Annotated in this window: 42 protein-coding genes and 2 tRNA genes (1 of these 44 running past the window's edge); 35 read left to right on the plus strand and 9 right to left on the minus strand. The window is 71.9% G+C overall.

Annotated elements, in window-relative coordinates:
- Window positions 1–419 precede the first annotated feature (419 nt).
- The 6 genes from AC3ET3_RS21270 (at window position 420) to obgE (ending at window position 9,558) form a co-directional block, all read left to right on the plus strand.
- The gene (locus AC3ET3_RS21270; protein WP_435612657.1) at window positions 420–1,592 is read left to right on the plus strand and encodes a hypothetical protein; all 1,173 of its coding nucleotides are present in this window, start codon (window positions 420–422) and stop codon (window positions 1,590–1,592) included.
- Window positions 1,593–1,638: 46 nt separating this feature from the next.
- Window positions 1,639–2,421 carry a TIGR03936 family radical SAM-associated protein gene (locus AC3ET3_RS21275; protein WP_432157149.1) on the plus strand — a complete coding sequence of 261 codons (783 nt, stop codon included), beginning with the start codon at window positions 1,639–1,641 and terminating at the stop codon, window positions 2,419–2,421.
- 276 nt (window positions 2,422–2,697) lie between these two features.
- Window positions 2,698–7,104: an Rne/Rng family ribonuclease gene (locus tag AC3ET3_RS21280; protein ID WP_435612658.1), complete on the plus strand. Its 4,407-nt coding sequence runs from the start codon at window positions 2,698–2,700 to the stop codon at window positions 7,102–7,104.
- 273 nt (window positions 7,105–7,377) lie between these two features.
- Complete coding sequence (gene rplU, locus AC3ET3_RS21285) at window positions 7,378–7,698, plus strand: 50S ribosomal protein L21 (protein ID WP_412793873.1); 321 nt, start codon at window positions 7,378–7,380, stop codon at window positions 7,696–7,698.
- A gap of 13 nt (window positions 7,699–7,711) precedes the next feature.
- Entirely contained in the window at window positions 7,712–7,966 is a 255-nt protein-coding gene (rpmA, locus tag AC3ET3_RS21290) for a 50S ribosomal protein L27 (protein WP_010041940.1), read from the plus strand.
- A gap of 155 nt (window positions 7,967–8,121) precedes the next feature.
- Entirely contained in the window at window positions 8,122–9,558 is a 1,437-nt protein-coding gene (gene obgE / locus AC3ET3_RS21295) for a GTPase ObgE (protein WP_432137426.1), read from the plus strand.
- Window positions 9,559–9,687: 129 nt separating this feature from the next.
- Here the strand turns inward: obgE and AC3ET3_RS21300 are convergent, their stop codons facing one another.
- The 3 genes from AC3ET3_RS21300 to AC3ET3_RS21310 are packed head-to-tail and all read right to left on the minus strand — an operon-like array spanning window position 9,688 to window position 15,979.
- Window positions 9,688–10,833: a glycosyltransferase family 4 protein gene (locus AC3ET3_RS21300; protein WP_432137427.1), complete on the minus strand. Its 1,146-nt coding sequence runs from the start codon at window positions 10,831–10,833 to the stop codon at window positions 9,688–9,690.
- Window positions 10,830–13,706 (minus strand): bifunctional glycosyltransferase/CDP-glycerol:glycerophosphate glycerophosphotransferase, encoded by a 2,877-nt coding sequence (locus tag AC3ET3_RS21305; protein ID WP_432137428.1) that lies wholly within the window; start codon window positions 13,704–13,706, stop codon window positions 10,830–10,832. The genes AC3ET3_RS21300 and AC3ET3_RS21305 overlap by 4 nt, the downstream gene beginning before the upstream one ends.
- Before the next feature lie 8 nt (window positions 13,707–13,714).
- Window positions 13,715–15,979: a bifunctional glycosyltransferase/CDP-glycerol:glycerophosphate glycerophosphotransferase gene (locus AC3ET3_RS21310; protein WP_432137429.1), complete on the minus strand. Its 2,265-nt coding sequence runs from the start codon at window positions 15,977–15,979 to the stop codon at window positions 13,715–13,717.
- 277 nt (window positions 15,980–16,256) lie between these two features.
- Here AC3ET3_RS21310 and galE point away from each other — a divergent pair, with 277 nt between their 5' ends.
- Window positions 16,257–17,228: a UDP-glucose 4-epimerase GalE gene (gene galE, locus AC3ET3_RS21315; protein WP_432157147.1), complete on the plus strand. Its 972-nt coding sequence runs from the start codon at window positions 16,257–16,259 to the stop codon at window positions 17,226–17,228.
- A gap of 52 nt (window positions 17,229–17,280) precedes the next feature.
- On the opposite strand, the gene AC3ET3_RS21320 is transcribed toward galE, so the two are convergent.
- Window positions 17,281–18,240, minus strand: coding sequence for a phage baseplate protein (locus AC3ET3_RS21320; RefSeq protein ID WP_432137431.1), 960 nt, complete (start codon window positions 18,238–18,240; stop codon window positions 17,281–17,283).
- 458 nt (window positions 18,241–18,698) lie between these two features.
- On the opposite strand from AC3ET3_RS21320, the gene AC3ET3_RS21325 reads away from it, so the two are divergent.
- The 6 genes from AC3ET3_RS21325 to AC3ET3_RS21350 all read left to right on the plus strand — a co-directional run bounded on the left by AC3ET3_RS21325 (window position 18,699) and on the right by AC3ET3_RS21350 (window position 30,387).
- On the plus strand, window positions 18,699–25,088 hold the full coding sequence (locus tag AC3ET3_RS21325; protein ID WP_435612659.1) for an RHS repeat-associated core domain-containing protein: 6,390 nt from the start codon (window positions 18,699–18,701) through the stop codon (window positions 25,086–25,088).
- 176 nt (window positions 25,089–25,264) lie between these two features.
- The gene (gene proB / locus AC3ET3_RS21330) at window positions 25,265–26,392 is read left to right on the plus strand and encodes a glutamate 5-kinase (protein ID WP_432137433.1); all 1,128 of its coding nucleotides are present in this window, start codon (window positions 25,265–25,267) and stop codon (window positions 26,390–26,392) included.
- Between the two features lie 283 nt (window positions 26,393–26,675).
- The gene (locus AC3ET3_RS21335) at window positions 26,676–27,152 is read left to right on the plus strand and encodes a hypothetical protein (protein ID WP_432137526.1); all 477 of its coding nucleotides are present in this window, start codon (window positions 26,676–26,678) and stop codon (window positions 27,150–27,152) included.
- Window positions 27,153–27,266: 114 nt separating this feature from the next.
- Entirely contained in the window at window positions 27,267–28,553 is a 1,287-nt protein-coding gene (locus tag AC3ET3_RS21340; protein WP_432137434.1) for a glutamate-5-semialdehyde dehydrogenase, read from the plus strand.
- A gap of 96 nt (window positions 28,554–28,649) precedes the next feature.
- Window positions 28,650–29,225 (plus strand): SCO2584 family spore wall biosynthesis protein, encoded by a 576-nt coding sequence (locus AC3ET3_RS21345; RefSeq protein WP_432137435.1) that lies wholly within the window; start codon window positions 28,650–28,652, stop codon window positions 29,223–29,225.
- 88 nt (window positions 29,226–29,313) lie between these two features.
- A complete protein-coding gene (locus AC3ET3_RS21350; protein WP_435612660.1) occupies window positions 29,314–30,387 on the plus strand; it encodes an SCO2583 family membrane protein in 1,074 nt (357 codons plus the stop codon).
- Window positions 30,388–30,474: 87 nt separating this feature from the next.
- Here AC3ET3_RS21350 and AC3ET3_RS21355 read toward each other — a convergent pair whose 3' ends face one another.
- Window positions 30,475–31,596 (minus strand): M48 family metallopeptidase, encoded by a 1,122-nt coding sequence (locus AC3ET3_RS21355; protein ID WP_432137437.1) that lies wholly within the window; start codon window positions 31,594–31,596, stop codon window positions 30,475–30,477.
- Window positions 31,597–31,710: 114 nt separating this feature from the next.
- Between AC3ET3_RS21355 and AC3ET3_RS21360 the strand changes: the two genes are divergently transcribed.
- From AC3ET3_RS21360 to AC3ET3_RS21390, 7 genes are all read left to right on the plus strand, one after another.
- Complete coding sequence (locus AC3ET3_RS21360; protein WP_432137438.1) at window positions 31,711–31,872, plus strand: hypothetical protein; 162 nt, start codon at window positions 31,711–31,713, stop codon at window positions 31,870–31,872.
- Between the two features lie 121 nt (window positions 31,873–31,993).
- Entirely contained in the window at window positions 31,994–32,158 is a 165-nt protein-coding gene (locus tag AC3ET3_RS21365) for a hypothetical protein (RefSeq protein ID WP_432137439.1), read from the plus strand.
- 82 nt (window positions 32,159–32,240) lie between these two features.
- Window positions 32,241–32,867, plus strand: coding sequence for a nicotinate-nucleotide adenylyltransferase (gene nadD / locus AC3ET3_RS21370; RefSeq protein WP_432137440.1), 627 nt, complete (start codon window positions 32,241–32,243; stop codon window positions 32,865–32,867).
- Window positions 32,868–32,892: 25 nt separating this feature from the next.
- A complete protein-coding gene (locus AC3ET3_RS21375; protein WP_435612661.1) occupies window positions 32,893–34,740 on the plus strand; it encodes an LCP family protein in 1,848 nt (615 codons plus the stop codon).
- A 119-nt stretch (window positions 34,741–34,859) separates the two neighbouring features.
- Complete coding sequence (gene rsfS / locus AC3ET3_RS21380; protein WP_432137442.1) at window positions 34,860–35,306, plus strand: ribosome silencing factor; 447 nt, start codon at window positions 34,860–34,862, stop codon at window positions 35,304–35,306.
- On the plus strand, window positions 35,303–35,974 hold the full coding sequence (locus tag AC3ET3_RS21385; RefSeq protein WP_432137443.1) for a histidine phosphatase family protein: 672 nt from the start codon (window positions 35,303–35,305) through the stop codon (window positions 35,972–35,974). The genes rsfS and AC3ET3_RS21385 overlap by 4 nt, the downstream gene beginning before the upstream one ends.
- A gap of 96 nt (window positions 35,975–36,070) precedes the next feature.
- Window positions 36,071–36,143, plus strand: a tRNA-Ala gene (locus tag AC3ET3_RS21390).
- A 71-nt stretch (window positions 36,144–36,214) separates the two neighbouring features.
- Here AC3ET3_RS21390 and AC3ET3_RS21395 read toward each other — a convergent pair.
- Window positions 36,215–37,078, minus strand: a complete 864-nt coding sequence (locus AC3ET3_RS21395; RefSeq protein ID WP_432137444.1) for a helix-turn-helix transcriptional regulator — start codon at window positions 37,076–37,078, stop codon at window positions 36,215–36,217.
- Between the two features lie 103 nt (window positions 37,079–37,181).
- On the opposite strand from AC3ET3_RS21395, the gene AC3ET3_RS21400 reads away from it, so the two are divergent.
- The 4 genes from AC3ET3_RS21400 (at window position 37,182) to AC3ET3_RS21415 (ending at window position 39,336) form a co-directional block, all read left to right on the plus strand.
- Window positions 37,182–38,645, plus strand: a complete 1,464-nt coding sequence (locus tag AC3ET3_RS21400; protein WP_432137445.1) for an MFS transporter — start codon at window positions 37,182–37,184, stop codon at window positions 38,643–38,645.
- A 69-nt stretch (window positions 38,646–38,714) separates the two neighbouring features.
- Window positions 38,715–38,888, plus strand: a complete 174-nt coding sequence (locus tag AC3ET3_RS21405; RefSeq protein WP_432137446.1) for a hypothetical protein — start codon at window positions 38,715–38,717, stop codon at window positions 38,886–38,888.
- Window positions 38,889–38,891: 3 nt separating this feature from the next.
- Entirely contained in the window at window positions 38,892–39,125 is a 234-nt protein-coding gene (locus AC3ET3_RS21410) for a hypothetical protein (protein ID WP_432137447.1), read from the plus strand.
- A gap of 138 nt (window positions 39,126–39,263) precedes the next feature.
- Window positions 39,264–39,336, plus strand: a tRNA-Ala gene (locus AC3ET3_RS21415).
- A gap of 143 nt (window positions 39,337–39,479) precedes the next feature.
- On the opposite strand, the gene AC3ET3_RS21420 is transcribed toward AC3ET3_RS21415, so the two are convergent.
- On the minus strand, window positions 39,480–41,087 hold the full coding sequence (locus AC3ET3_RS21420) for an NADH-ubiquinone oxidoreductase-F iron-sulfur binding region domain-containing protein (RefSeq protein ID WP_435612662.1): 1,608 nt from the start codon (window positions 41,085–41,087) through the stop codon (window positions 39,480–39,482).
- Entirely contained in the window at window positions 41,084–42,493 is a 1,410-nt protein-coding gene (locus AC3ET3_RS21425; protein WP_435612663.1) for a ferric reductase-like transmembrane domain-containing protein, read from the minus strand. The genes AC3ET3_RS21420 and AC3ET3_RS21425 overlap by 4 nt, the downstream gene beginning before the upstream one ends.
- A gap of 432 nt (window positions 42,494–42,925) precedes the next feature.
- On the opposite strand from AC3ET3_RS21425, the gene leuS reads away from it, so the two are divergent.
- From leuS to AC3ET3_RS21475, 10 genes are all read left to right on the plus strand, one after another.
- On the plus strand, window positions 42,926–45,793 hold the full coding sequence (leuS, locus tag AC3ET3_RS21430) for a leucine--tRNA ligase (RefSeq protein WP_435612664.1): 2,868 nt from the start codon (window positions 42,926–42,928) through the stop codon (window positions 45,791–45,793).
- A 153-nt stretch (window positions 45,794–45,946) separates the two neighbouring features.
- Window positions 45,947–46,675: a magnesium transporter CorA family protein gene (locus AC3ET3_RS21435; protein WP_435612665.1), complete on the plus strand. Its 729-nt coding sequence runs from the start codon at window positions 45,947–45,949 to the stop codon at window positions 46,673–46,675.
- A 190-nt stretch (window positions 46,676–46,865) separates the two neighbouring features.
- The gene (locus tag AC3ET3_RS21440; protein ID WP_432137452.1) at window positions 46,866–47,711 is read left to right on the plus strand and encodes a DegV family protein; all 846 of its coding nucleotides are present in this window, start codon (window positions 46,866–46,868) and stop codon (window positions 47,709–47,711) included.
- Between the two features lie 483 nt (window positions 47,712–48,194).
- Window positions 48,195–49,223, plus strand: coding sequence for a ComEA family DNA-binding protein (locus tag AC3ET3_RS21445; RefSeq protein WP_435612666.1), 1,029 nt, complete (start codon window positions 48,195–48,197; stop codon window positions 49,221–49,223).
- A complete protein-coding gene (locus AC3ET3_RS21450) occupies window positions 49,220–51,892 on the plus strand; it encodes a ComEC/Rec2 family competence protein (RefSeq protein WP_435612667.1) in 2,673 nt (890 codons plus the stop codon). The genes AC3ET3_RS21445 and AC3ET3_RS21450 overlap by 4 nt, the downstream gene beginning before the upstream one ends.
- Before the next feature lie 278 nt (window positions 51,893–52,170).
- Window positions 52,171–52,971, plus strand: coding sequence for an arylamine N-acetyltransferase family protein (locus tag AC3ET3_RS21455; RefSeq protein ID WP_435612668.1), 801 nt, complete (start codon window positions 52,171–52,173; stop codon window positions 52,969–52,971).
- Between the two features lie 93 nt (window positions 52,972–53,064).
- Window positions 53,065–53,709: a dihydrofolate reductase family protein gene (locus tag AC3ET3_RS21460; RefSeq protein WP_432137456.1), complete on the plus strand. Its 645-nt coding sequence runs from the start codon at window positions 53,065–53,067 to the stop codon at window positions 53,707–53,709.
- Window positions 53,710–53,811: 102 nt separating this feature from the next.
- Window positions 53,812–54,057: a hypothetical protein gene (locus tag AC3ET3_RS21465; protein ID WP_432157138.1), complete on the plus strand. Its 246-nt coding sequence runs from the start codon at window positions 53,812–53,814 to the stop codon at window positions 54,055–54,057.
- 100 nt (window positions 54,058–54,157) lie between these two features.
- The gene (holA, locus tag AC3ET3_RS21470) at window positions 54,158–55,144 is read left to right on the plus strand and encodes a DNA polymerase III subunit delta (RefSeq protein ID WP_432137458.1); all 987 of its coding nucleotides are present in this window, start codon (window positions 54,158–54,160) and stop codon (window positions 55,142–55,144) included.
- Window positions 55,145–55,392: 248 nt separating this feature from the next.
- The gene (locus AC3ET3_RS21475; RefSeq protein WP_432137459.1) at window positions 55,393–55,788 is read left to right on the plus strand and encodes a nuclear transport factor 2 family protein; all 396 of its coding nucleotides are present in this window, start codon (window positions 55,393–55,395) and stop codon (window positions 55,786–55,788) included.
- A gap of 241 nt (window positions 55,789–56,029) precedes the next feature.
- Here AC3ET3_RS21475 and rpsT read toward each other — a convergent pair whose 3' ends face one another.
- Window positions 56,030–56,296: a 30S ribosomal protein S20 gene (gene rpsT / locus AC3ET3_RS21480; protein WP_432137460.1), complete on the minus strand. Its 267-nt coding sequence runs from the start codon at window positions 56,294–56,296 to the stop codon at window positions 56,030–56,032.
- A gap of 248 nt (window positions 56,297–56,544) precedes the next feature.
- Between rpsT and lepA the strand changes: the two genes are divergently transcribed.
- A protein-coding gene (gene lepA, locus AC3ET3_RS21485; protein WP_432137461.1) for a translation elongation factor 4 crosses the window boundary here: on the plus strand, window positions 56,545–57,671 show its 5' portion. It continues 742 nt past the right edge of the window; 1,127 of the gene's 1,869 nt are visible here — the first part of the coding sequence; its start codon is at window positions 56,545–56,547; its stop codon lies off the right edge, out of view.

Consider the following 57,671-nt stretch of genomic DNA (forward strand, 5'->3'; position numbering starts at 1 on the left):
CCTTGACGGCCCCGTCCGCGGTGGCCTGCCCGGTGGAGCCGCCGGCGGTGGTCCCGAACCAGACCAGGGTGCCCGCGGCAGCCGCGGCCACGGCGGTACCCACCAGTCTCTTCAGCTGCATGGTGTTCCTCACTCCTCGACATTTCCGAGTTGACGGCGAACGTGGAGGAGCACCGTTCGGTGTTCACGCAAGCCCCCCCACTTGCGCCTGAAAACTTACTCGAAGGCGTTCGTGGAACGGGGAGTTGAATGACCGAGATCTTCACTTCCTGCGCGGAAACCGATCAGAATCAGCCAAGTCGAGACTGGAAGGTGCCGTCGTCGGCTACGTCAACCGCCCACGTCAACCGCCCGCGTTCTGCACGCGCGTTCGTGGGAGACCGCGCATCCACGCGGGCCGTGGACGCGTCTACGTCGTCATGGACCCTGTTGACCTGCGCAAGCCACCCGCGCGTCAGGAACCGCCCGAGGGGTGTCTGGTCGTCGCGATCCGTATGCCGGTCCGCGTCGCCGTGCTGGTGCTGGTGCTGCCGGTGCGGATGGCGTGGGACGCGCTCGCCGCCGCCGGGCGGTTCGTCACGCGCACGGTGCTCCGGCCGGCGGGGCGGGCCCTCGTGTGGCTGGCCGGGGTACTGCTCGTCCGGCCGGCCGTCGTCCTCTGGCGGTACGGCGTACTGCCCCTGTGCCGGGCCCTCGCATGGCTGGGACGGGTGCTGCTGGTGGTGCCGGTCGTCCTCCTGTACCGCTCCGTCCTCGCCCCGGTCGGCCACGCCCTCGCCCTGCTCGCGAGCCGAGCGGCCGCGGCACTCGCCTGGCTGTACGCGCGCGTGCTCACCCCGTTCGGGCACGCCGCGCTGCGGCTGCTGCGGGGCACCGCGTCCGCCCTCAGGACCGTCGCACTCGGGGCCTGCACCGCCGTGGCCTGGCTGGTGCGGTATGCGGTTGTCGTGCCGGTGGCCTGGCTGGTGCGGTACGTGGTCGTCGTGCCCGTGGTCTGGCTCGTGCGGCATCTCGTCGTCGCCCCCGCGCGGTGGCTGTACGCCAGGATCCTCACCCCCGTCGGACGCGCCGCCGGCCGGCTCGCGGGGCTGTTGCTCGCCGGCGTGGGCCTGGGGCTGTACTGGTCCGGCCGGGTACTGCTCGTGCTGCCCGCGTCGGCGCTGTGGCGATGGGTCCTCGTGCCCCTCGGGCGGCTTCTCGCCCTCCTCGCGAGGGAGGTCGCGGAGGCCCTCGGGCACGCCTGGCGGATGGCGGGACGGATCTCGGTCGCCGTCGGACGGTTCCTCGGGACGCTCTTCCGGTTGGTCTTCGTCGAGCCGGTGCGCTGGGTCCACCGCACGGTCCTCACGCCCGTGGGACACCTGCTGCGCGACGCCGTCCTGCGGCCTGCGGCCGAGGCCGCCCGCGCCGCCGGCAGGGCCGGCCGCCAGGCCGTCGCCGCCGCCCGCGAGACCGTACGGCAGGTGCGCGCCGACGTACGCCGGGCCCTGTTCGGGAGGCCCCCGGAGAGGGAAGCGGTGGGCGGGCGGGAACCTCAGCCCTCCGGGGCACGTACTCTTGGTAGAAGTACCACCGCTCTCACGAAGGACTAGGACACTGGGCAAGCGACAGCCCGAAGGCCCGCCGCCCGCACCCGCGGTGCAGCGCATCCGACTGCGCTACACCAAGCGCGGCCGCCTCCGGTTCACCAGCCACCGTGACTTCCAGCGCGCCTTCGAGCGTGCGCTGCGCCGCGCCGAGGTGCCGATGGCGTACTCGGCGGGGTTCACGCCGCACCCCAAGGTGTCGTACGCCAATGCCGCACCCACCGGCACGGGCAGTGAGGCGGAGTATCTGGAGATCGCGCTCACCGAGGCCCGGGACCCGGAAGGTCTGCGGGTCCTTCTCGACGAGTCGCTGCCCGCCGGGCTCGACGTCGTCGAGGCGGTGGAGGCGCGGACCTCCGGACTCGCCGACCGGCTGGCGGCCTCGGTGTGGGAGCTGCGACTGGCCGGGGTCGACCCCCTCGACGCCGAGCGCGCGGTGACCGCCTTCAACACGGCCGACACCGTCGAGGTGCAGCGCCGCACCAAGAACGGCGTGCGCACCTTCGACGCACGCGCCGCCGTCGTCACGCTGGAAACACGAGAAACAACGGAAACGCACAGTTCGCCGGCTGATAGGCCCAGCGACCAGCCCTGTGCGATACTGCGGCTGGTTGTTCGGCACGTGACGCCTGCCGTACGACCCGACGACGTCCTGTCCGGTCTCCGCGCCGTGGCCGACCTGGCGCCGCCGGTCCCCGCAGCGGTGACCAGGCTGGCGCAGGGGCTGCTCGATGAAGAGACCGGCACGGTGACCGACCCGCTCGCGCCCGACCGCGAGGCTGCGACGGCCCTACCCACGGCCGCTTCCGCCGCCGCCGCGACGGCGCCGGCGTAAGGAAGGTCCCGCGAAGGGACGGACGTCGTAGCGCCGCCCTCGTACTCGGGAGCCACCTGGGTCGGGCAGCGCACCGACCAGAAGACTTTCGCCAGGCCGTGCGCATTCGGCGTACGGAACCGGCGAGACAGGACACAGAGAGCTCCCGTGCGGCGCCCGCGCCCCGGACGGCGGCACCGCGCATCGCGCGAGCCGCGGACGTCAACGGCGGACGATCCTCATGATCGACGCCGGACCAGGCGCGGCGCCCGGGAGCCTGACGGGAGAAACGCCCGCATGCTCGAACCGATCGAACCCACTCAGGGTTCCGAAACCACCACCCCCAGCGACACCCTGCCGCCGCGTCGTCGGCGCCGGGCCGCTTCCCGCCCCGCCGGTCCGCCGGTCGCCGCCTCCGAGATGACCGAGGACGTCACCGCTTCGGCCATACCGGCCGAGGAGGACACCGCCGAGGAGCAGACCGGGGTGCAGACGCCCGAGGCCGAGGACACCGAGGCGCAGGACACCGAGGCGCAGGACACCGAGGCGCAGGACACCGAGGCGCAGGACACCGAGGCGCAGGACACCGAGGCGCAGGACGCCGAGGATGCCGCGCCGCGTCGTACGCGTCGTCGGGCCACGCGCCGTGCCTCCGCGCCCGCCGGCACCCCGGCGTCCGCTGGTAGCGCCGAGACCGCGGAGACCGTCGTACCGGCCGCCGCCGAACCCGCCGCCGAGATGCCGGAGCCCCAGGAGACCGCGCAGCCCGTGGCCGAGGAGGCCGGAGGGGCCGAGGAGGCCGCGCCGCGTCGTACGCGTCGTCGGGCCACGCGCCGCGCCTCCGCGCCCGCCGGCACCCCGGCGTCCGCCGAGGCCGCCGAGAGCGTTCTGCCCGCGGCCTCCGCGCCCAGCCAGGCCGAGGAGGCCGCCGTGACCGAGACACCGTCCGACCGAGCCACCGCCGAGACGGCCGCCGCGCCCGCCGCCGAGGCCGCGCCCGCCGGCCGTACCCGCCGTCGGGCCACCCGCCGCGCCTCCGCGCCCGCCGCTGCCCCCCAGCAGACCGAGGCCCCAGGCACCACCGAGGCTCCCGAGGTTCCTGCGGCCGCCGAGGCCGCGGAGCCCGCCGAGGCGCAGACCGCCGCCGCCGAGGAGGCCGCGCCCAGGACCCGTACGCGCCGACGCGCCACCCGCAAGGCGACCGCTCCCGCCGGGGCGGCCGAGGGCGCGGAAGCCGGTACCCCCACGGGCCGGGCCGTCGCCGCGGAGGCCGCCGAGACCCCGGCCGCCGAGCTGACCGGCGAGGTGCTGCCCGCCGCCGGGACGGCCGCCCAGGCCACCACCGGCGAGGAGCGCCCCGCGGAGAAGGCCCCGGAGGGGAAGACCGCTGCGGAGGAGCCCGCGGAGGAGCCCGCCGAGGCGGCCGCTCCCCGGCGCGGCCGTCGCCGGGTCGTGCGCAAGACCGCCGGTGGGCTGTTCGCCGAGCCGGCCGCGACGCAGAGCACCGAGGGTGCCGAAGCCGAGGCGCCGCGCCGCCCGGCGCGGCCCGCGGTGGCCGTGTTCCAGCCGCCGGTGTTCGCCGAGCCCAGGTTCCAGACGCCGGAACGGGCCGCCGCCGAGGCCGCCGCCGCGGAGTCGGAGAGCGGGACCGCCGAGGCCGAGGAGGCCGCCGAGGAGCCGACCGGGTCGCGGCGCCGGCGCCGCCGCCGCGGTGCCACCGCGGGCGAGGAGACCACGGCGCCCACCTTCCAGACGCCCGAGAACGCGGAGTCCACCGAGGCCGCCGCCGAGCCCGCCGCGGAGGAGACGGCCGAGGACGCCGAGGACCTCGTCGAGGGTGAGGAGACCGAGGACGGCGAGGAGACCGGCTCGCGCCGCCGGCGCCGCCGGGGCGGTCGCCGACGCCGCCGGGGCGAGGCCGCCGAGGGCGAGGGCGGGGACGCCGAGGCCGAGGAGCTCGCCACCGAGCAGGCCGCGCAGGACACCGAGGACACCGCCGAGCAGGAGGAAGAGGACGCCGAGGAGGGCGGTGCCGAGGGCTCCGGCTCCAGCGCCGGCACCCGCCGTCGTCGCCGTCGCCGCCGTCGGGCCGGTGACACGTCCGTGGACACCGAGCCGTCCGCCGACGACCCCGAGCGCACCGTCGTCAAGGTCCGCGAGCCCCGCAAGGCGGCCGAGCCGTCCGACGAGGTGCAGTCCATCAAGGGCTCCACGCGTCTGGAGGCGAAGAAGCAGCGCCGCCGGGAGGGCCGCGAGCAGGGCCGCCGCCGCGTGCCCATCATCACCGAGGCCGAGTTCCTGGCCCGGCGCGAGGCCGTCGAGCGGGTCATGGTCGTCCGCCAGCACGGCGACCGTACGCAGATCGGCGTGCTGGAGGACGGTGTGCTCGTCGAGCACTACGTCAACAAGGAGCAGTCGACGTCGTACGTCGGCAACGTCTACCTGGGCAAGGTGCAGAACGTGCTGCCGTCGATGGAGGCCGCCTTCATCGACATCGGCAAGGGCCGCAACGCCGTGCTGTACGCCGGTGAGGTCAACTTCGAGGCGCTGGGCATGGCCAACGGGCCGCGCCGCATCGAGTCCGCCCTGAAGTCCGGCCAGTCGGTCCTGGTGCAGGTCACCAAGGACCCGATCGGCCACAAGGGCGCGCGTCTGACCAGCCAGGTCTCCCTGCCGGGCCGTTACCTGGTGTACGTCCCCGAGGGGTCGATGACCGGCATCAGCCGCAAGCTGCCCGACACCGAGCGGGCACGGCTGAAGACCATCCTCAAGAAGATCGTCCCCGAGGACGCGGGCGTCATCGTGCGTACCGCCGCCGAGGGCGCGAGCGAGGAGGAGCTGCGCCGGGACGTCGAGCGGCTGCAGGCGCAGTGGGAGGAGATCCGCAAGAAGGCGAAGGGCGGCGGCTCGAGCGCGCCGTCCCTGCTGTACGGCGAGCCGGACATGACGGTCCGGGTCGTGCGGGACATCTTCAACGAGGACTTCTCCAAGGTCATCGTCAGCGGTGACGAGGCCTGGGGGACCATCCACGGCTATGTGTCGCACGTCGCCCCGGACCTCGCCGGGCGGCTGTCGAAGTGGACCTCCGAGGTCGACGCCTTCGCCACCTACCGGATCGACGAGCAGCTCGCCAAGGCGCTGGACCGCAAGGTCTGGCTGCCCAGCGGCGGTTCGCTGGTGATCGACCGGACCGAGGCGATGGTCGTCATCGACGTCAACACCGGCAAGTTCACCGGCCAGGGCGGCAACCTGGAGGAGACGGTCACCAGGAACAACCTGGAGGCGGCGGAGGAGATCGTGCGCCAGCTGCGGCTGCGCGACCTCGGCGGCATCATCGTGATCGACTTCATCGACATGGTGCTGGAGTCCAACCGGGACCTCGTGCTGCGCCGGCTGCTGGAGTGCCTGGGCCGCGACCGCACCAAGCACCAGGTCGCCGAGGTGACCTCGCTCGGCCTGGTCCAGATGACCCGCAAGCGGGTCGGCCAGGGCCTGCTGGAGTCCTTCTCCGAGACCTGCGTCCACTGCAACGGGCGCGGCGTCATCGTCCACCTCGACCAGCCGTCGGCGACCGGCGGCAAGCGCAAGAAGCGCGGTCGCGGCGGTGAGCACGTCCACGAGCACGACGCCGTCGTGGAGGTCCCGGAGACCGCCGAGAGCGCCGTGTCCGCAGAGCCGGCCGTGACCGCGGAGGAGGAGGCCGAGCGCGAGGCCGAGACCGCCGCGGTGGCGGAGCCGGTCGCGCTGCCCTCGCCGGACTTCGCGCCGGACGAGGAGCTGTACAGCAGCGTCGCCGAGGCCGAGGCCGCGGCCGGCCGGGGCCGTACCCGGCGCCGGGCGAGCCGCCGCGCGTCGGCACCGGCGGGCGCGCCGAGGTCGAAGCGGGCTGAGGCGCCGGCCGAGACACCGCGCGGGACCGAGACACCGCGCGAGACCGAGGCAGTGGCCGAGCCGGCCGCCCCCGCGCCCACCGCGCAGGACGTCACCGCCGAGGCGGAGGCGGCGCTTCCGGTGCAGCCCGCCGAGGCCGCCGCCGCGCACGCCGAGCCGGCCGCCGTGGAGGACCCGGTCGTCGAGGCCGCGCCCGCCGAGGAGGCCGCGCCCAAGGGCCGTACGCGTCGTCGGGCCACCCGCAAGGCGTCCGCGCCGGCCGGTTCGCCGGCGGGTGCGGAGGCGGCCGTGGTGACCGTCGCCGAGCCGGCCGCCGGTGAGCCGGCCGCGGTGCCCGCCGAGGGGTCCGCCGAGCAGGTGGAGGTCCCGGCCGGGGCTGCCGCGGGGGAGGCCGAGCCGGTCGCCGCCGAGAGCGCCGCGCCCGCCCGCCCGCGTCGTCGCGCCGTCCGCAAGACCATCGCGCCGACCGCGTCCGAGGAGGCGGCCGTCGTGGTCGTCCCGGCGGCTGAGGAGCCGGCCGAGTCGGCCGCGGCCCCGGAGGCCGCCGGTACGGCCGAGTCCGCAGAGTCCGCAGAGTCCGCCGAGTCCGCCGAGGAGGTCGCTCCGGCGGCCAAGAAGACGGCGCGCAAGGCCGCCAAGAAGGCCACGGCGAAGAAGGCCGCCACCAAGAAGACGGCGGCCAAGAAGACCGCGGCGAAGAAGACGGCCGCCAAGAAGACGACGGCGAAGAAGGCCGCCAAGACGGTCACGAAGAAGACCGCGGCGGCCCAGCAGAGCACGTCGTCGGCGTCGGCCCCGGCCGACGAGAGCTGAGCGGCGCGGGGCGCCGGTCCGGCAGGGCCGGCGCCCCGTCCGCGCGCTCGCGCCGCGTGGGGCCGACGTGACCGGCCGCACACCGGCGGGGCCCGCCCCGGTTTGACCCCTTCGGCAGCGGACCCGTAACCTTGACCGTCGGCGTGTCGAATGACCACGCCACATCCCCGTAAACCTCTTCCTCCCGGGCCTTCGGTGGCCGGGAGAGGCCGCCCGCTGTCGTGGACGGCTGGCCTTCGGGGGTGCCGTTTTCCGAGCGAAAGAGAGATCCGCGTGTACGCCATCGTGCGCAGCGGTGGTCGCCAGCACAAGGTTGCTGTCGGCGACATCGTTGAGGTTGACAAGATTTCCACCGCCAAGGTTGGCGACACGGTCGAGCTCTCGACCCTGCTCGTTGTCGACGGCGACTCCGTGACCAGCGACCCGTGGGTGCTGGCCGGCATCAAGGTCCAGGCCGAGGTCGTGGACCACCACAAGGGCCAGAAGATCGACATTCTGCGCTACAAGAACAAGACCGGCTACCGCCGTCGTCAGGGCCACCGCCAGCAGTACACGGCGATCAAGGTCACCGCGATCCCCGCGGCTGCGAAGTAAGGACTGAGGAGAGATGGCACACAAGAAGGGCGCATCGTCCACCCGGAACGGTCGCGACTCCAACGCCCAGCGGCTCGGCGTGAAGCGCTTCGGCGGTCAGGTCGTCAACGCGGGTGAGATCCTGGTTCGTCAGCGCGGCACCCACTTCCACCCGGGCGCCGGTGTCGGCCGTGGTGGCGACGACACGCTGTTCGCGCTGCAGGCCGGTTCGGTGCAGTTCGGCACCCACCGTGGCCGCAAGGTCGTGAACATCGTTCCGGTCGCCTGACACCAGGCACAGACCGAACGCTTCGCGAGGCGGACCTCACTTCCCGGTCGGGAAGGCGGGTCCGCCTTTCGCGTGTTACTACGAAGACATCCCGTGCGTTCGACGACATCCCGTACGTCCGACGGCACACCGTACGTTTCTGGAGGCACCGAACCATGACCACCTTCGTGGACCGCGTCGAGCTGCACATCGCCGCGGGTAACGGAGGTCACGGCTGTGCCTCCGTCCACCGCGAGAAGTTCAAGCCGCTCGGCGGGCCCGACGGCGGCAACGGCGGGCGCGGCGGCGATGTGATCCTCACCGTCGACCAGTCCGTGACCACGCTGCTCGACTACCACCACTCCCCGCACCGCAAGGCCACGAACGGCAAGCCGGGCGAGGGCGGCAACCGCTCCGGCAAGGACGGCCAGGACCTGGTGCTGCCCGTGCCGGACGGCACCGTCGTCCTGGACAAGGCGGGCAACGTCCTCGCCGACCTGGTCGGGCACGGCACGTCCTTCATCGCCGCCCAGGGCGGCCGGGGCGGCCTCGGCAACGCGGCCCTCGCCAGCGCCCGCCGCAAGGCGCCCGGCTTCGCGCTGCTGGGCGAGCCCGGCGACCTGCGCGACATCGTGCTGGAGCTGAAGACCGTCGCCGACGTGGCGCTGGTGGGCTACCCGAGCGCCGGCAAGTCCTCGCTGATCTCCGTGCTGAGCGCGGCCAAGCCGAAGATCGCCGACTACCCGTTCACCACCCTGGTGCCCAACCTCGGCGTGGTGACCGCGGGTTCGACCGTCTACACCATCGCCGACGTGCCCGGTCTCATCCCCGGCGCCAGCCAGGGCAAGGGCCTCGGCCTGGAGTTCCTGCGCCACGTCGAGCGGTGCAGCGTCCTGGTGCACGTCCTCGACACGGCGACCCTGGAGTCCGACCGTGACCCCGTCTCCGACCTCGACGTCATCGAGGAGGAGCTCACGCAGTACGGCGGTCTCGACAACCGGCCGCGGGTCGTCGTCCTCAACAAGATCGACGTACCCGACGGCCTGGACCTCGCCGAGATGGTGCGGCCGGACCTGGAGGCGCGCGGCTACCGCGTCTTCGAGGTGTCCGCGGTCGCCCACAAGGGGCTGAAGGAGCTGTCGTTCGCGCTGGCCGACCTGGTGGCCAGGGCGCGGGCCGCCCGGCCGAAGGAGGAGGCGACCCGGATCGTCATCCGGCCCAAGGCCGTGGACGACGCGGGCTTCACCGTCAGCCGCGAGGACGACGGCCTGTTCCGGGTGCGGGGCGAGAAGCCCGAGCGCTGGGTGCGGCAGACCGACTTCAACAACGACGAGGCCGTGGGATACCTCGCCGACCGCCTCAACCGCCTCGGCGTCGAGGAGGAGTTGATGAAGGCGGGTGCCCGGGCCGGTGACGGCGTCGCCATCGGTCCCGAGGAGAACGCCGTCGTCTTCGACTGGGAGCCCTCCGTCATGTCCGGCGCCGAGATGCTCGGGCGCCGCGGCGAGGACCACCGCTTCGAGGCACCCCGCCCCGCGGCCCAGCGCCGCCGGGACCGGCAGGCGGAGCGGGACGACGCGGACCAGGACTACGACGACTTCGAGCCGTTCTAGGGACTCGTACTCCGCGTCGCCGCCCGGGAGGCGGCCGCAGGCCTTCGGGAAGCGGCGCGGGACTGCTGTAACGGACGAGGACCGGTCCCCGGTGGCGGGGGCCGGTCCTCGTCCGTTCGTGTCGGGTGTTCAGCGCTCCAGGAACGCGAACAGCTCCTCCCAGCGGTCCGTGATCTCCGAGGCCGAGAAGCGCTGGACGTTCTTGTGGGCCTTGTCCCCCATGGCGTCGCGCAGTTCGCCGTCGGCCATCAGCCGGCCCAGCGAGCGCGCCAGCTCGGAGGTGTTGCCGGGACGGGCCAGGAAGCCGTCCTCCTCGTGCCGGACGATCTCGCGGACGCCGGGGGCACAGTCGAAGGCCACGCACGGCAGCGCGCAGGACATCGCCTCCAGGAGCGCCAGCGGGAAGCCCTCACCGCGCGAGGACATCACGAAGAGGGACGCCCCGTGCAGGGCCCCCATGACGTCGGAGGTCTGGCCGGCCCACTCCACGGAGTCGTCGAGGCCCAGCTCGGTGCACTGTTCCCTGAGCTTGCCCTCGTCCGGCCCGGAACCGTAGATGCGCAGGCGCCAGCCGGGATGTTCGGGCGCCACCTCGGCCCAGGTGTCGAGGAGCAGGTCGACGCCCTTCTCGTAGCCGAGGCGGCCGATGCTCACCACGACCTTCTCGGTGCGGGGGGACGGGGTCTCCGCCATCATCGGGATGGGGTTCGGCATGAACCCCACGTTGTTCAGCCCGCGCACCATCCACAGGTCGGCGTCCTCCTGCGTCAGCACGAGCAGCCGGTCGACGTCCTTGTAGTACCGCTGGACGCGGTGGAAGCGCGAAGAGGTGCGGGACGTCTCGTACGCCTCGTGGCTCATGCCGATGACGCGGTGGCCGGCGGTGTCGGCGACGGCGACCCATTCCATGGCCCACACCTGGGTCACGATGATCATGGCGCCCGGACGTGCGGCGCGGAAGATCCCCGACAGGCGTTCCGCGGCCTGCCGCATCTCCGCCTCGCGCGCGGCCTCGCGGCGCCGGGCGGCCAGGTTGGCGCGGTCGGGCAGCGTGCGGGCCTGCCAGCGGCCCGGCGGGCGCACGTCGTACAGGGTCACCGTCTCGAACGGCGGGTTCTCGCCGAGATCCAGGGGCGTCTCGGTCGGGGCGATGCCCACGATGGTGACGCGGTGTCCCCGCTCGGCGAAGAGCCGGGCCATGAACGTCTGCCAGCGGGCCACACCGCCGAGTTCGTTGACCTCGTTGGCCACGAAGATGATGTCGCGCTGTGTCATCGGGCTTCTCCCCGGGTGCCGAAGAAGCGGTCGACGATCCGGGCGGCGGCGTCGCCCCGGTCGTACTCGCCGTACTGCGTCATGAACTCCTTGAGCCGTCCTTCGTAGCCGGAGGCGAGAGCGCCGAGGTCGGACAGCGCCTCGAAGAGGTCCTCCGTCGTCCTGACCACCGGTCCCGGCGCCTGCTCGGACAGGTCGAAGTAGGTGCCGCGGCTGCTTCCCACGTAGTCGTCCCAGTCGTAGGTGTAGAACAGCATGGGCCGCTGGAGGAGCGAGTAGTCGAACATGACCGAGGAGTAGTCGGTGATCAGCGCGTCGGACAGCAGCAGCAACGGCGTGATGTCGGGCTCCGCGCTGACGTTGACGACGCGTCCGGCGACCGACGGCGGAAGCGACACGCTGTTGAGGTAGTGGGTGCGGATCAGCAGGGTGAAGCGGTCGCCGAAGCGGTCCGCGAACTCCTCCACGTCGAACGGGAACTCGAACTTGCGCACCGCGCCGTTCGCCTGGGCCCGGAACGTCGGCGCGTAGAGCACCACCGGCAGGTCGCGGCGCAGTCCGAGTCGCTCGGCCAGTTCCTCGGTGGCCGCGGGCAGCGAGCCGGACTCGCGCGCCTGCACCAGCGCGTCGTTGCGGGGATAGCCCGTGCGCAGGAGCTTCTCCTCCGGGATCCGGAAGGCCCGGGCGAGGGTCCGTTCATCGTGCTCACCGCGCACCACGAAGTGGTCGAAGCGGTCGATCGCCTTCTGGTACTCGCGGCGCTCCGGCTCGGTCATGATCCGGCCCTGCGGCGCGTCGAAGCCCATGCGCTTGAGGGCGGAGCCGTGCCAGGTCTGGATGTAGGTGGTCTCCGGCCGCTTGCGCAGCTTCAGCGGGAAGCCCTGGTTGTCGACCCAGAACTCGGCCTGCGCCAGCGCCCGGAGGTAGCCCCAGGACCAGCGGCGCACCAGCTCGGCGTCCTTCGGGAACCCGGTGGGACGCTCACCGGCGTACGACCAGATGGCCCGGACGGGGAGGTTCCGGCGCCGCAGCTCCTCGTAGACGGCGCGCGGGCTGTCGCTGTACTGCTTGCCGAGGTGGCTCTCGAAGACGACCGTGCCCTTGCGGACGGGCAGCAGGCGGCTCATGCGCTCGTAGGTCTCGAGCTTGCGCGCACCGGAGTTGAGCTCCTTGCGCACCGACACGACCTTGCGCGCGACCTTCTTGGCCATCTGGGCGGGCGGGCTCTGCATGTTGCGCTGCAGGAGCGTCGAGGTGCGCTGGGCGAGCGGGCTGTGCTGGGTCAGCCGGAACGCCAGGTGGCCGCCTGCCGAGGCGTGCGGCTGGATGCGGTCCGCTATGGCGCGGCCCAGCCGCGGCCGGATGCGGATCGCGCCCGTGTTCTCCAGGTCGGTCTGCCCGACGGTGAGCCGGCTCGTGGTGCGCTCCCCGTCGACGGTGAGGTGCAGGCGTACGTCCCACACGTCGTCGACGATGCCCAGGGGCCGCAGCTTGCTCGCCAGGGGCACCGTGGCCTGCCACACGACGGACTCGCCCTGGTGGGTGACCGACGGGACGGGGAACCGGAACGCCTGCAGGCTCTTGCGCCGGGCGCGGAACTCCAGTTCCGCCGTCAGCCGCGCGGACGGGGGGATCACTCCGAGCGGGTTGACCACCGCGCCCGCGAGGGCCAGCCCCCCGGCGTTCTCCTCGTACCGGGTCACGGCGTTGCGCAGGTTCAGCCGCTGGACGGGGGCGTCGTGGTAGCCGAGGTCGGTGACGTCGAGGATGCGGCGGCCCAGCGGGTCGTCGAGGTGCTCGGGGCACCAGAAGACGCGGCCGTCGCGCTCCACCAGCGGGCTGGAGACCTTGTTCTTGTTGATGAGCGTGTCGATGGCCGGCATGAGGTGCTTCCAGTCCTCCTGCAGCAGGAGGTAGGCGCACAACCGGTGAACGGGGGTCAGCCCCTCGTACGCCTCCTCGGGGAAGCCCTGGACGTATCCCCGGGCCATCTCCGCGAAGCGGTGCCGGTAGTCGTCGTCGAGGAAGGGCAGGTCGCGGAGGTACAGGACGAGGTCGTGCTTCAGGAACTTGCGGTCCTTGTGCAGCTTGAGCTCGTCGTGGCCCTGCTCGGCCAGGATGCGGTCGATCCTGCGGTGGATCTCGACGCGGTCGGCGAAGTTGCGGATCTCGTTGCGCCGGTTGCTGATCGACTTCTCCTGGGCCTTCTCGACCACGTTCCAGTGGTAGACCGTGTTCGGGATCAGCGTGATCTTCGACGCGGCGAGGTAGGCCTGGGCGGAGAAGAGCAGGTCCTCGTAGTGGATGCCGCGCGGGAAGACGAGGCCGTTGTCGAGGAGGAACGACCGGCGGTAGCACTTGTTCGTCGACAGGGTGTCGAAGACCAGCAGGTCGGGGATCTCCGTGATGGAGTCGAAGGTGCGGGTCTGCCGGTAGAGCCACTGGTACCACTTGGCGGTCTTGCCCGTGCGGCTGTCGGTGTGCACGCGCAGGCAGAGGCCGGAGACCAGGTCCGCGTCGGTGCGCTCGGCCGCGTCGAGCATGTTGCGGCAGGCGTTGGCCTCGAGCGTGTCGTCGCTGTCGAGGAACATCACGTACCGGCCGCGGGCGATGGCGACGCCCTGGTTGCGCGGCTCGCCGCAGCCACCGCTGTTCTCCTCCAGCTGGATGGCGCGGACCCGGTCGGAGCCGGCCGCCAGTCGCTGCGCGACCTCGAAGGAGCCGTCGGTGGAATGGTCGTCGGCGATGATCACCTCTACGTTGCGCAGAGTCTGGTCGAGGACCGACCGCACCGCGGTGGGGAGGCGTTCGGCGTCGTTGTAGACGATGACGACGACACTGATGTCGGGCGTTTCGTCGTGGGGCTGGGACACTGCGGCGGCTACCTCTGGCTCGACTCGGTGGTGGACGGCTGGGCTGACGCGTCGAGGGCCCGGCCGGGTGGCGGCGCGGGCGTCCGCTCGGCCAACGGCACCACGGGGGGCAGATCCTCGGCGCGTTCGTGGAGGAAGACGCGTCGTACGACCCGTTCGGCTGCGTGTCCGTCGTCGAAATCACAGAAACGTCCGCGGAAGGCGGCGCGGCGCTCCGTCGTCTCCGCGGTGTCGTAGGCCCCGGTGTCCAGCAGCCGGACCAGTTCCGCCTGGGAGGTGGAGACCGCTCCGGGGGACTCCTGCAGCAGGTCGAAGTAGGTGCCGCGGACCGCGGAGTACACGTCCCAGTCGGGGGCGTGGATGATGATCGGGCGGTCCAGCACCGCGTAGTCGAACATCGCCGAGGAGTAGTCCGTGATGAGCGCGTCGGCGGCGAGGTAGAGCTCCTCGACCGGGTGGTGCGCCGAGACGTCGATGATCCGGCCGCTGCGGCGCAGGTCGGCGAGGTGCTGGGACGACGCGCCGTAGAAGTAGTGGCCGCGCACCATCAGGGTCACGTCCGGGCCGAGTTCCTGCGCCATCCGGGCCAGGTCGAGGCCCGGCCGGAAGTTCGGCTGGTACTCGCGGTGGGTCGGCATGTACAGGAACGCGCGCGTGCCGTCGGCCAGCCCGAGGTTCTCCCGCGCCCGGCGTACGTCGTCGGCGGTGGAGGTGACCAGCACGTCGTTGCGCGGGTAGCCGGTCTCCAGGGTGGTGTACGAGCAGGGGTACACCCGCTCCCAGACGGTGGTGGAGAACCGGTTGGCGCTGACGCTGTAGTCCCAGCGGTCGCAGCGCCTGAGGAGCTTGGCGAAGTCCATGTCGGTGGACGCCGGGTACTTGCGCTGGTCCAGGCCCATGGTCTTCAGCGGGGTGCCGTGATGGGTCTGGAGGTGGATCTGCCCCTCGCGCTTGACCACGACGTCCGCGAAGTTCACGTTGTTCACGAGGTACTTGGCGCGGGCCAGCGCGGCCCAGTACTCGCGCGACCCGACGGTCACGAAGTCGACGCCGGCGGGGGCCAGGGCGGCGGCCTCCGGACGCAGCACCCACACGCGGCGGATGTGCGGGGCCAGCCGGGCCAGTTGGGCGTCGATGGCGGCCGGGTTGCAGGAGACGCTGCGGCTCCAGTAGGCGGAGAACACCGCGAGGCCGTCGTCGAGCGGCAGGCGCAGCTGGGACTGGTAGAAGGCGCCCATCGCGCCGCGCTTGGACAGGGTGACGGCCGCGCCGGCCTTCTTCTTGACGCGCTGACGGAACCTCGCGGCGGTCATCGCGCTCGCCCAGGCGGCGTACGCGTCCCGCTCCAGCAGGGCGAACTTCTTGCCCTTGCCGGCGGGCGGCCGGGTGAAGCCCTGCGGCACCCGGGCCCGGTAGTCGGCGGAGGCCCGGTGGAAGAACTCGGCGCGCGCGTCGGCGGGCAGCCGTCCGGGCTTCTCCAGCACGGTCAGGTAGTGGGCGATCATCTTGCGGAACAGCGGCTCGCGCCATTCGTCCAGCTCGGGGTGCGCGTCGAGGAAGTCGAACACACGGCCGTACTGGTCGAAGATGTCGAAGTGCTTGCGGCTGGTGGTCCTGAGGATGTTGCCGCCCTCCCTGCGCTGCCGGTAGAGCACGCCCACGCGGTCGAGCAGGGCGATGCTCTCGGCGCTGATCAGGGAGCAGTACGTCCAGGGAGCGTCCTCGTAGTAGCCGGTGGGGAAGGTGAGGCCGACCCGGTCGACGAAGTCGCGGCGGTACGCCTTGTTCCAGACGATCTGCAACAGATCGAGCAGCTGGGGCCGGTCGGTCAGCCGGACCACGTCCGGGCCGTCGGTGCGCAGCAGGTCGGCGCGGTAGTTGCGCTCGACGCGGCCGTCCCAGTAGGAGCGGGCGTAGTCGTAGACGAGGATCTCGGGGTCCCCGGTGGCGTCGAGGCGCTCGGCGATCGCCGCCAGCGAGCCCTCGGTCATGGTGTCGTCGCTGTCGAGGAACAGGACGTAGTCGCCCTGGGCCCTCTCCAGGCCGGCGTTGCGGGCGTACCCCAGGCCCACGTTCTCCGTGAGATGGATCACCTTCACCCGGGCGTCCCGCCGGGCATAGTCGTCGAGGATGGCCCCTGACCCGTCCGGTGAGCAGTCGTCGACCGCGATGATCTCGAAGTCCGTGTAGTCCTGGTCGAGGACGGAGTCGAGACACTCGGAGAGATAGCCCTGCACCTTGTAGGCAGGGACGATGAGTGAGAGTCGGGGCATCCTTACAACCTGTTCCGAGGGCTGACCGCGAGGGATGGGCGGGCCGGGATGCCCGTCGGCGGCCCGGGATACCGCAGCCCTCAGGGTAAAGGATTCACGTGTTGTTCCCGTGGGTGAGGTGGTGGAGCGCCCGGCGGGCCATGAGATCTCTCTCGCATTCACGGTTTCCCTGTCTTTGACATGGCTTTGGTGGCATACATCCGGTATGCCCGACTCGATTTTCGCGCGCGCAGCGGGAAGTCTGCATCCGTTGACCGTCGATCGAGGAGGCGTGCGGATGAGTTGGCTGGTCACCGGCGGGGCCGGATACATCGGAGCCCATGTGGTGCGCGCTCTGGCCGAGGGCGGCCAGAGCGTCGTCGTCTACGACGACCTGTCGACGGGTACCGCCGAGCGGGTGCCCGAGGGTGTGCCGCTGGTCGTCGGCAGCGTGCTCGACGCCGAGCGGCTCGGGCAGGCGGTCCGCGACCACGCGGTCACCGGAGTCGTGCACATCGCCGCCAAGAAGCAGGTGGGGGAGTCGGTCGAGCAGCCGCTCCACTACTACCGGGAGAACGTCACCGGTCTGCAGACCCTGCTGGAGGTCATGGCGGCGAACGGCGTCGACCGCATCGTCTTCTCCTCCTCCGCCGCCGTCTACGGCATGCCCGACGTCGACCTCGTCACCGAGGACACGCCCTGCCTGCCGATGAGCCCCTACGGCGAGACCAAGCTGGTCGGCGAGTGGCTGATCAAGGCCGCCGCCGCGGCGCACGGGCTGCGGGCCGCCTCCCTGCGGTACTTCAACGTCGCCGGTGCCGCGAGCCCGGAGCTGGCCGACACGGGCGTCTTCAACCTCATCCCCATGGTGTTCGAGCGCCTGGAGGCCGACGAGGCCCCGCGGATCTTCGGCGACGACTACGCCACGCCGGACGGAACCTGCGTGCGCGACTACATCCATGTCGAGGACATCGCCTCCGCCCACCTCGCGGCGGCCCGGCGGCTGGAGGACGCTCCCGCCGGAACCGCCCTCTCGCTCAACATCGGGCGCGGCGAGGGCAGTTCGGTGCGGGAGATGGTGGACCGCATCCTGAAGGTCACCGGCCGTGAGGACCTGGCCCCGACGGTGGTCGAGCGCCGGGCGGGCGACCCCGCACGGGTGGTCGCCGCCGCCGACCGGATCCACCAGGAGCTGGGCTGGTCCGCCCGCTACGACCTGGACGCCATGATCGAGTCCGCCTGGGCGGGCTGGCGGCACTGGCACCGGTGATCCGGTGATCCGGTGACCCGGCGCACCACGGCCGGGTGCGCCGGGAGGCCGGTCAGACGAGCGCCTCCTTGTAGTAGATGCTGGCCCTCTTCCGTGAGTCCGTGTCGGACGTGACGGAGGCGAAGCCGCTGCACAGCCGTACCGCGAGCGGGTCGGCCGGGTCGGGAACCTGGATGGCCATGCCCTCCGGCTCGCGGTACGGCAGCGAGTAGCCCGCCCTGGTCAGCTTCTGCTCGACGACCGCGCCGGTGTTCCAGTCCACGCACGTGATGAACGTGTTGCCGTACGGCGAGACCGAGCCGTCCTTGCCGTACTGCGTGCCGGCCAGCAGGTAGAGGTGGCTGCCGTGGCTCGCGAAGCCCTGGAAGGTGTCCGGGTGGTCGGGCATGAGGTCCGCCGGCTGGGGCACGTCGGCGAGCGGGGTCCGGCCGCCCGCCTTGAAGTCGGCGAGGTCGTAGAGCCGGTACCGGAACGCCCCACCGGTCCGGCAGCGCACGGCGAGCCGGTTGTTCACCGGGTCGGTGGCGACGGTGGTGCGGTCGACGCCGCTCTCCAGCTGGTACTGCGTGACGGCGGGCGAGTCCGCGGTCAGCACCGATCCGTTCTGGAACCTGAAGCGGGCCAGCCGGTCGCCCCACCCCGAATAGGTGCCGTCCGCGTTCTGGGTGCGGACGGAATGCGTCTCGGTCCACAGATAACTGCCGGATGCGGTGGATTCGACACCGATCTGTACGCCATGTCCGAATCCGCGGAGATACATGGTGCCGAGAATCCGTCCGGAGAGGTCAAGGCGGGTCAGGCACAGATCTCCGTTGGCGGTGCGGTCACTGCCCGAATAGGTCCGCGTCTCGCCGGGCAACCGGAGTCCGCCGTCCACCAATTGCACGGTGAAAACATGTCCGGCGGCGTTGTCGAACGCGAAGGACTGCAGGACGCGTGTGCCCGCCAGCGGCACCTCCCGCAGGAGCATCGAGGAGGGCGCCGTGAGGTCGAACCGCTTGCTCGCGGTCACGGAACCCGGCGTGACGTGGTCCTGTGAGTCGCGCCGAGCGCTTTCCGTCCCGCGCGCCACGCCGACGGCGATCGCCGGAACGGCCGCCACGCCGGCGATCGCGCCCGCCGTCCTCAGAAGCTGTCTGCGGTTGAGCATGGTGTTTCGAAGCCCCCTCGGAAAGGAAACGCCGGCGTTCGGCGACGGCGGGTCATTAAAACACCTGGGATTTGTCGGCGACAGCACCGGCTGCGCCGCTGATTTTCATTCAGCCATTCTTGCGGAATCTTTACATCCGGTTGGCTGTGTTGTCGGGACAAGTCGGAATTTGCAGGCGTTGGCTTCCTTGATCGAACTCATTACTGTCCGCCCGGAGTGCGTTCGCCTCGGCATGGCTCGAACCTGCCCCCGTCGTGATGAGCACTGCTTGGCGTGCCCGATTCCGGGCCGCTTTGTCGTTCTGTCGAAGGGTGGGGTTCGTGGCGAGATCGGTCAGAGCGAGATCCGTCAGACGCGGCGTCGTCGTGTCGGTCTCCGGTGCACTGCTGGCGGGGCTCATGTCCGCGCCCGCCTTCGCCGCGGTCGTGGAGGCCGCCAGGCCGGCGGAGCGGACCGTCGACGTCCCGGCCCGCAAGGGCGACGTCGTGCGCGCGCAGCAGGCGGAACCCACCCAGACGAAGCCCGCGGCCACCACCTGGCCCCGGCCCGCGCGGGCCCGCGTCGCCCTGGGCGCCAAGGCGGCCCGGGCATCGGTGGTGTCGGTACAGGCCCCCACCGCCCAGCAGGCCGCCACCGCCGGAACCCCGCCGCAGGCCGCGTTCGGCGCCCGAGACCGGGACCCCGCGCTGTCCGGGGGCCTCGTCGGGCTCGCGCCGTCGGCTCCGGCGCCGAAGACGGTGGACGTCGAGGTGCTGGACCGCTCCGAGATCAAGCCGGTCGGCGGCATCGGCATGGGCCTGCGCCTGACCCGCAAGGACCGGCTGGCCGCCCCCGGCCCGGTCCGCGTCACGATCGACTACTCGGGCTTCGAGCACGCCTATGGCGGCGGCTTCGCGTCCCGGCTGCGCCTGGTGCAGATGCCCGCCTGCGCGCTCACCACGCCCGACAAGCCGGGCTGCTCCCCCGACCACCGCCGCTACCTCCCCGTCGACAACGACGTGGAGTCCGGCAAGCTGACGGCCACGGTGTACGCGGACGCCGACCCGACGCCCACCGTCACGTCCGGCGGGGCCCCGCTGCTCAGCAGCACCGCCTTCGCGGCCACCTCCGAGGCCACCGTGACGACGCTGACCACGGGATCGTCGTCCGACGAGGGCGACTACCGGGCCGGCAAGCTCAGCCCCACCGGGACCTGGGACGTCTCCATCGGCTCCGGCGCCTTCACCTACGACCTGCCGATCACCGTGCCCGAGGCGCCCTTCGGCACGACCCCGGAGCTGTCGCTGTCGTACAACTCCCAGTCCGTCGACGGCCGCACCTCCGCGACCAACAACCAGGCGTCCTGGGCCGGCATGGGCTGGGACCTCGACGTCGGCTACGTCGAGCGGCGCTACCGCAACTGCTCGCAGGACGGCATCCCCACCGTCGGCGACATGTGCTGGGACTCGCCCAACACCGGCATGGAACCGGACGGCGCCGTGTACGTCATCAGCCTCAACGGAGTGACCTCCCAGCTGATCCAGGACGACAACGGCACCGGCTCCTACCACCTCCAGGACGACCCGGGCTGGCGGGTGCAGCACCTCTGGGGCGGCCACGGCTCGGACGACGAGTACTGGGTGATCTCCACCCAGGACGGCATGCGCTACTACTTCGGCTGGGGCCGCAGCGAGCGCGACAGCGCCGCGACCGACTCCGTCCTCACCATCCCGGTGGCCGGCAACGACGCCGGGGAGCCCTGCCACGCCCAGTTCCCGGAGCCCTGCACGCAGGCCTGGCGCTGGAACCTCGACCGGGTCGTCGACCCCAACGAGGTCGAGAACGCCTACTTCTACGACAAGCAGACCAACCACTACCGGTCGGTCATCAACGCCGACAAGGCCCGCCGGTACGACGCCGCGAGCTACCTCGCCCGCATCGAGTACGGCTGGGCCTCCCAGATCACCGGCGCCCAGCTGCCTGCCGAGGTCGTGCTCAAGCACGTCGGCCGCTGCGTGGAGCGGATGAGCTACAAGGACCCGCTCGGCACCGAGCCGCCCGCCTGCCCCGGCATCTCCTCCAACCCGGACTCCTACCCCGACGTCCCCACCGACCTCATGTGCGACGGGACCTCGGCGGACAACTACTGCGCCGGCAAGACGTACTACCCGACGTTCTTCACCACCGACATGCTGTGGGACATCAAGACGTACGTCCGCGACACCGACGCCGACCCGTGGGCACCGGCGATGCAGTACCAGATGAAGTACGGCCTGCCCAACCCCGACGGCACGGTCGGCAAGACGCTCTGGCTCGACTACGTCCAGCGCAAGGGCTACGGCGACGGACCCGACCTGCGCCTGCCCGTCATCAACTTCAACGGCGAATGGCTGGACAACCAGGTCGGCTCCGGCACGCTCAACTTCCGCCGCGTCAACACCGTCTACGGCGACCTCGGCTCGGTGACCAGCGTGACCTACGGCGCGCCCGACGCCTGCGACATCAGCAGCCTGCCGAGCCAGTCCTCCAACACCCAGGACTGCTACTGGCAGAAGTGGGTCCCCGAAGGCGGCGCCGAACAGACCGGCTGGTTCAAGAAGTTCCTGGTCACCCAGGTCTCCGTCGACCCCGGCGTGGGGCAGGGCGCGAGCCACGACGGCGACCCGGTCATGACCACGCGCTACGAGTACCACGGCGGCGCCGGCTGGCGGTTCACCAACGACCCGCTCACCCCCGACGCCGACGAGACCTGGTCCGACTGGCGCGGCTACCAGCAGGTGGAGGTCTTCACCGGCACCAAGAGCAACGCCGGCTCCACCTACTACTGGCTCTACCGCGGACTCGACGGCGACCGAACCTCCAAGACGGACTCCTCCCTGACCCGCAGCGTCTCCGTCCAGGACGGCTTCGGCGACTCCTGGACCGACTCCGCCTGGCTGGCCGGCCGGACCCTGGAACAGTCCCGGCGCGACGGCGACGGCTCCTCCCACGAACGCGTCCGCAAGGAGTACTGGGTGCACAACACCGCCCAGTACGACGGCCTGCCCGACGCCCGCTTCGTGCGCGACAGCAAGACCTCCACGTACCAGAGCACCTCCCAGGGCTGGCGCGTCCACACCGTCAAGGACGAGTACGACGACACCTCCGCCACCAGCACCACCTACGGCCTGCCCCTGCGCACCAACGACTGGGGTCTGGAGAACTACGACGACAACCGCTGCACCACCTACGGCCGCGCCTACAACACGGCGAACTTCCCCGGCTCCGACGTCAAGCGCTGGATGGTCCTGGAGGACGAACGCCGCCACTACGCGGCCGACTGCGCCGCACGCGGCTCCGCCAACCAGGACGCCTACACGGTGACGCTGTACGACGGCTCCACCTCGGTCGCCGGCAACGACGCCGCCCTGGTCGACGGCAACGTCACCGAGGAGCGCCGCTACACGGGCGCGGGCACCTACCGCAGCACCTGGACCGACTACGACGCCGCCGGCCGCATCACCGCGACCTACGACGGCAAGCGCGCCAAGACCACGACGACGTACTCGCCGGCGACCTCCTGGCCGGTCGGCGGCGTCAAGGTCACCACCCCCGACCCCGACGGCACCGGACCGCTGACGGCGACGTCCACCACCACGTGGAACTCCCGCCTGTGGGGCACCCCGTACCGCACGCAGAACGCGAGCGGCCTCACCACCCGGTTCGTGCACGACTCGGTGGGCCACATCGTCCAGATCTTCAAGCCGACCGAGATCGGGAACTACCCGAGCGGCGACCCGTCGATGAAGTTCACCTACACCGTTCCGACGACGACCAACACCGACGGCGTGCCGGACGTGGTCAGCGGACCGCCGCGGGTGACCACGAGCGTCCTGCAGTCCGGCACCACCTACACGGACTCCTACGAGTACTACGACGGCCTCGGCCGCACCCGGGAGACCCAGTCGACGGCCCCCGACGGCACCGGACGCACCGTGGTCTCCACCCGCTACGACACCTCCGGCAACGTCACCGGCACCTCCGCGGCCTTCCACAACACGGGCGCGGCGGGCTCCGGGATGGTGCTGCCCACGGTGGCCGACCTGCCGTCCTACAACGACCCGATCCTCGACTGGGCGGGCCGGACGACCGAGGTCCAGACACTCGTCAACGGCGTTCCCCAGCCCGGCCGCCACACCCGGACCCACTACTTCGGCGACTACACCACCACCGTCCCGGCGACCGGCGAGCGCAGGGACAGCTTCACCGACGTCTTCGGCCAGACCACCCGGGTCGTGGAACACGGCCCCGACGGGACGCAGTCGACGTCGTACGACTACACCCGCAGCGGACAGCTGAGGCAGATCACCGACGCGAAGGGCAACACCACCGGCTACACCTACAACTGGCTCGGCGAACGCACGGCCACCACCGACCCGGACACCGGATCGTCCTCGACGACCTACGACGAGAACGGCAAGACCGCCACGGTGACCGACGGCACCGGCACCACGCTGAGCTACGCGTACGACGCGCTCCAGCGGCCCACGACGGTGAGTCAGGGCACGACGACCCTGCAGCGCACCACCTACGACAGCGCGCCCGGCGGCGCCGGCCGGGTGGCGGCGACCACGTCGTACGCGAACGGCCTGGCCTACACGCAGACCGTCACCGGGTACGACGACCGCGGACGCGTCACCGGCCGCGCCTACACCGTCCCGGACGACGGCTCCGGCCTGGCCGGCACCTACACCGTCGGATACGGCTACGACCTGGCCGACCACATGACGTCGGTGAGCTACCCGGCGGTCGGCGGCCTGCCCGCGGAGACCGTGACCACCACCTACACCGCCCAGGGCCTGCCCTCGAAGGTGTCCTCCCCGCTGGCCACCTACCAGTCCGCCATCGGCTTCGACGGCCTCGGCCGGCTCGACGCCCGCGCCTACGGCACGAGCGGCGGCCCGGACGCGACGGTGAACCGCGCCTACACCTACGACGACACCGACGGCAGCGGCGCGCTGACCAACATCACCACCACCGTGACCACCGGCACCACCACCCAGGTCGCCCAGGATGACACGTTCACCCGCGACCTCGGCGGCCAGCTCACCGGCGTCACCGACGGCGTGACGCACCAGAGCGAGTGCTATGCGTACGACGAACTCAACCGCGTCACCCGCGGGTGGACCACCCAGGCGACGGACGGCTGCGCCGGCGCGGCCCCAGCCGACCTGACCGGCGGGCTCGACCCGTACGACACGGCGTACACCTACGACGAGCTCGGCAACATCGAGTCCGTCACCGACACCACGGCCACCGGCGCGACGACCAGGGACTACACCTACCCCGGCTACAGCGCCGACGGATCGTCCTACACGGCGGGCCTGCCCCGCCCGCACGGCGTCACCCGGGCGGGCAACGACACCTTCGGCTACGACGACGCGGGCCGGATGACGTCCCGCACGGTCGACGGGGTCACCTCCGACCTGGAGTGGACCGCGCTGAACCGGGTCGGCCGCATCACCCGGCACACCGCCACGGGCGACGAGGTGTCCGGCTACGTGTACGGCACCGACGGCAACGTCCTGCTGCGCACCTCGCCGCAGGAGAACGTGCTCTACATCGACGGCCACGAACTCCACAAGGCGGCCGGCGGCAGCGTCCGGGCCACCCGCCTGTACTCGGCGGCGGGCACCGCCGTCGCCGTCCGGGAGGCCGACGGCACCACCGACGGCAAGCTGACCTGGCTGCTGAGCGACACCCAGGCGTCCACCTCCCTCGTCATCACCATGGGCGGCCTGGTCACCCGCCGCCGCTACACACCGTTCGGCAAGCAGCGCAACGCCGGCGGCGACCTGCCGGCGAGCCTCGACCGGGGGTACATCGGCAAGCAGGAGGACGACTCCACCGGCCTGTCGCTGCTCGGCGCCCGCATGTACGACGCGTCGCTGGGCCGCTTCCTCAGCCCGGACGAACTGACGGAACCGACCGACCCGCAGAACCTGTCGGCGTACAGCTACAGCGACAACAACCCCATCGCCTACAGCGACCCGTCGGGTCTGAGGCTCCTGTGCGGCATCTACGGCGAGCCGGCCTGCCCCAGGAACGACAGGAACGGCGACGGAATCCCCGACAAGCCGAAGACGAAGAAGACCACGAAGACCACGAAGACCACGAAGGGAACGACGGGCAAGAAGTCCGGCGGCACGACCACCACCTCGGCGCCCCCCGGGGACGACTCGACGATCAGCGCCCTCATCGAGAAGGTCAGCGGCTTCACCGACTACATGCGCAGCTACCTGAACACCACCGGGCTGTGCGTGAACGGCAGCGCGTCGGCCATCATCGGCGTCAACGGCAGCGTCTGCCTCGTGCGGACCACGTCGGCCCGCGGCAAGACGGCGTGGGCGGTCACCGGATCGGCCGAGTTCACGGAGGGCCTCGACTTCGGAGCCGGGGTGACCGGCAACGCCCTGTTCAGCAACGCGGACTCACTGGACCAGCTGCGTGGTCTCGGCTCGGGCGTCGACGCCGAATGGGGGCCGCTGCACGGCGGCTGGCGGGGCACCTTCGACACGAAGAACTCCAGAGGCGACACCGTCAACGTCTTCACGGGCGGCTTCGGCCCCGCCTCGGAGTTCGGCCTGAGCGTGGGCTCAGGGTCGACCGGCATCACCCGAGTCGCCGACATCCCGTCGGCCCTCGTCAACATCGCGGGGAAGGTCGGCAACAAGATCCTCTCGATCTTCTAGGCCTACCGCCTCCCCCGCCCCCACCACCCTCGGCGGCCTGTCCTGTGCGGACAGGCCGCCGAGGCCGTCCCGCACAGGTCCGCGAAGTGGACCACCCGGGCACGCTCCGTACATCTTCGCGTAGATTGCAACAGCCACGTCCGACCTGGCGTGGGCGCGAGGGTGGAGGAAAGCACGTGTCAGCGGCAAGGCATCAGGTCGCCCAGGCCCGCAGGATCGTCGTCAAAGTGGGCTCCTCGTCCCTGACCACCGCGGCCGGTGGTCTCGACGCGGACCGCGTGGACGCGCTGGTCGACGTCCTCGCCAAGGCCCGCAGCGGTGGCGAGAAGGAGATCGTCCTGGTCTCCTCGGGCGCCATCGCCGCCGGACTCGCCCCGCTCGGCCTGCGCCGCCGCCCCAAGGACCTGGCCCGCCAGCAGGCCGCCGCCAGCGTCGGCCAGGGCCTGCTCGTCGCCCGCTACACCGCCTCCTTCGCCCGCTACGGCGTCCGCGTCGGCCAGATCCTGCTGACCAGCGACGACATGAGCCGCCGCGCCCACCACCGCAACGCCTCGCGCACGCTGGACAAGCTCCTCGCGATGGGCGCCTTCCCCATCGTCAACGAGAACGACACCGTCGCCACCGACGAGATCCGCTTCGGCGACAACGACCGCCTCGCCGCCCTCGTGGCCCACCTCGTCCACGCCGACCTGCTGGTGCTGCTCTCCGACGTCGACGGCGTCTACGACGGCGACCCCAGCAGGCCGGGCACCTCGCGCATCGCCGAGGTGCGCGGGCCCTCCGACCTCGCCGAGGTGGAGATCGGCAGCGCGGGCAAGGCCGGCGTCGGCACCGGCGGCATGGTCACCAAGGTCGAGGCCGCCCGGATCGCCGCCGCCGCCGGTGTCCCGGTGGTGCTGACCAGCGCCGTCCACGCGGCCGACGCCCTGGCCGGCGGTGACACCGGCACCTGGTTCCACACCACCGGCAGGCGCTCCGCCGACCGCCTGCTCTGGCTCCAGCACGCCTCCACCCCCCAGGGCGCCCTCACCCTCGACGACGGGGCCGTACGCGCGGTCGTCGAGCGGCGCACCTCACTGCTGCCGGCCGGTATCGCCGGCGTCGAGGGCGAGTTCAGCGCCGGCGACCCGGTCGAGCTGCGCGACGGCGCGGGACGCGCGGTGGCCCGCGGGCTGGTCAACTTCGACGCCAAGGAACTCCCGCAACTGCTCGGCCGCTCCACCCGCGAGCTGGCGCGGGAACTCGGACCGGCGTACGAGCGGGAGGTCGTCCACCGGGACGACCTGGTGATCCTGCACCCCTAGGGACCCTCGGGCGGTTCTCCGCCGGCCGGCACACCGGCCAGGTCGCACAAGTCCGACCAGGTCGAACAGCCGTCTCGGTCCGGCCGAACGGGCACTCCAGGGGCGTCGAACGGGCACGCCCCGGAACGTCGAACGGGCGCTCCCCGCCGGGTCGAACGATCCGTACCCGTGGGGGACGTTCCGTGAAAGCGCCCCAAGGACGCCCTCCGCCTGCCAACTTGGTGTCGACAGACACGTTCCGTACGAGCGCCGCACAAGCGTGAAGGAGGCCGTCGTGAGACGAGTGCGCCCTGGGGTGGCGGCGTCCCGTGGCGGCACGGGCCGCTCCGGCGAGGCGTCCGCGTCCGCCCGCACGGCGGGCGAGGAGCGCACCCTGACCAGCGTCACCGCCGGCGAGCGGTACGAGGAGCCGAAGGACCTGCCCCGGCTGTGGCACGTCACCCTCAGCGTCTCCGGCGAGGACGTCCCCCTCAAGGACCTGCGCCGGGCCCTGGAACAGCTCGCCCATGACCATCCCTTCCTGCTGACCAGCCGCTACGCCGCCGACCACGCGGAGATCCGCTACTGGGAGGAGGCCCGCGACCTGCACGACGCGGCCGCCGTCGCCCTGCGCCTGTGGGGCGAGCACCGTCACACCGCCGGACTGCCGCGCTGGGAGATCGTCGGCCTGGAGGTCATCGACCGCGAGACCTACCACCAGCGCGTCGCCGAGGGCTACGGCCCGCCACCGGCCACCCCGGTCGGCGTCCATCCGTTCTAGTGGTATTGCCCCGCCGGTGCCGGAGGGGCGCGGCCCGTCATCCGTTTTGGTCCGGTGTCTCGCGGTTTGGGACAAGCGGTGATCCGGGACCACGCGGCGCACTACCCTTCCCCCATGACCACGCTCTCCCCGTACGACTCCATGACCCCGGTCACCCGGGCCGCCTACCGCGCCAAGGCGGCCGCCGCCGATCTCGCGCCGCTGCCCCGCGCCGCGAAGGACGACGCGCTGCTCGCCATCGCGGACGCGCTGGAGGTCCGTACCAGCGAGATCGTCGAGGCCAACGCCCAGGACATCGCCAAGGCCCGCGAGGCCGGCACCAGCGAGGCGATCGTCGACCGGCTGACCCTCACCCCCGAGCGGGTGCGCGCCATCGCCTCCGACGTACGGGACGTCGTCGCGCTGCCCGACCCGGTCGGCGAGGTGGTGCGCGGCTCCACCCTGCCCAACGGCATCGACCTGCGCCAGGTCCGCGTCCCGCTGGGTGTCGTCGGCATCATCTACGAGGCCCGCCCGAACGTCACCGTGGACGCCGCGGCCCTCTGCCTGAAGTCCGGCAACGCGGTCCTGCTGCGCGGCTCCGCCTCCGCCTACGCGTCGAACACCGCCCTGGTCCGCGTGATCCGCGACGCCGTCGGCGGCGCCGGGCTGCCCGCCGACGCCGTCCAGCTGGTGCCCGGCGAGAGCCGCGACAGCGTGCGCGAGCTGATGCGCGCCCGCGGCCTGGTCGACGTTCTGATCCCGCGCGGCGGCGCCTCCCTCATCCAGACGGTCGTCAGCGAGTCCACCGTCCCGGTGATCGAGACCGGCACCGGCAACTGCCACGTCTACGTCGACGCCCACGCCGACATCGACATGGCGATCGACATCCTGATCAACTCCAAGGCGCAGCGGGTCAGCGTGTGCAACGCCGCCGAGACGCTCCTCGTCCACCAGGACATCGCGCCCGAGTTCCTGCCCCGCGCCCTGGACGCCCTCGCCGACGCCGGGGTCACCGTCCACGCCGACGAGCGGGTGCTGGCCCACGCCAAGGGCTCCCGGGCGACCGTCGTGGAAGCTACGGCCGAGGACTGGGAGACCGAGTACCTCTCCCACGACATCGCCGCCGCCGTCGTGGACTCGCTGGAGCGGGCCGTGGAGCACATCCGGCTGTGGACCTCCGGCCACACCGAGGCCATCGTCACCACCTCCCAGCAGGCCGCTCGCCGGTTCACCCAGCTGGTCGACTCCACCACGGTCGCCGTGAACGCCTCCACCCGCTTCACCGACGGCGGCCAGTTCGGCTTCGGCGCGGAGATCGGCATCTCCACCCAGAAGCTGCACGCCCGCGGCCCCATGGGCCTGCCGGAGCTCACCAGCACCAAGTACATCGTCACGGGTGACGGGCACGTCCGGCGCTGACCCCGGCCGTCCGCGGGCGGCCGGTACGGTGTCTCGCCTGGCGGATAATTTCCGTACCGTCTGCCCAACTTGCCCCCCCAGGTCTACTCTGGAGGAGTGCCGGAGGACGTGGGGGGCACGCCGTTCCGTGACGGCTGGGAGCCCGACGACGACCACGACCGCGGAGTGTCGGACGAAGAGTTCGCCTCCGTGGTCTTCGACGAGGCCTTCGTGGCGGCGGCCGTCATCCACGAGCCGACCGCCGTCGAGCGCCTCCTGGCCGCCGCGCAGTCCAGAGCGGAGGCGGCCGAGGCGGAGACCCGGCGCGCGCACGCCCGGGGCGAGCGCTACGACGACGCCCACGGCCCCGACGGTCCGGGCGGTTTCGGCCATGATCCGGACTACGACGACCTCGACGACACGGACCTCTTCGACGACCGCCGCGGCTATGGACCGTACGGCCGGCAGGCGGTCCGCTGGCACCGCCCGGTCGCCTGGATGCTCGCCGTCGTGATGGGGGTCGGCATGGTCGCGCTGGCCTTCGCCGCGGTGTACCGGGGCGCCTCCTCGGACAGCCGCGACCAGGTCCCGCCGCCCGCCTCCACCGGCCCGGAGCAGGGCGGAGCGGTGACGCCGTCGACCTCCGCCGACTCTTCCAGGCCACCCGTGGCGGCGGTGCCCCCGACCCCCTGACCACCCGCCCCGAACGTGGTGGGGACCTGTCAGAAGTTGTCCTGTCGCTCCGCGTTTACCCGGGCTCGCGCGGACCTACTCTGAAGGTATGGGCGGGCCTGGAGACCCACCGGAGGGGACCCCCGAGGGCGCTCCCGGAGGTGGCGAGGACGAGTACCGATCCGTCGTCTTCGACGAGTCGTTCGTTCGCGCTGCCCGCCTCCAGGAGTACTCCGCCGAGGAGCGGATCGCCGACCACGCCCCCGCCGTACGCCGCCGGGCCCCGGTGCATCGGGGGCTGTCCCGGCAGGCGCTGATCCTCGTCGTGCTGATCGCCCTGGCCTTCGGCACGGCCATCTACATGGGCGTGCGCAGCCCCTACGAGTCACCCCTGGCCGCCCGGCAGACCACCGAGCCGCTGCGGATGACGGTGATCCCGCTCGCCCCGCAGGGCAAGGTGCCCGGCGCCCCCGACCCGGAGCGGCTCTTCGCCCGCAGCCCCGCCGCCCAGTTCCGCCTCGGCGCCGAAGGCATTCCGCTGCCCCCCTCCCGGCGCACCGCGCACTTCTCCGACAGCCAGGTCGTCACGGCGCTGACCACGGCGAAGGACTACATCGTGCACTCGTCGCTGTACCCGGAGGTGCTGACCGGGCAGCAGGTGCGACCGGTACGGATGCTGCTCGACGCCGACCAGCTGGACCAGTTCGACACGAGCTTCCAGCACCCGGCGGCGGACGGGCGGCACGCTCCGACCGGCTGGCTGGTCCGCTTCGACCCGGCCCAGGTCGAGCTGGCCGACCGCAAGATCCGCGTCCAGGGCACGCTGCAGGCCGCCGAGGCGGACGCGGCCACCCTTGAGGTGACCGCCGACCACACCTTCGTCTACGCCCTGCGCCCGGCCGGCTCCGAGGCCGGGGCGCCCGCGTCGCTGTTCACCGTCCGGCGCACCCTGCAGTTCCGCTTCGACCGCGACAACCTGCGGGTCCACCAGACCCGGCTCATCGTCTCCTACGTCCAGGCCGGCCCGTTGTCCTGCTCGGAGGACACCACCGACCACCTGCACCCGCTGCTGTCCGGCCAGACCGCCACCGTCGGCGGCCCGGCGGGCACCGACCCCTACGCGACCGGCAACGCCACGGCCCTGTGCGGCACGCTGGCGAACACCGCCCAGCCCAAGGTGTAGGGGCGAAGCCCCCAGCGGCCCCGCCCCCGGGGCGGGGGCCTGACGGACGAGGCGATCAACGCCCAGTCCGACAGCCTCATCGGCCGCTCAGTCGTCGGCGCCCGGCCGCTCGTCCTTCGGGGAGCCGTCGCCCGGCCCGTCCTTCGGCGGAGCCGAGCCGGTGAAGCCGGTGAAGCCGCGCCGCACCCGGCCGCCCAGGTCGCCCGCGCCGCCCGCGAGGTCGCTGACCAGCTTCATCAGCGGGTCCTTGGAGGACTTGACGTGGGTGGCGTAGTGCGAGGCCGACTCACGGAAGGAGTCCGAGACCGAGGTGTCCTTGTCCTCGTCGCGGCGCGGGTAGTGCCCGTCCATGATCCGCTGGTAGTCGCGGGACTCGGACCACTTCTTCAGTTCGGCCGCGCGCACCGTGGTGAACGGGTGGGAGCGGGGCAGCACGTTCAGGATCTTCAGCACCGAGTCGCGCAGGTCGCCGCCCTGCTCGTACTCCTCGGCCTGCTTCAGGAACGCATCCACGTTCATCTCGTGCAGGTGGTTGCCGCCGGCAATCTTCATCAGGCCGCGCATGGAGGCCCGCAGGTCCTGTCCCACCAGCAGTCCCGCACGGTCGGCCGACAGCTCCGACTTGCGGAACCACTCCCGCAGCGCCGTCACGATCGCCATGATCGCGAGGTTGCCCAGCGGGATCCACGCGACCCGGAGCGCGAGGCTGGTCAGGAACAGCAGGATCGTGCGGTAGACGGCGTGCCCGGACAGGGCGTGCCCCACCTCGTGGCCGATGACCGCCCGCATCTCCTCCTCGTCGAGCAGCTCGACGAGCCCGGTGGTGACCACGATGATCGGCTCGTCCAGGCCGATGCACATCGCGTTGGGCCGTGGATCCTGCGTGACGTACATCGGCGGGACCTTCTCCAGATCCAGGATGTAACAGGCGTCCCGCAGCATGTCGTTGAGGTGGGCGAACTGCTGGTCCGAGACCCGCACGGAGTCGGACAGGAACAGCAGCCTGAGGCTGCGCTCGGGCAGCAGCCCGCTGAGCGCCTTGAACACCGTGTCGAAGCCGCTGAGCTTGCGCAGTGCCACCAGCGCCGACCGGTCGGCCGGGTGCTCGTAGGCGCGGGAGGAGATCCCCGGGAACCGCCTGCGCTGCCTGCTGGGCACCTTCCCCTGCTCGGTGTGCTGGTGACCGTCGTCGGACATGTCTTCCCCCATGCGCGTGAGAATGGCCCTTTGCGGACCCTTGTACGACCCTTTGCGCCCCCGAAGCAGGGCCCAGCCTAGGCGGAGTTACGGTGGACGGGCACCACACGTGAGGAGTCCCGCGTCATGGAGCCCGACCCCGCAGCCGCGTGGCTCACCGAGGCCGCGGCCGCCGCCCAACGGCAGGGCGCGGGGAATCTCCTCCGCGTCGTGCTGATCGTGATGGTCGTGGGCTGCGTGCTGGCCGCGTGGTTCCTGCTGCGAGGCTACAGGCGGAAGGACGACTGAGCGCCCCCGAAGGTTCCCGGCGGCTCCCCGACGGCGGAGTCGGCGTGATCGCCGTAGAACCCGCCGCTTACCATGGGCCGACGTCTTTATCCCGCCCACACCCGGATAGGTCCTGCCGAAGATGAGCTTCCACAGCGCCGCCGCCCAGTTGGTCACCATCGCCGCCGAGGGCGAGGAGCACGGTGGCAACCACGAGAGCCTCAGCCCCTACGTCACCGGTGGCGGAGCCCTCCTCATCCTGCTGCTCCTGCTGTGGGTCACCACACGTTTCAACCGCGACCGCTGAGGTACCGCCCCGTGGTCATACCGGGGCGCTCCGGGCATCCTCGGCCCGAGCGCTTCAGGCGGGGCCGGTAGGGTCTGCACGCATGGGAGAGCAGGACATGCCTACCGGCCCGTCGCACACGGGCAAACGCCGCCTCGGCGTCATGGGCGGGACGTTCGATCCGATCCACCACGGGCACCTCGTGGCGGCCAGTGAGGTCGCCGCGCAGTTCCACCTGGACGAGGTCGTCTTCGTCCCGACCGGGCAGCCGTGGCAGAAGAGCCACCGCGACGTCTCCCCGGCCGAGGACCGCTACCTGATGACGGTCGTCGCGACGGTGGAGAACCCCCAGTTCTCCGTGAGCCGCATCGACATCGACCGCGGCGGCCCCACCTACACCGTGGACACCCTGCGGGACCTGCGGGCGCTCAACCCCGACACCGATCTGTTCTTCATCACCGGTGCGGACGCCCTGGGCCAGATCCTCACCTGGCGGGACTCCGAGGAACTGTTCTCCCTCGCGCACTTCATCGGGGTCACCAGGCCGGGACACCACCTGACCGACCCCGGACTGCCCGAGGGCGGTGTCTCGCTCGTCGAGGTGCCCGCCCTCGCCATCTCCTCCACGGACTGCCGTGCGAGAGTCGCCAAGGGCGAACCCGTCTGGTATCTGGTGCCGGACGGAGTCGTGCGCTACATCGACAAGCGCCAGTTGTACCGCGGCGAGTGAGGCGAGCGGGCCGAGAGGGGTGCCGGTGAACGACCGATACGACGCGGGCTACGGAGACGCCCCCTACGAGCTCGTCGGCTACGACGAGTACGGACAGCCGGTGTACCGGCAGGTCTGGCCCGGGCAGCCCCAGCAGCAGCCCTACGACCCGTACGCCCAGCAGCAGGGCTACGGCTACGGGCAGCAGGGCTACGGCTACGACCCGTACGCCACCGGCCAGCAGCCACCCGCCCCCCACGACACCGGGCGGCAGCAGCACGTGCCCGCCCAGGACACCGGTCGGCAGCCCCCGGCCCCGACGTCCTACGACACCGGCCGGCAGCAGCCCGGGCCGTCGCCCTACGACACCGGGACGCAGACGCCCGTGGGCTACGACCCCTACGGCGGCGGGGGCCCCGCCGCGGACCGGCCGGGGCAGGGCGGCGGTCCTGCACCGTACGACCAGTACGCCCCGTACGCCCCGTACGCCCCGTACGGGCAGTCGGCCGGCGGGCGGCAGCCGCGGGTCGCCGAGCAGACCGCCCACATCCCGCAGCAGTCCCGCCCCGTGGACTCCGAACGGGAACCACGGCAGGACACGGGCCCGGACGGACGCGAGTACCACACCGGGCAGTTCGCCTTCGTCGAGGAGCCCGACGGTGACTCCGAGGACGTCATCGACTGGCTGAACTTCACCGAGAACCGCACCGAGCGCCGCGAGGAGGCCAAGCGACGCGCCCGAAGCCGGCTCATCGCCCTCGTCGTCGTCCTCGCCCTGGTCGCCGTCGGCGGGGCCGGCTACCTCTGGTACGCCGGGAAGCTGCCCGGTCTGTCGTCCTCCGACGGCAAGCAGGGCACCACCGCGGCCGCCGGGCCCCAGCAGCGCGACGTGATCGTCGTACATCTGCACGACACCGCGAAGGGCGGCACCGCCACCGCTCTCCTCGTCGACAACACCACCACCCGGCAGGGCACCACGATGCTGCTGCCGAACTCCCTGGTGGTCACCACCGAGGACGGCACCACGACCACCCTGGCCAAGTCCGTCGAGGAGGACGGCTCCTCCGGCACCCGCGACGCGCTGAACACCGCCCTCGGCACCGACATCCAGGGCACCTGGCGCCTGGACACCCCGTTCCTGCAGAACCTCGTCGACCTCGTCGGCAACATCGAGGTCGACACCGACACCGACGTCCCCGACCCCGGCGCCAAGAAGGGCACGCTCCTCGTCCACAAGGGCGAGGGCCAGACCCTCAGCGGCAAGATGGCCGTCGCCTACGCCACCTACCGCGGCGCCGAGGAGGCGCAGAACGCCCAGCTCCAGCGGTTCGGGCAGGTCATGCAGGGGGTGCTGCGCAAGCTGTCCTCCGACGAGCAGGGCGCCACGCTCACCGTGCAGACCCTCGCGCAGATCCCCGACCCGTCGCTGTCGGAGAAGGACCTCGGCGCCTTCCTCGCCAAACTCGCCGACCTCGCCAAGGGCGGCGACTACCAGACCGCCCTGCTGCCCGTGGAGGCCGACGGCACGCTGAGCGCCAAGGCCGGCGCCGGCGTCGTCAAGGACGTCCTCGGCGGCACCGCGAAGAGCCCCGAGCAGGGCGCCGCCGTGACCGTCTCCGTGGAGAACGCCACCGGCGTCCGGGCGAACACCGAGGACGCGCGTGTGGTGCTCCTCAACGGCGGCTTCAGCTTCCTGGAGGCCGGCACCGCCGAGGACACCCGGGCCACCTCGAAGGTGCTGTACAAGGACGACGCCGGCAAGGAGAACGCCACCGAGGTCGCCAAGACCCTGGGCCTGCCCACCAGCGCGGTGGCCAAGGGCACCGTGCCCGGCAACGCGTCCGTGGCCGTGGTCCTCGGCAAGGACTACGAGCCCCGCGCGTCCTCGTCCTAGCCGCACCCCGGCGCCGCGGCGGGTCCCCGCACACGGCGCCGGAGTGCGCTGGTCCGTGGGGGCCGTCGGCGGGCCGTGAGACCCTTGAAGGCAACTGACCACCTACGGAAAGCCACGCAGTGACCGCCACCGACCGTTCTGTCCAGCTCATCAACACCGCCGCGCAGGCGGCCGCCGACAAGCTCGCGCACGACATCATCGCCTACGACGTCAGCGACGTGCTGTCGATCACGGACGCCTTCCTGCTGGCCTCCGCGCCCAACGACCGCCAGGTCAAGTCGATCGTCGACGAGATCGAGGAGCGCCTGCTGAAGGAGCGCGGCGCCAAGCCGGTACGCCGCGAGGGCGACCGCGAGGCCCGCTGGGTCCTGCTCGACTACGTGGACGTCGTCGTCCACGTCCAGCACAGCGAGGAGCGGGTCTTCTACGCCCTGGAGCGGCTGTGGAAGGACTGCCCCGAGCTGGAGCTGCCCGAGGACGCCAGGGCGACCCGGGGCAAGGCCGAGGAGCACGCCAAGCTGCAGGCCGCCGAAGCGGACGCGGTCGAACCCGGGGGTGAGTGGTGAGCGCCACGGGTGAGGTGTCCGAGCGCAGGACCGGCCGCGGCCGCCGCGTCATCCTGTGGCGGCACGGCCAGACCGCGTGGAACGTGGAGCGCCGTTTCCAGGGCACCACGGACGTCCAGCTGACCGAGGCCGGCGTGGCCCAGGCCCGCCGCGCCGCCCGGCTGCTGGCCTCCCTCGGGCCCGACGCGATCGTCTCCTCGGACCTGACGCGCGCCGCGCGCACGGCCGCCGAGCTGGCCGTGCTCACCGGTCTGGACGTCACCGTCGACGAGGCGCTGCGCGAGACGTACGCCGGCGTCTGGCAGGGGCTGACCCACGAGGAGATCATCGCCCGCCACGGTGAGGAGTACGCCGCCTGGAAGCGCGGGGAGCCGGTCCGCCGCGGCGGTGGCGAACTGGAGACCGAGGTCGCCGACCGGGCCGCCCCGGTCGTGCTGCGGCACGCGGAGAAGCTTCCCGAGGACGGCACGCTCGTGGTGGTCAGCCACGGCGGCACCATCCGCACCACCATCGGCCGGCTGCTCGGCCTGGACGCCCGCGACTGGGAGAGCCTGGGCGGTCTCTCCAACTGCTGCTGGTCCGTCCTCGGCGAGGGCGCCCGCGGCTGGCGGCTGCTGGAGCACAACGCCGGCACCCTGCCGGAACCGGTCCTCGGTGACGACGACTGACCGCGGATTTCACTTTCCGCAGGTCGCAGGCTAAAGTTCTTCTTGTTCGCCCCGCCGAGCGGGGCGCGACACCATGCGGCTCCGCCGCGTGGACGAGGGGCTATAGCTCAGTTGGTAGAGCGCCTGCATGGCATGCAGGAGGTCAGGAGTTCAATTCTCCTTAGCTCCACTGGTCGACACTCTATTGAGTTGTCAAAGATCGGTAGATGAGGATCCCGTCCCTTCGAGGGGCGGGATTTTTCATTGCTCGACGGGCTCTTTCGCGTAGCGGCTCCACAACAGCGCCGTCCGTCGCGAACTCTCCTCGTCCTCCGGCGTGTAGACGACGATCCGGCACTCGGGCATCCCGTCGACCGAGAACGACATCGAGGTCATCCGCAGCTCACCCACCGTCGCGTGCCGGAACACCTTCACCCGCCGCCCCGGCTGGGCCACGTCACCGGAACCCCACAGGCGCGCGAACTGCGGACTGGCCGCCGCCAGCGCCCTTATGAACTCCTCCCAGGCCGGCTCGCCGGCATGCACCCCGTACGCCGAGCGCAGGGTCGCCACCATCGTCGGCAGCTCGGTCTCCCGGGACACCAGGGGGCACAGCTCCTGCGGGACCGTGAACAGCGCCCACAGCGCGTTCCGCGGCTGCGTGCGGCTCGCGTCGTCCGCCCTGAAGAACAGGTCGCGGTAGACGGCGTTGGCGGCCAGGATGTCGTAGCGCGCGTTGTAGACCACGGCCGGACGCGGGACCAGCGCGTCGATGATGCCCTGGACCTCGGGCCCGACGCACTGCGCCGACGGCTTCGACGGCGGCAGGTACGGCACTTCGGCGAGATGGAACAGGTGCTCCCGCTCCGACGGGTCCAGCCGCAGGGTGCGCGCCACCGCGTTCAGCACCTGCGCGGAGGCGTTGATCGGTCTGCCCTGCTCCAGCCACGTGTACCAGGTCACCCCCACGCCGGAGAGCTGGGCGACCTCCTCGCGGCGCAGCCCGGGCGTCCGGCGCCGCAGCCCCGGCGGCATCCCCACGTCCGCCGGTGTCACCCGGGCGCGTCGGCTGCGCAGGAAGGCCGCCAGCTCGGGCCTGCGCCGCTGCGTCGTCGCCATCGTCATGTCCCCCATGGTCGAACTCCCACCGCTGACCTGACAGGTGCTGTCAGTACCAGCATCAGCGGGCACTCGGCACCCGTATCGAGGCGTCGTCAGGCTTTACGGCATGACGACCACACCTCGACCGGGCACCGCCGTGGCGCCCGCCGCTGTCACTACGGAAAGTAAACACCCCGCCACTGACAATCGGCCCCGCCCGCTGCTCACGGTCCTCCTCGCCGCCCAGTTCATGGCCCTGCTCGACGTGTTCATCGTGAACGTCGCGGCCCCCACGATCGGTTCCGACCTGCGTGCCTCCGGCGCCGATCTGCAACTCGTCGTCGCCGGCTACGCCATCACCTACTCGGTTCTGCTGATCACCGGCGCCCGCCTCGGCGACCGGTTCGGCCACGGCCGGGTCCACCTCGCCGGGCTCGCGCTCTTCACCGCGGCCTCCCTCGCCTGCGGGCTGGCCCAGGGCGCCACCGAGCTGATCCTCTTCCGGCTGGCGCAGGGCGCCGGATCGGCGCTGATGATCCCGCAGGTGCTCAGTCTCATCCAGCGGTCCTTCACCGGCGAGGCCCGCATCCGGGCGCTCGGCGCGTACTCGGCGGTCCTCGCTCTCGGCGCGGCGTCCGGGCAGGTGGTCGGCGGCGTCCTGGTCAGCGCCGACCTGCTGGGCACCGGGTGGCGGCCGGTGTTCCTGGTCAACGTGCCGGTCGGCCTGGTGCTGCTCGCCGTGGGCCACCGCGTCCTGCCGCGGGGCACCGGGTCCGGCCACACCCGCAGCCTGGACGGGCCGGGACTCGTGCTGCTGGCGGCGGCGGTCTCGCTGGTGACCGTGCCGCTGGTGCTCGGCCAGGAGAAGGACTGGCCGCTGTGGTCGTGGCTGTCGCTGACCGCCGGTGCCGCCGTCTTCGCCCTGTTCTGCGGATACGAGTCCCGGCTCGCCCGGCGCGGCGGTACCCCGCTGATCGCGCCCCGGGTGGTGCGCCACCCCGGGATGGGCCTCGCCGTGCTGCGCATCGCGGGCGCGATGACCGTCAACGCGGGCTTCCTGTTCGCCCTCACCCTGCACCTGCAGGGCGGTCTCGGGGACAGCCCACTGCGGGCCGGGCTGACCTTCGCGCCGACGGCCCTGGTGTTCGGTGTGATCGGGCTGACCTGGCGCCGGTGGCCCGCCCGGTGGCAACCGCTGCTGATTCCCGCCGGGTTCGTACTGCTCGCCCTCGCCGTGCTGGGCGTGGGGCTGACGCTGGAGAGCGGCACCCATGGCGGCGTTCTGGTGTTCGCCGCCTACTTCGGGGTCGGGGCGGGCGTCGCCCTCGCCTTCAGCCCGACGCTCACCGGGGCACTCGCCACGGTGCGGCCCGAGGACGCGGCGGACGCCAGCGGGCTGCTCGCCACGGTCACCCAGCTCGGCCAGCTGGTCGGGGTGGCCGCCTTCGGAGCACTCTTCCTCGACCGGCTTGAGTCACTCGGGGCCTTGTCGGCGTATACCTCTGGGCAAGCTCTTCTGACATGCATGTGCGCGCTCGCCGCGACGGCCGTCGCGGGTGCCGTGTCCGGACTGGTACGACGGCGTCGCTGACCGTGTCGGTCCGGTCGTGGCAGAATCAAACGGCCGGAAGGGGGCGCGGCCCGACGGGAGGGAGTGGCGATGCCTGCGAGCATCCTCGAAGAGGTCGGCGGCCTCTTCGCGGGGGCGACGACCCGGGAAACGGTGACCCGCCTGAGCTGCCCCTCCTGTGGTTCCGCGCACGTGGCCCAGGTCCTCGGGGACAACGGCGGCATCTCGTACGTGTGCACGTCCTGCGGCCACAGCTGGAGCTGATCGATGGGTGCACACAGGCGGAAGTGTGACTGGTGCGGCAGCGGCAATCCGATCGTCCGTGACATGGAGCCGGTCAACTCCGACTACCAGTACTGGTGCGAGGAGTGCGCGCGGGCGCTGATCATAAAAGGCGACCCGATCGAGACGTACCGCGAACTGGAGGGGGAGCCGATCTACGGCCGGCTCCTGGAGGAGCACTGCACGCTCAAGCGGTTCTACTCGTTCGTGACGGCCTGACGCGGACCACATCGCGGTCCGCGTCCGGGCCCGGGGAAACCGATTTGGTGTTCCACCCTCCGGACCGTGTAATGTTGGCGTCGCCGCCGGGGAAACCCGGAGGACAGCGGAAAAGCGCGGTTCCACCGCGTGACGCGAGGGGCTATAGCTCAGTTGGTAGAGCGCCTGCATGGCATGCAGGAGGTCAGGAGTTCAATTCTCCTTAGCTCCACAGCAGATCCCGCCGGATCCTATGATCCGGCGGGATTTTTCGTCTTCTTGGCGAGGCGCTTCCGCTCGGGAGGCCGCGGTCCGCCCCGGTGGGGGCGCGGACCGGAGCACGGGGCCGCCGCGTGGGCGGCCCCGCGGGGTCGGTCAGCGGCCCAGGGCCCGGCGGCCGCGGCCCTGGGACAGCACCGGCAGGTTGCGCGACGGAGCCTGCCCGCGCGTGTCCTCCTCGATGCGCAGGGCCAGTGCCGGACAACGCCGTACCGCGCGCATCGCCTTGTCCTCGGCGTAGCGCGGCACGTTCGCCTGGGCGACCGTCGGGAAGCCGTCCGCGCCCAACTCGAAGACCTCCGGGAGGATGTCCGCGCACAGGCCGTGGCCGCGGCACAGGGTCCAGTCGACGAAGATCTTCTGCCGGCTGGGGCCGTTCTCCTCGCTCTCGCCGCCCGGAATGCCCGTAGGGACCCTGCCCCCCTCGAAGAGCGGCAGCACGCCCTCCACGGGCCGTCCGCAGCCGTTGCCGAGGACGTGGGCGGCCAGGTCGTCGGTGAACGCCTTGACCGTCGACTCCAGGAACATCGCGGAACCGTCCGGGTGCGAGCACGCGCCGCGCCGCTTGACGTTCTTGGCGACCTGCTTGAGCGCCTCCAGGGCGGCCGGACCGCCGCCGTTCAGGATGTCCTCCATGCCGCGCGCGGCGGCGGGCAGTCCCAGGTAGCAGGGGCCGCACTGGCCCGCGCTCTCCTCCGCCAGCCACTGCGCCACCCGCAACGACTCGCCCAGCGGGCAGGTCTCCTGACTGATCGGCAGGATCGCGCCGGCGCCCAGTGACCCGCCCACGGCGTCCAGGGAGTTGCGGGAGACGACCGCCTCGTTGACGGTCGCCGCGTCGATCCACTTGCCGTGGTAGCCGCCGGTCAGCACGCCCTGCGGGACGGGCGGGGCGCCGGCCAGCTGCAGCACGTAGCGCAGCGGCACGCCGGTGGGCACCTCAAGCACCATGGGACGGGCGACGGCGCCGGAGACCGTGAGCATGACGGTGCCCGGCTCGTCGTACAGGCCGGTGTTGCCGTAGCGCTCCGGCCCGATGCGGGCGGCGATGGCCAGCTGGGCGAACGTCTCGGCGTTCGACAGCAGGGTCGGTGCGCCGCCGACGCCGCTCTGCGAGGCACTGATCTTGCGGCCGGGCGGGATCGCCGGGCCGCCGTCGATCGAGCGGATCAGTGACGCGGCGGCTCCGGTGACCATGCGGACCGGGTTGCGCTGCACCCACGCGCGTAGAGCCGACCGACGGCTGTTGCTGAGGCCGCGTTCGGCGAGCGCCGCCTCCATGGAGCGCTGGGTGGACTCCCGGGTCACCCCCACCACGAGCGTGCGGGCGCCCAGGGCCTCGGCGCACAGCAGGGCGCCGTCCAGGATGAGGTGCGGGGCACGGTTGATGAGCACCGTGTCCTTGCGGCAGGCCGGTTCGTCCTCGCTGCCGTTGACGACGACGACCGGCCGGACACCGCGTTTGATCGCCGACTCGGCGACCGAGCGCAGCTTCCTGTGGAAGGGGAAGCCGGCGCCGCCGCGGCCCTTCAGGTTGATGTTCTCGGCGAGCTTCGCGAGCTGCTCGCCGCCCATCGGTTCGAGCGGCCCGTGCACCTTCAGGTGCATGGGCAGGTCGAGTCGCTCCACAAGGTCGAAGCCCGACGTGAGTTGCGGAAGGCCGACCACGCGGACTTCGGGGACGTCGGGCAGGGCCTCGTTCACCTATAGCCTCCGGAAGGCGCGTTCCAAGGTTCGCCCGGACCCGGCGTGTCGTAGGACGCGCCGGGGTTCGTCTCGTTGGCGGGACCGCTGTTGTACGTGTCGTTCTGGTTGTACGCGCCGTACCCCGTGTTCGTCTCACCGGTGTCGTACACATCACGTCCGCCGTATCCGCCGCTGTCCGGATTGCCATAGACCGGGATGGTGTATCCGGTGTCCTGGAGCGGGTCGTACGCCGACGGGGGTGCCTCGCCGACCGGGGGCGGGGACGGGATGGGCCAGCTGCCCGAGGTGCTGCCGCCGGAGTCGACCCGCGGCATCGCCTCGGTGGCCTGCAGATCGAGTGGGTCCATGTGGGCGGTCTGGTCGGCGGGGGTCCGCGGTCCGCGCGAGGGGGTCGAGACGGCGCGGTAGGCGGCCGCGAAGCCGTTGGCGGGCTCCGGTGCGGTCGGCGTGTCGTAGAACGCCGACGCCGACGGCGGGGACAGGCGCGAGGAGGACCGGGAATCGGCCTCCGGTGCGCGGGCCGCGCGGTTCTCGTAGCCCGGCAGCGCCGAACCGCCCGGCGCTGTTCCGGCCCAGCCGTCCGCCGGTTCCCCGCGACGGTCGCGCTCGCCGCGAAGGTCCCGGTCCCCGCGAAGGTCACGGTCCTCGCGGAAATCACGCCCTTCGCGGAAATCACGCCCTTCGCGGAAGTCGCGTCCCTCGCCGCCGATCAGCGCGGTGAGCCGGGCGGCGACCTTGCGCTTGAACGGGCGCGGGGCTGCGCGCAGCGCGAGCGCCGCCACGACACCGGCCAGCGAGAGCTCGTAGGAGATCATGAAGAACGGCTTCGCCGCGCGGCCCGCGAACAGGCCGTGCAGCAGGGCCGCGCACAGGGCCGGGTAGGCCAGCATGTGCATCGCGCGCCAGCGAGCCGCGACCGGTGCGGGCGACGCGAACTGGTTGCGCAGCGCGCCCGTCACCGCGACGAAGATCATCAGGAGCGCGGCCACCGTGCCCAGGCCGATCAGGAAGGCGCTGCCCTGCATGGCGTCGCTGTCGCTGAACAGCAGCCCGAACGGGATGACGGCGGCGATCCAGCTGGTGTGGTCCAGGGCGAGCTTGACCGTGATGTGCACCAGGAGGAACGCGATCGAGGCGACCGCGGTCACCCGGTGGATGCCTTGCGCCACGATGCGCTGGCGTGTGTTGAGGACGAGCCGGTCCTGGGCCACCAGCCCCCAGATCACCGAGCAGGTGAGGCAGACCAGGGACAGGACGCCCGCACCGAAGTTGAGGAACTCCTGGAGCCAGTTGCCTCCGAGCAGGACGACCACGGGTATGAGGAGCAGGACGGCAGCGTAGGCCACCCCGGAGGCCGACCGGCCCGGCATGGGGAGCGAGCTGCTACTACGACGAGGGTTCATGGGGGCAACTCCGAGCGGTTCGGGAAAGCGGTCCCGCTGGCGAACTCTAGGCGGCGCCATACCGACGAGTACGAGGTTTGAGTTATTGCGTTGTTATCAAATGACAATGCGCTGGGTCCGGCGCCCAGTAGGGGCTGGTACGCGAAGTAAACCTTGATCGTGGTGCAGTGCTCCTCCTTCGCCGTCCCACGCGTCCACGCGCGCGTGGTGTGTTCCCTAGCCATACGGAAGCGCGTCGCGGCCTGCTCAATGCCTGCGGTACCCTGACCGCATGCGTGCCGTACGCCTTCTGCTTAGCGAGCCGCGCTGATCAGTCCCGATCGCGGGTGAGACCGCGATCGGAGTCGGCGCGGCGTCCCCTCCTGTGCGAGGGGATTTTTCGTTTCCGCGGGGAAGCCGCTGGCAGAGACGATCGATGGAGCTTTGAGGATCATGAGCGAGACGAACCCCGCTGCCGCCGAGACGGCCGCGCCGCACCGCTACACGGCCGCGATGGCGGCCGAGATCGAGGCACGCTGGCAGGACTTCTGGGACGCCGACGGGACGTACGCCGCGCCGAACCCCGCGGGTGACCTGGCGGGTGATCCGGAGCTGGTCGCCAGGCCCAAGAAGTTCATCATGGACATGTTCCCGTATCCCTCGGGTGCGGGGCTGCACGTCGGCCACCCGCTGGGCTACATCGCCACCGACGTCTTCGCCCGCTTCCAGCGCATGACCGGCCACAACGTCCTGCACACCCTGGGCTTCGACGCCTTCGGCCTGCCCGCCGAGCAGTACGCCGTGCAGACCGGCACGCACCCGCGCGTGTCCACCGAGGCCAACATCGAGAACATGACGGCCCAACTGCGTCGGCTGGGCCTGGGCCACGACAAGCGCCGGTCGTTCGCCACGATCGACCCGGACTACTACAAGTGGACCCAGTGGATCTTCCTGCAGATCTTCAACTCCTGGTACGACGAGGAGGCCGGCAAGGCCCGCCCCATCGCCGAACTCGTCGCCCAGTTCGCCTCCGGTGAGCGCCCGGTCCCCGGTGGCCGCTCCTGGGACGCGCTGAGCGGCGTCGAGCAGGCCGACGTCCTGGGCGGCTACCGCCTGGCCTACGCCTCCGACGCGCCCGTCAACTGGTGCCCCGGCCTGGGCACGGTCCTGGCCAACGAGGAGGTCACCGCCGACGGCCGCTCCGAGCGCGGCAACTTCCCCGTCTTCAAGGCCAAGCTGCGCCAGTGGAACATGCGCATCACCGCCTACGCGGACCGGCTGCTGGAGGACCTGGAGGAGCTGGACTGGCCCGAGGCGATCAAGCTGCAGCAGCGCAACTGGATCGGCCGTTCCGAGGGCGCCCGCGTCGACTTCCCGATCGACGGCGAACGCATCACCGTCTTCACGACCCGCCCCGACACCCTGTTCGGCGCCACCTACATGGTGCTGGCGCCCGAGCACCCCCTGGTCGACAAGTTCACCCCGGACGCCTGGCCGCAGGGCACCCACGAGGCGTGGACCGGCGGTCACGCCACCCCGGCCGAGGCCGTCGCCGCGTACCGCGCGCAGGCCGCGTCCAAGTCCGACGTCGAGCGGCAGGCCGAGGCCAAGGACAAGACCGGCGTCTTCACCGGCGCGTACGCCACCAACCCGGTCAACGGCGAGCGGGTCCCCGTCTTCGTCGCCGACTACGTCCTGATGGGCTACGGCACCGGCGCGATCATGGCCGTCCCGGCGCACGACACCCGCGACTTCGCCTTCGCGCGCGCCTTCGAACTGCCCATCCGCTGCGTCGTCGAGCCCACCGACGGCCGGGGTACCGACCCGTCCGCGTGGGACCACGCCTTCGCCTCCTACGACGCGAAGATCGTCAACTCCGCCGGTGACGGCGTCTGTCTGGACGGCCTGGGCGTCGCCGAGGCCAAGGCGCGCATCACCGAATGGCTGGAGCGCGAGGGCATCGGCGAAGGCACCGTCAACTTCCGCCTGCGCGACTGGCTGTTCAGCCGTCAGCGCTACTGGGGCGAGCCCTTCCCGATCGTCTACGACGAGGACGGCGTCGCCCACGCCCTGCCCGAGTCGATGCTGCCGCTGGAGCTGCCCGAGGTCGAGGACTACAGCCCGCGCACCTTCGACCCGGACGACGCCGACACCCAGCCCGAGACGCCGCTGTCGCGCAACGAGGACTGGGTCAACGTCACCCTGGACCTGGGAGACGGCCCGAAGACGTACCGCCGTGAGACCAACACCATGCCCAACTGGGCCGGTTCCTGCTGGTACGAGCTGCGTTACCTGGATCCGCACAACGAGGACCAGCTGGTCGCCCCCGACATCGAGCGCTACTGGATGGGCCCGCGCGAGGGCCTGCCGCACGGCGGCGTCGACCTGTACGTCGGCGGCGCCGAACACGCCGTGCTGCACCTGCTGTACGCCCGCTTCTGGTCGAAGGTCCTGTTCGACCTGGGGCACGTCTCCTCCGCGGAGCCGTTCCACAAGCTGTTCAACCAGGGCATGATCCAGGCCTACGTCTACCGCGACAGCCGTGGCTTCCCGGTGCCCGCCGCCGAGGTCGAGGAGCGCGACGGGGCGTTCTTCTTCGAGGGCGAGCCGGTCAGGCGCGAGCTGGGCAAGATGGGCAAGTCCCTGAAGAACGCGGTCACGCCGGACGAGATCTGCGCCGAGTACGGCGCCGACACCCTGCGCCTGTACGAGATGGCGATGGGCCCGCTGGACGTCTCCCGGCCATGGGACACGCGCGCGGTGGTCGGCCAGTACCGCCTGCTGCAGCGGCTGTGGCGCAACGTCGTCGACGAGTCGACCGGCGAGATCACCGTCACCGACGCCGAGCCCGACGAGGAGACGCTGCGCGCCCTGCACAAGGCGATCGACGGCGTCCGCCAGGACCTGGAAGGCCTGCGGTTCAACACCGCCATCGCCAAGATCACCGAGCTGAACAACCACCTGACCAAGGCCGGCGGCACGGTGGCCAGGCCGGTCGCCGAGTCGCTGGTACTGCTGATCGCTCCGCTGGCCCCGCACATCGCCGAGGAACTGTGGCACCGGCTGGGCCACGGCGACTCGGTCGTCCACCGGGACTTCCCGGTCGCCGACCCGGCTTACGTCGTCGACGAGACGGTGACCTGCGTCGTGCAGATCAAGGGCAAGGTCAAGGCCCGGCTGGAGGTGCCCCCCACCATCTCCGAGGAGGAGCTGGAGAAGGCGGCGCTGGCCGACGACGGCGTCGTCAAGGCGCTGGGCGGTGCGGACATCCGCAAGGTCATCGTGCGGGCGCCCAAGCTGGTGAACATCGTCCCGGCGTAGCGCGTGACCAGAGCCGTCTCCGGGTGATCCCGGAGACGGCTCAGGGTTTTCTGCGGGCAGGTTCGGGGTTCCGCAGGAACCCACGGTCTGCCCGCGGCGTTTACCGTGGAGAGATGGCGCGCAGCGCGCCGTGCCCGCTGGAGGAGGAGCGCCGTGGAAACAGTGATCGCCGTCGTCGTCCTGTTCCTCGTCGCCTTCCTGGCGCTCGGCGTGTACGCGACGGTGAAGGTGGTCGGCGCGGCCCGGCGCGGCGTGGACCGCACGCTCACCCAGGCCCGGCGCACGGTCGAGGACCACACCCTGCGCGCCAAGTCCTTCACCCAGTTCGGGCCGGCCGCCGAGATCGCCCAGCTCCGGCTCAAGCTGCGTACCTCCATGCGCGCCACGCAGGACGCGCTGCTCGCGGGAGCGGCCGAGGACGAATCCCTCAAGGAGTCCCTCGACCTGTTCCGGCGGCTGAGCGCCCACGGGCACGAACTGGACGCCGACCTCAAGCGCCTCGAGTCCGAGCCCGACCGGGCCACCCTGACCGCCCGGCTGCCCGACCTCCGCGAACGCACCGAGCGCATCACCGGCTCGGCGGACTCTCTGCGCTGGGCCGCCCGGGACCGCGCCCGGCGCTTCGCCGACGACGACCTCGACGCCCTCAGGTCCCAGATCGACGTCGAAGCCGGCGCCCTCAGACACTGGACCGTCGAGGACCCCGCGCAGACCCCGCCGCCCTGGCCCGAGGCCCCGGCTCCCGGTGCCGCGGACGACGGCCGGCCAAGGACGCAGTCCTCGGACCCGCACCCCGACCCGGTGCGGCCGGCCATCACCCCGCCCGGGGTACGGCCCACCTACCCCTGGCAGAAGAAGCCCCGTCCCGAGAGCACCACCTGATCCGGAATCCGGACCGGCAGCGGATCGGCGCGCGCCCGCACTGCTCGGCACGGTTCCCGGTTCCGTCTCGGGACAGGGCCGGAATCGTGCCCGGTACCGGCCGGGCCCGGGCGACGGATCCGGTCAAGGGCAGTCCGCCCGCGAGGGCCCGGGCTGCCACCCGCACGCTACGGCAGGTAACCTCCAGCTCATGTCCCGCCATGTCGCGATCGTCACGGATTCAACGGCCTACCTGCCGCAGCGGACGATGGAGCGCCACGGCATCACCGCCGTGCCCCTGACGGTGGTCCTCGGTGACCAGGCCCTGGAGGACGGCACCGAGATCTCCCACCGCGCGCTGGCCCAGGCTCTGCAGAGGCGACGCCCCGTCACCACCTCGCGGCCCGGCCCGCAGCTCTTCGCCGAGACGTACCGCAAGGTCGCCGAGTCCGGCGCCACCGACATCGTCTCCCTGCACCTGTCCGCCGAACTGTCCGGTACCTACGACGCGGCCGTCGTCGCCGCCCGTGAGGCGCCGGTGCCCGTGCGGGTGGTGGACACCGGAATGGTCGCCATGGCGCTCGGCTTCTGCGCGCTCGCCGCGGCCGAGACGGCGGAATCCGGCGGCACTCTCGACGAAGCGGTCACGGCCGCGGAGAAGCGGGCCGGCGGCACCTCCGCCTACTTCTACGTCGACACCCTCGACTACCTGCGCCGCGGCGGCCGTATCGGCACCGCGCAGGCACTGCTGGGCTCCGCGCTCGCCGTCAAGCCGCTGCTGCAGTTGCAGGGCGGGCGGATCGAGCCGCTGGAGAAGGTCCGGACGGCGGCCAAGGCGATCGCCCGTCTGGAGGAGTTGGTCGCCGAGCGGGCGGGCGGGGCGCCCGTGGACATCGCTGTCCACCACCTCGCCGCCGCCGACCGGGCCGCCGCTCTGACGGAGCGGTTGCGCGAGAGGGTGCCCCGACTCGCCGATCTGCACGTGAGCGAGGTGGGCGCGGTGATCGGGGCGCACACCGGACCCGGGCTGCTCGGGGTCGTGGTCTCGCCGAGGTGATGAGGCGTCACCCGGGCTCTTCGGGGCCGGATCCCTCGTGTGGGTGACGCAGTTGTCCACAACTGGCCCGTCATCCACGGAAATCAAGCAAGATCATCGTGGCTGGGTGAGATGTCCGATGCTCGTGGCATGGCATTCCGATCACGCACCCGCAGCACGACCGCGACCAGCGGCCCCGGCCGGCTACCCGGCTCCGACGGCCGTACGCGTCGCCGTTCTCGCCCACCGGCAGGGGAGCCCTCGCGGCACCGGCGGACCTCGGCGGAGGACGTCCGCCGCCGCGCCGAGGTGCTGTTCACCGAACGGGCCGTGCAGGCAAGGGAGTCGGGGACCGGCCCGCCGGGAGACGGGGCAGCCCTGGGGACGCCCGTTCCCGACACCGGGCCGTCCTCGGCCTCCGGAACGGATCGGGCCGCGCTCGCCGGTCCGGCAGCCGGTCCGGCCCCGGCGGCCACTGCGGCCTCGCATCCACCGGCGGCCTCGGTGGCACAGGAGCCACCGGCTCCACCGGTTGCCTCAATCCCACCGGCGCCACCAGCGCCCTCGACTTCAGCCGCACCGGCTTCACTGGCGGCACCGGCTCCACCGGCGCCACGGGCTGTATCGGCTTGGCGTTCCGCATCGGCGCCATCGGCGCCATCGGTTCCGTTCTCGGTATCGGCTCCGCTCGCGAGCCTCGGGGCGGCAGCTGCTTCGGGGCCTCCGGCGGCCGCCACCTCCGATACATCGTCGGCGGAGCCCGGGGCCGACGAGAGGGCCGGGCGGTCGGCGGAGACGAGGACGGACATCCGGCGGGGCAGGATCGCGGCGGCCCTGCGGGAGCGGCTGCCGCTGTGGGCGCAGGCACACTGCGCCATGGAGCGCAGGAGCGTGCTGGCCCTCTCGGTGGTGCTGCTCGCCGCCGCCGTCCTCGCCGCACAGCACTTCTGGGGCGGCCGACCGCAGCCAGTGCGGGCCCCCGAGACGGTGCGCGCGGCGGCGCCCTACCCGGCGGTGGCCGACAGCACGGCGTCCGTCACGGGCGCCGCCGGCGTCCCGGCCACCGCCCCGGCCGCGACAGCCGCCGAGATCGTCGTGGACGTCAGCGGCAAGGTGCGCGAGCCGGGAATCCACCGACTTCCCGCAGGTTCCCGGGTCGCCGACGCGCTCCGGGCGGCCGGCGGGGTAAGGCCGGGCACCGACACCGGCGGGATCAACCGGGCGCGCTTCCTGGTCGACGGAGAACAGGTGGTCGTCGGCGCCCCGCTCCCCGCGTCGGCCGCTGCCGCCGGGACGGCCGGGGCAGCGGCCGGAGTGCCACCGCCGGGTGCCGGACCCACCGCTCCCCTCTCGCTGAACACGGCCACGCTGGAACAGCTCGACACCCTGCCGGGAGTGGGCCCGGTTCTCGCCCGGCACATCCTCGACCACCGCACGCGGCACGGCGGCTTCCGCTCGGTCGACGAACTGCGCCAGGTCAACGGCATCGGCGAGCGACGCTTCGCGGACCTGCGCAACCTGGTGCGGCCATGACGGACGTCCGGACGGAGAGCGGAGCGAGCCCCGGGGTCGCCGCCCGGCAGGCCGTGCACGCGGACTCGGGGAAACGGCTCGGCGCCGCCAACCCCCGGCAGGAGGGGCCGGCCGACCTGCGGCTGGTGCCCCCCGCGCTCGCCGCGTGGGCGACGGCGGCGCTCACGCTGAACGCGACGCCGACCGTGGTGACGGCCGTCGCCCTGGGATGCGCGGTAGTGGGGAGCGTGCTGCTCCTGGCACGGCGCCGTACCGGGGGTGGGGCTGCCGCGCGACAGAGTGTGGGCGGGGTCGGCGGCTCACCGGAAGCCGCCGCGGGCGACCGCCTCCGGTGGACGGTGACCGTGGCCGGTGTACTGCTCTGCGTGGCGGCGGCCGCCGCGTCGGCCGGGCTGCACGGGGCGGATCTGCGCCGGGGGCCGGTGCCGGCGCTGGCCCGTCAGTACATGACTGTCACCGCGGAGGTACGGCTCACCTCCGATCCCCGGCTCACCCGCCCCCGGGCCGGTGGGGACCGCAGCAGGAACCCGTCCGTGCTGGCCGAGGGTGAGGTGCTCCGCGTCGAGCAGGCGGGCGGCACGGCGGTGACGACCCGGACACCGGTGCTGCTGGTGGTGGACGCCGGAAAGGCAGACACCGGGCGCGGGCCGGGTGCCGGCGCCGATCCGGACGCGCGGGCCGGCCCCGACGGCTTGCGGAAGCCCGGAGCCAGCGGGCCGGAGGACACGCGCTCGGCCTGGCTCGGGCTGCTCCCGTCGACGCGGGTACGGGTCACCGGACGGTTGGCACCCGCCCTCACGCGCGGAGACCGGATCGCGGCCGTGCTCCGGGTCCGGGACCCGATCGCGCCGCGGGTCGTCGCACGGGCGTCGGCTGCGCAACGGTTCGCGGGACGCCTGCGGGCCGGGCTCCGCGAGGCCACCGACCCGCTGCCCGGCGACGCGCGAGCGTTGCTGCCGGGCCTGGTCGTCGGCGACACCTCGCGGATCACGGCGGAACTGGACGCGGCGTTCAAGGCGACCGACCTCGCGCACACCCTCGCCGTCTCCGGCAGCAACCTCACCATCGTCCTCGCCCTGCTGATCGGACCGCCCGGCCTCGCCCAACAGGCCGAGCGGCGCGGTCTGGCACCCCGTCTCGGGATCCCGCTGCGGTCCACCGCGGTGCTCGGCGGGGCACTCACGCTCGGGTTCGTGGTCGTCTGCCGGCCCGACCCCAGCGTTCTGCGGGCGGCGGCGTGCGGGGCGGTGGTGCTGCTCGCCCTAGCCACGGGCCGCCGCAGATCACTGGTCCCCGCCCTGGCGACGGCGGTGCTGCTGCTGGTGCTGTACGACCCGTGGCTGGCCCGCAGCCATGGCTTCCTGCTCTCCGTTCTCGCCACCGGAGCCCTGCTCACGCTGGCACCGCGCTGGAGCGCCGGGCTCCAGGCCCGCGGGGTACCGGCCCGGCCGGCGGAGGCACTGGCGGCCGCCGGAGCGGCGCAGGCGGTGTGCGCACCGGTCGTCGCGGTGCTGTCGGCGCGGGTCAGTCTGGTGGCGGTGCCCTGCAATCTGCTCGTGGAGTGCGCGGTCGCACCGGCCACGGTGCTCGGCTTCGCGACGCTGGCCGCGGCGCCCCTGTCGATGCCGGTGTCCGAGGTGCTGGCCTGGTGTGCGCGGTGGCCGGCCGGGTGGGTCGCGGGCGTCGCACGGACCGGGGCGGCGCTGCCCGGCAGCGGAGTCGACTGGCCCGGCGGCTGGACCGGGGCGCTGCTGCTCGCCCTCGTCACGGCGGCGGCGGTGGCAGCCGGGCGCCGGCTGCTGCGGCACCCGTGGCTGTGCGGCGCGTGCGCGCTGCTGTTCCTGTTGGCCGTGGTGCGGCCACCGCCGCTGGCACGAGTCATCACGGGCTGGCCGCCGCCGGGCTGGCGGTTGGCCGTGTGCGACGTCGGACAGGGCGACGCGCTGGTCCTGGCGGCCGGCGAGGCGACCGGGGTGGTGGTGGATGCCGGGCCCGACCCGGCGCTGGTGGACGGGTGTCTGCGCACGCTGGGCGTCACCCGGGTCCCGCTGGTCGTCCTGACGCACTTCCACGCCGACCATGTGGCCGGGCTGCCGGGGGTGTTGCGTGGGCGGACGGTGGGCGCGATCGAGACGACCGGGTTCGAGGAGCCCGAGGAGCAGGTGGAGTTCGTACGGAAGGAGGCGGCGGCGCGAGGTGTACCGGTCGGGTGGGCCGTGGTGGGCGAGCGGCGGCGCGTGGGAGCCGTGGACTGGCAGGTGCTGTGGCCGCCCCGGCCGGCCCCGGAGGCCGACGGGCCGAACGACGCCAGCGTGACCCTGCTGGTGCGCTCTGCGGGGCTGCGGCTGCTCCTTCTCGGGGATCTCGAACCCCCGGCCCAGCAGGCGCTGCTGAGGTCGCCGGCTGCGAGGCTGCTCGGCTCGGTGGACGTCCTGAAGGTGGCCCATCACGGCTCGGCCTATCAGGACCCGGACCTGATGCACGTGGTCGCGCCGAGAGTGGCGCTGATCTCCGTCGGGGCGGACAACACCTACGGTCATCCCGCTCCCACCACGCTGGCCGCGCTGCGGGCGACGGGTGCGGTGGTGCTGCGCACGGACCGGGACGGGGCGCTGGCGGTCGGCGGCAGCCGGTCGGACCTGCGGGCGTGGGGGGCCGAGGGGCGGTGAAGTGGGGGCGGTGGTGGCGGAGGGGGAGAGGGTTGGAGGCGGAGGCCCGAGGGAGGGGAAGGGGCGGGGCGGAAGCCTCGGGGGAGGGAGAGGAAGGGGCGGGCGGAAGCCTCGGGGGGAGGGAGGGGGAGGGGCCCGGGATGGAGGGCAAGCGGAGTAGGACACAGCACGGTCCGGACCCGGAGACGGAGGCCGGAAGGCGGAGGGCGACAGGCGGAGGGCAAAAGGCGGAGAGCAAGTGGAGGAAGGGACAGGCGGCAAGCCAGGAGACTGGTCACATGGACTCCGTACAGGTTGACGCCTATCTACGCCGCCTCGGCGCCGAGCGCCCCGCGCGGCCCACTGTGGAGGCTCTGCGCGAGCTGCATGTGCGCCATCTGCGGGCGGTGCCGTTCGAGAACCTCTCGATCCACCTCGGGGAGGAGATCGTGCTGGAGGAGAAGCGGCTGGTGGACAAGGTGGTGGGCGCGCACCGGGGCGGGTTCTGTTACGAGCTGAACGGGGCGTTCGGGGCGCTGCTGGGCGCGCTGGGCTTCGAGGTGGCGTTGCTCGCGGCCCGGGTGCACGGCGAGGGGGAGCGGCGGTGGGGGGTGCCGTACGACCATATGGCGCTGCGGGTGGTGGCGGAGGACGGGAGCGAGTGGCTGGCGGATGTGGGGTTCGGGGAGCACAGCCACTATCCGCTGGCGTTCGGGGAACGGGGCGAGCAGGTCGAGCCCGGCGGGGTGTTCCGCCTCGTCGAGGCGGAGGAGGCGGACGACCTCGACGTCGTGCGCAACGGCAGGGTGGAGTACCGGCTGGAGCTGCGGCCACGGGTGCTCGGTGACTTCGTGACGGGCGCATGGTGGCATCGGACCTCGCCGGAGTCGGGTTTCACCCGGTCGCTGGTGTGTTCGCGGAACACGGAGGACGGCGGGCGGATCACGCTCAGCGGGCGGCGCTTGAAGGAGACGACGGCGGACGGGACGGTGGTGCGCCGGGAGCTGGCGGGGGACGAGGAGGTCCTGGCGGTGTACCGGGAGCGGTTCGGGATCGAGCTGGGCCGGGTACCGGAGGTACGGAAGCCCATCGAAAGGTGATTCACATCACACACTGCGGGCGATAAGGGGCGTCGGTCACGGCGGTCCACCCTCCTGTCGGGAATCGACTGCCGAACGCGTAGGAGGCACGTCATGCAGCAGCTGCTGAGGGTCCAGAACTTCACTGTGTCGAGTGACGGATACGGCGCCGGGGAGGGGCAGAGTCTGGAGAGGCCGTTCGGGCACGCCGATCCGGTCCAGCTGATGTCCTGGGCCATGGCCACGGCCGGCTGGCCCATGCGGACGGACCACGCGGGGAGCCGGGGGCTCGACGACTACCTCACGCGGGACTTCGCCCGGAACATCGGGGCCGAGATCATGGGGCGCAACAAGTTCAGCCCGCAGCGGGGGCCGTGGCAGGACCACGAGTGGAAGGGGTGGTGGGGTGACGAGCCGCCCTTCCACACGCCGGTGTTCGTGATGACGCACCATCCGCGTCCGTCGTTCACGCTGTCCGACACCACGTTCCACTTCGTGGACGGGGACCCGGCGACGGTGCTGGAGCAGGCGCGGGAGGCGGCGCGGGGGAAGGACGTGCGGCTCGGCGGCGGGGCCACCACGATCCGGGAGTTCCTCGATGCGGACCTCGTGGACACGCTGCACGTCGCGGTCTCGCCGGTGAAGCTCGGGGCGGGGTCGAGGCTGTGGGAGTCGCCCGAGGAGCTGTTCGACCGGTTCCACTGCGATGTGGTGCCCAGTTCGAGCGGGGTGACGCACCACCTGTTCTGGCGGAAGTGACGAGGCCGGACCGAGAGGGCGCACGGGGTGGCAGCGGCGGGGACCGCGGGGGCCGCCCCCGGCCGGACGTGTCGGCTCGCGCCGTGCCTGGACAATGGGGCCGTGAGCGATGTGAGACATGTCCTGGTGCTGCCCGACCGTGACGCGGCGGAGGAGGTGGCCGAGGCCCTGGGGGAGCGGTTCGGCATCCACGAGGAGCCGCAGCTCGTCCGGGACGCGCTGGCCGGGGAGGACGACGCGGAGGACGCCCAGTGGCTGGTGGTGGTGCGGGACGAGGCCGGGCGGCTGGACCCGGGGGAGCTGGACGCGTTCGCCGGTGAGTGGGAGGGCTGGCGTGAGGAGCCGTAGGGCCCTTCCAGGGACCGACCTCCGTGGTGAAGCGTCGGAAGAGCCCCGGGCTCGCGGGTGGGCGGCGGGTTGTCAGTGCGGCGTGACATGCTGAGGGGCGATGGCCAGGAAGACTGCGAATGACGACCTTCTCGCCCCCGTGACGCTCGCCGTGGGGCAGGAAGAGCTGTTGCTCGACCGTGCCGTGCGGGAGGTGGTGGCCGCCGCCAGGGCCGCCGACGCCGACACGGACGTGCGGGACCTGACCCCCGACCAGCTGCAGCCGGGCACACTCGCCGAGCTGACCAGCCCGTCGCTGTTCGCCGAGCGCAAGGTCGTTGTCGTGCGGAACGCGCAGGACCTGTCGGCGGACACCGTCAAGGACGTCAAGGCGTATTTTCCGGCGCCCGCCGAGGAGATCACGCTGGTGTTGCTGCACGCCGGAGGGGCCAAGGGCAAGGGGCTGCTGGACGCCGCGCGGAAGGCGGGCGCGCGGGAGGTCGCCTGCCCGAAGATGACCAAGCCGGCCGACCGGCTGGCGTTCGTGCGGCAGGAGTTCCGGGCCGCGGGGCGGTCGGCCACGCCCGAGGCGTGCCAGGCGCTGGTCGACGCCATCGGCAGTGATCTGCGGGAACTCGCCTCCGCGGTGTCGCAGCTCTGTGCCGACGTGGAGGGGACGATCGACGAGGCGATCGTCGCGCGTTACTACACGGGCCGGGCGGAGGCGTCCAGCTTCACGGTGGCCGACCGGGCCGTCGAGGGACGGGCGGCCGAGGCACTGGAGGCGTTGCGCTGGTCGCTGGCGACCGGGGTCGCGCCCGTGCTGATCACCAGTGCGCTGGCGCAGGGCGTGCGGGCCATCGGCAAGCTGTCCTCGGCACGCGGCGGGCGGCCCGCCGATCTGGCGCGGGAGCTGGGCATGCCGCCGTGGAAGATCGACCGAGTGCGCCAGCAGATGCGCGGCTGGACGCCGGACGGGGTCGCGGTGGCGCTGCGGGCGGTCGCCGAGGCCGACGCCGGCGTGAAGGGCGGCGGGGACGACCCGGAGTACGCCCTGGAGAAGGCCGTGGTGACGATCGCCCGCGCAGCCCGTTCCCGGGGGCGGTGACGCGGAGAGCCCGGCTCCGGCCGCGACAGCCCGGCTCCGGCCTGGTCCGGTGAGGCGGACAGCCCGGACCCGCCCGTGGCCCAGAGAACCCGGACCCGCCCGTGGCCCGGAGAACCGGGACCCGCCTGTGGCCCGGAGAACCGGGACCCGCCCGTGGGACCCGTGATCCAGTCGCCGCCGCCCGACCAGCGAGGAGAATTGTACGTATCAGCCGCACCTCTCCCAGGCAGTGAAAGGTGGCGATCGTCATGGCTGAACACCCGCATGCCGCGCTCGTCCGCAGAGGCTATGAAGCCTTCTCCCGTGGTGACATGGACGGCCTGCGTGAACTGTTCACAGCGGACTGCACGCATCACGTGCCCGGTACCCACATGCTCTCGGGTGACTACAAGGGGCAGGACTCGGTCATCGAGATGTACGGCCGGCTCATGCAGGAGACGAACGGGACGATGCGTGTGGAACCGCGCAACGTCTTCGTCGACGGCCGGGGTCATGCCGTCGGACTGCACCACATCACCGCCGAGCGCGGCGGCAAGCGGTTCGACGCGGACGAGGTGATCGTCTTCCGGATCGTCGGGGACAAGGTGAGCGATCTCGACGAGTGCTCCATGGACCTCGACATGGACAACGAATTCTGGGCATGAGCGCCCGGAACGGCAGTCCGGCAAGCCGAAGGCCCCGGCACCCGCCCTGGGGAAGGGCGAGATGCCGGGGCCTTCGGTGAAAACCGGTGATCAGTACCGGTGATCAATGCCGGTGATCAATACCGGGTGAGCTCGCTCCCGCGTGGCGAACGCAGGCCGCGAGCGAGCTCGGGTGCCGGTCGGGGGCGGATGAGAGAGGGCCCGCCCTGGGTCCTGCCGGCGATCAGACCAGATAAGAGGTTCAGCCCTTGAGGGACGCGACCTGGGAAGCCAGCGCCGACTTCTTGTTGGCGGCCTGGTTCTTGTGGATGACGCCCTTCGAGACGGCCTTGTCGAGCGCACGCGACGCGGCGCGCTGCAGCTCGGTGGCCTTCTCGACGTCACCCGCGGCGGCGGCCTCGCGGGCCTTGCGGATCGCGGTCTTCAGGGAGGACTTGACGGCCTTGTTGCGCAGCCGGGCCTTCTCGTTGGTCTTGATCCGCTTGATCTGGGACTTGATGTTCGCCACGAATGAGCCTTTTCAGGTTCAGGCACGGGGCAGGAGGGATCCCACTGGGATCGTCCGGTCCCGTACCAGGTGATTTCTTGGGGTCGTGCCTCGCGCTGAGAGGGCATGAGACACAGCCCCCCACACTACCAGCGGCCCTCGGAGTGGCCCAAACCGGCTGCCGCTTCCCACCCGTGGGACCATGGAAGCTACGTATCGATCCGACCCGAGCCGCTGCCCTGCGGATACCTCAAGAATCAGGACCCTGCGTGCCCGCGACCCCTAACAATGTGCCCGAGCCGAGCCGTACCGACCCGGCTCTGATCCGCAACTTCTGCATCATCGCGCACATCGACCACGGCAAGTCCACCCTCGCCGACCGGATGCTCCAGCTGACCGGCGTGGTCGAGCAGCGGCAGATGCGTGCTCAGTACCTCGACCGCATGGACATCGAACGTGAGCGCGGCATCACGATCAAGTCCCAGGCCGTGCGCCTGCCCTGGGCGCCGACCAACGACCCGGGCAACACGCACATCCTCAACATGATCGACACCCCGGGGCACGTCGACTTCACCTACGAGGTCTCGCGGTCGCTGGCCGCCTGCGAGGGGACCATCCTCCTCGTCGACGCGGCCCAGGGCATCGAGGCCCAGACCCTCGCCAACCTCTACCTGGCGATGGAGAACGACCTCACGATCATCCCGGTACTGAACAAGATCGACCTGCCGGCCGCGCAGCCCGAGAAGTTCGCCGAGGAGCTGGCCAACCTGGTCGGCTGCGACCCGTCCGACGTGCTCAAGGTCTCGGCCAAGACGGGCCTGGGCGTGGAGGCGCTGCTCGACAAGGTCGTCAAGGAGATCCCGGCCCCGGTCGGCGTCAAGGACGCCCCCGCCCGCGCGATGATCTTCGACTCCGTGTACGACTCGTACCGGGGCGTCGTGACGTACGTCCGGGTCATCGACGGTCAGCTCAACAGGCGTGAGCGGATCCGGATGATGTCGACGGGCGCCACGCACGAGCTGCTGGAGATCGGCACCAACTCGCCCGAGATGTTGCCGGCCGACGGCCTCGGCGTCGGCGAGGTGGGCTATCTGATCACCGGTGTGAAGGACGTGCGCCAGTCCAAGGTCGGTGACACCGTCACCAGCCAGCACAAGGGCGCCACCGAGCCGCTCGGCGGCTACAAGGACCCGAAGCCCATGGTCTTCTCCGGGCTCTACCCCCTGGACGGCTCGGACTACCCCGAGCTGCGCGAGGCCCTGGACAAGCTGCAGCTCAACGACGCCGCGCTGGTCTACGAGCCGGAGACCTCCGCGGCTCTCGGCTTCGGTTTCCGCGTGGGCTTCCTGGGGCTGCTCCACCTCGACGTGATCCGCGAGCGGCTGGAGCGCGAGTT

The sequence above is a fragment of the Streptomyces sp. bgisy159 genome, from assembly GCF_057707805.1.

What these genes read in the sequence shown, in the direction of transcription:
- AC3ET3_RS21270 (WP_435612657.1), top strand. Translation starts at nt 420, where the DNA reads ATGGACCCTGTTGACCTGCGCAAGCCACCCGCGCGTCAGGAACCGCCC.
- AC3ET3_RS21280 (WP_435612658.1), top strand. Translation starts at nt 2,698, where the DNA reads ATGCTCGAACCGATCGAACCCACTCAGGGTTCCGAAACCACCACCCCC.
- rpmA (WP_010041940.1), top strand. Translation starts at nt 7,712, where the DNA reads ATGGCACACAAGAAGGGCGCATCGTCCACCCGGAACGGTCGCGACTCC.
- obgE (WP_432137426.1), top strand. Translation starts at nt 8,122, where the DNA reads ATGACCACCTTCGTGGACCGCGTCGAGCTGCACATCGCCGCGGGTAAC.
- AC3ET3_RS21300 (WP_432137427.1), bottom strand. Translation starts at nt 10,833, where the DNA reads ATGACACAGCGCGACATCATCTTCGTGGCCAACGAGGTCAACGAACTC.
- AC3ET3_RS21310 (WP_432137429.1), bottom strand. Translation starts at nt 15,979, where the DNA reads ATGCCCCGACTCTCACTCATCGTCCCTGCCTACAAGGTGCAGGGCTAT.
- galE (WP_432157147.1), top strand. Translation starts at nt 16,257, where the DNA reads ATGAGTTGGCTGGTCACCGGCGGGGCCGGATACATCGGAGCCCATGTG.
- AC3ET3_RS21340 (WP_432137434.1), top strand. Translation starts at nt 27,267, where the DNA reads ATGACCACGCTCTCCCCGTACGACTCCATGACCCCGGTCACCCGGGCC.
- AC3ET3_RS21350 (WP_435612660.1), top strand. Translation starts at nt 29,314, where the DNA reads ATGGGCGGGCCTGGAGACCCACCGGAGGGGACCCCCGAGGGCGCTCCC.
- AC3ET3_RS21355 (WP_432137437.1), bottom strand. Translation starts at nt 31,596, where the DNA reads ATGGGGGAAGACATGTCCGACGACGGTCACCAGCACACCGAGCAGGGG.
- AC3ET3_RS21360 (WP_432137438.1), top strand. Translation starts at nt 31,711, where the DNA reads ATGGAGCCCGACCCCGCAGCCGCGTGGCTCACCGAGGCCGCGGCCGCC.
- AC3ET3_RS21365 (WP_432137439.1), top strand. Translation starts at nt 31,994, where the DNA reads ATGAGCTTCCACAGCGCCGCCGCCCAGTTGGTCACCATCGCCGCCGAG.
- nadD (WP_432137440.1), top strand. Translation starts at nt 32,241, where the DNA reads ATGGGAGAGCAGGACATGCCTACCGGCCCGTCGCACACGGGCAAACGC.
- AC3ET3_RS21395 (WP_432137444.1), bottom strand. Translation starts at nt 37,078, where the DNA reads ATGACGATGGCGACGACGCAGCGGCGCAGGCCCGAGCTGGCGGCCTTC.
- AC3ET3_RS21400 (WP_432137445.1), top strand. Translation starts at nt 37,182, where the DNA reads ATGACGACCACACCTCGACCGGGCACCGCCGTGGCGCCCGCCGCTGTC.
- AC3ET3_RS21405 (WP_432137446.1), top strand. Translation starts at nt 38,715, where the DNA reads ATGCCTGCGAGCATCCTCGAAGAGGTCGGCGGCCTCTTCGCGGGGGCG.
- AC3ET3_RS21410 (WP_432137447.1), top strand. Translation starts at nt 38,892, where the DNA reads ATGGGTGCACACAGGCGGAAGTGTGACTGGTGCGGCAGCGGCAATCCG.
- AC3ET3_RS21425 (WP_435612663.1), bottom strand. Translation starts at nt 42,493, where the DNA reads ATGAACCCTCGTCGTAGTAGCAGCTCGCTCCCCATGCCGGGCCGGTCG.
- leuS (WP_435612664.1), top strand. Translation starts at nt 42,926, where the DNA reads ATGAGCGAGACGAACCCCGCTGCCGCCGAGACGGCCGCGCCGCACCGC.
- AC3ET3_RS21440 (WP_432137452.1), top strand. Translation starts at nt 46,866, where the DNA reads ATGTCCCGCCATGTCGCGATCGTCACGGATTCAACGGCCTACCTGCCG.
- AC3ET3_RS21450 (WP_435612667.1), top strand. Translation starts at nt 49,220, where the DNA reads ATGACGGACGTCCGGACGGAGAGCGGAGCGAGCCCCGGGGTCGCCGCC.
- AC3ET3_RS21455 (WP_435612668.1), top strand. Translation starts at nt 52,171, where the DNA reads ATGGACTCCGTACAGGTTGACGCCTATCTACGCCGCCTCGGCGCCGAG.
- AC3ET3_RS21460 (WP_432137456.1), top strand. Translation starts at nt 53,065, where the DNA reads ATGCAGCAGCTGCTGAGGGTCCAGAACTTCACTGTGTCGAGTGACGGA.
- holA (WP_432137458.1), top strand. Translation starts at nt 54,158, where the DNA reads ATGGCCAGGAAGACTGCGAATGACGACCTTCTCGCCCCCGTGACGCTC.
- AC3ET3_RS21475 (WP_432137459.1), top strand. Translation starts at nt 55,393, where the DNA reads ATGGCTGAACACCCGCATGCCGCGCTCGTCCGCAGAGGCTATGAAGCC.